The sequence below is a fragment of the Arthrobacter sp. 10N43 genome (genome assembly GCF_056394525.1).
In genome coordinates this window covers 1-57,671 of the sequence record NZ_JBFTIA010000003.1, presented here as the reverse complement: position 1 = coordinate 57,671, position 57,671 = coordinate 1, and the positions used below count along the sequence as shown (strand labels likewise).

At 66.5% G+C, this 57,671-nt stretch carries 49 protein-coding genes and 2 tRNA genes (1 of these 51 running past the window's edge); 30 read left to right on the top strand and 21 right to left on the bottom strand.

The genetic code is table 11. The features are described 5' to 3' along the window. The 5 genes from AC1DDO_RS05140 to AC1DDO_RS05120 form a co-directional block, all read right to left on the bottom strand. Positions 1-398 carry the start of an ExeM/NucH family extracellular endonuclease gene (locus tag AC1DDO_RS05140; RefSeq protein ID WP_476971571.1) on the bottom strand. Its footprint begins 4,171 nt before the window's first position, so the window shows 398 of its 4,569 coding nt (coding positions 1-398); the start codon lies at positions 396-398; its stop codon lies beyond the left edge, outside the window. A 372-nt stretch (positions 399-770) separates the two neighbouring features. Continuing rightward, positions 771-1,574, bottom strand: a complete 804-nt coding sequence (locus tag AC1DDO_RS05135; protein WP_476867366.1) for a VOC family protein — start codon at positions 1,572-1,574, stop codon at positions 771-773. Between the two features lie 219 nt (positions 1,575-1,793). Continuing rightward, positions 1,794-2,621, bottom strand: coding sequence for a glycosyl hydrolase (locus tag AC1DDO_RS05130; protein ID WP_476971570.1), 828 nt, complete (start codon positions 2,619-2,621; stop codon positions 1,794-1,796). A gap of 69 nt (positions 2,622-2,690) precedes the next feature. Then, positions 2,691-4,019 (bottom strand): hypothetical protein, encoded by a 1,329-nt coding sequence (locus AC1DDO_RS05125; protein WP_476867368.1) that lies wholly within the window; start codon positions 4,017-4,019, stop codon positions 2,691-2,693. A gap of 215 nt (positions 4,020-4,234) precedes the next feature. Then, positions 4,235-4,322 (bottom strand) — tRNA-Ser (locus AC1DDO_RS05120). 153 nt (positions 4,323-4,475) lie between these two features. Here AC1DDO_RS05120 and AC1DDO_RS05115 point away from each other — a divergent pair. From AC1DDO_RS05115 to AC1DDO_RS05085, 7 genes are all read left to right on the top strand, one after another. Then, positions 4,476-5,459, top strand: a complete 984-nt coding sequence (locus AC1DDO_RS05115) for an NAD(P)H-quinone oxidoreductase (RefSeq protein ID WP_476867369.1) — start codon at positions 4,476-4,478, stop codon at positions 5,457-5,459. A 177-nt stretch (positions 5,460-5,636) separates the two neighbouring features. Then, positions 5,637-6,173 carry a PadR family transcriptional regulator gene (locus tag AC1DDO_RS05110; protein ID WP_476867370.1) on the top strand — a complete coding sequence of 179 codons (537 nt, stop codon included), beginning with the start codon at positions 5,637-5,639 and terminating at the stop codon, positions 6,171-6,173. A gap of 133 nt (positions 6,174-6,306) precedes the next feature. Continuing rightward, entirely contained in the window at positions 6,307-8,646 is a 2,340-nt protein-coding gene (locus AC1DDO_RS05105; protein ID WP_476867371.1) for a carbon starvation CstA family protein, read from the top strand. Between the two features lie 13 nt (positions 8,647-8,659). Continuing rightward, complete coding sequence (locus AC1DDO_RS05100; RefSeq protein ID WP_476867372.1) at positions 8,660-8,851, top strand: YbdD/YjiX family protein; 192 nt, start codon at positions 8,660-8,662, stop codon at positions 8,849-8,851. Positions 8,852-9,081: 230 nt separating this feature from the next. Beyond that, positions 9,082-9,762 carry a bacterial proteasome activator family protein gene (locus tag AC1DDO_RS05095; RefSeq protein WP_476867373.1) on the top strand — a complete coding sequence of 227 codons (681 nt, stop codon included), beginning with the start codon at positions 9,082-9,084 and terminating at the stop codon, positions 9,760-9,762. A 7-nt stretch (positions 9,763-9,769) separates the two neighbouring features. Further along, the gene (locus tag AC1DDO_RS05090; protein WP_476867374.1) at positions 9,770-10,237 is read left to right on the top strand and encodes a hypothetical protein; all 468 of its coding nucleotides are present in this window, start codon (positions 9,770-9,772) and stop codon (positions 10,235-10,237) included. Between the two features lie 165 nt (positions 10,238-10,402). Next, the gene (locus AC1DDO_RS05085; protein WP_476867375.1) at positions 10,403-11,248 is read left to right on the top strand and encodes an aldo/keto reductase; all 846 of its coding nucleotides are present in this window, start codon (positions 10,403-10,405) and stop codon (positions 11,246-11,248) included. Positions 11,249-11,480: 232 nt separating this feature from the next. On the opposite strand, the gene AC1DDO_RS05080 is transcribed toward AC1DDO_RS05085, so the two are convergent. Genes AC1DDO_RS05080 through AC1DDO_RS05070 form a run of 3 tightly spaced genes read right to left on the bottom strand, consistent with a single transcriptional unit; the run spans position 11,481 to position 14,219 of the window. Further along, positions 11,481-11,711, bottom strand: coding sequence for a hypothetical protein (locus AC1DDO_RS05080; protein ID WP_476867376.1), 231 nt, complete (start codon positions 11,709-11,711; stop codon positions 11,481-11,483). A gap of 36 nt (positions 11,712-11,747) precedes the next feature. After that, positions 11,748-12,794: a hypothetical protein gene (locus AC1DDO_RS05075; RefSeq protein ID WP_476971569.1), complete on the bottom strand. Its 1,047-nt coding sequence runs from the start codon at positions 12,792-12,794 to the stop codon at positions 11,748-11,750. Between the two features lie 60 nt (positions 12,795-12,854). Then, entirely contained in the window at positions 12,855-14,219 is a 1,365-nt protein-coding gene (locus AC1DDO_RS05070) for an MFS transporter (protein ID WP_476867378.1), read from the bottom strand. 356 nt (positions 14,220-14,575) lie between these two features. Between AC1DDO_RS05070 and AC1DDO_RS05065 the strand changes: the two genes are divergently transcribed. The 5 genes from AC1DDO_RS05065 to AC1DDO_RS05045 all read left to right on the top strand — a co-directional run bounded on the left by AC1DDO_RS05065 (position 14,576) and on the right by AC1DDO_RS05045 (position 21,459). Further along, positions 14,576-16,192, top strand: a complete 1,617-nt coding sequence (locus AC1DDO_RS05065) for a cellulase family glycosylhydrolase (RefSeq protein ID WP_476867379.1) — start codon at positions 14,576-14,578, stop codon at positions 16,190-16,192. A gap of 189 nt (positions 16,193-16,381) precedes the next feature. Beyond that, a complete protein-coding gene (locus AC1DDO_RS05060; protein ID WP_476867380.1) occupies positions 16,382-18,262 on the top strand; it encodes a hypothetical protein in 1,881 nt (626 codons plus the stop codon). A gap of 160 nt (positions 18,263-18,422) precedes the next feature. Then, positions 18,423-20,249, top strand: coding sequence for a hypothetical protein (locus AC1DDO_RS05055; RefSeq protein ID WP_476971568.1), 1,827 nt, complete (start codon positions 18,423-18,425; stop codon positions 20,247-20,249). A gap of 119 nt (positions 20,250-20,368) precedes the next feature. Further along, positions 20,369-21,007, top strand: coding sequence for a hypothetical protein (locus AC1DDO_RS05050; protein WP_476971567.1), 639 nt, complete (start codon positions 20,369-20,371; stop codon positions 21,005-21,007). A 155-nt stretch (positions 21,008-21,162) separates the two neighbouring features. Then, positions 21,163-21,459 carry a hypothetical protein gene (locus tag AC1DDO_RS05045; protein ID WP_476867383.1) on the top strand — a complete coding sequence of 99 codons (297 nt, stop codon included), beginning with the start codon at positions 21,163-21,165 and terminating at the stop codon, positions 21,457-21,459. 13 nt (positions 21,460-21,472) lie between these two features. Here AC1DDO_RS05045 and AC1DDO_RS05040 read toward each other — a convergent pair whose 3' ends face one another. The 4 genes from AC1DDO_RS05040 to AC1DDO_RS05025 form a co-directional block, all read right to left on the bottom strand. Beyond that, complete coding sequence (locus AC1DDO_RS05040) at positions 21,473-22,354, bottom strand: biosynthetic peptidoglycan transglycosylase (protein ID WP_476971566.1); 882 nt, start codon at positions 22,352-22,354, stop codon at positions 21,473-21,475. A 559-nt stretch (positions 22,355-22,913) separates the two neighbouring features. After that, a complete protein-coding gene (locus tag AC1DDO_RS05035) occupies positions 22,914-23,219 on the bottom strand; it encodes a DUF2199 domain-containing protein (protein WP_476867385.1) in 306 nt (101 codons plus the stop codon). A 158-nt stretch (positions 23,220-23,377) separates the two neighbouring features. Next, complete coding sequence (locus AC1DDO_RS05030; RefSeq protein WP_476867386.1) at positions 23,378-23,677, bottom strand: hypothetical protein; 300 nt, start codon at positions 23,675-23,677, stop codon at positions 23,378-23,380. Between the two features lie 25 nt (positions 23,678-23,702). After that, positions 23,703-24,536, bottom strand: a complete 834-nt coding sequence (locus tag AC1DDO_RS05025; RefSeq protein ID WP_476867387.1) for a hypothetical protein — start codon at positions 24,534-24,536, stop codon at positions 23,703-23,705. 697 nt (positions 24,537-25,233) lie between these two features. On the opposite strand from AC1DDO_RS05025, the gene AC1DDO_RS05020 reads away from it, so the two are divergent. After that, entirely contained in the window at positions 25,234-25,953 is a 720-nt protein-coding gene (locus tag AC1DDO_RS05020) for an AAA family ATPase (RefSeq protein WP_476971565.1), read from the top strand. 69 nt (positions 25,954-26,022) lie between these two features. Beyond that, entirely contained in the window at positions 26,023-26,535 is a 513-nt protein-coding gene (locus tag AC1DDO_RS05015; RefSeq protein ID WP_476971564.1) for a hypothetical protein, read from the top strand. 196 nt (positions 26,536-26,731) lie between these two features. Here AC1DDO_RS05015 and AC1DDO_RS05010 read toward each other — a convergent pair. From AC1DDO_RS05010 to tmk, 4 genes are all read right to left on the bottom strand, one after another. Next, positions 26,732-26,804 (bottom strand) — tRNA-Thr (locus AC1DDO_RS05010). 114 nt (positions 26,805-26,918) lie between these two features. Beyond that, positions 26,919-28,505, bottom strand: a complete 1,587-nt coding sequence (locus AC1DDO_RS05005) for an alpha/beta hydrolase (RefSeq protein WP_476867390.1) — start codon at positions 28,503-28,505, stop codon at positions 26,919-26,921. Positions 28,506-28,563: 58 nt separating this feature from the next. Further along, positions 28,564-29,706 (bottom strand): DNA polymerase III subunit delta', encoded by a 1,143-nt coding sequence (locus AC1DDO_RS05000; RefSeq protein ID WP_476867391.1) that lies wholly within the window; start codon positions 29,704-29,706, stop codon positions 28,564-28,566. Next, entirely contained in the window at positions 29,703-30,359 is a 657-nt protein-coding gene (gene tmk / locus AC1DDO_RS04995; RefSeq protein ID WP_476867407.1) for a dTMP kinase, read from the bottom strand. The genes AC1DDO_RS05000 and tmk overlap by 4 nt, the downstream gene beginning before the upstream one ends. Before the next feature lie 146 nt (positions 30,360-30,505). Between tmk and AC1DDO_RS04990 the strand changes: the two genes are divergently transcribed. Together AC1DDO_RS04990 and AC1DDO_RS04985 are read left to right on the top strand one after the other, a co-directional pair. Further along, entirely contained in the window at positions 30,506-31,690 is a 1,185-nt protein-coding gene (locus AC1DDO_RS04990; protein WP_476867392.1) for a trans-sulfuration enzyme family protein, read from the top strand. A gap of 9 nt (positions 31,691-31,699) precedes the next feature. Further along, complete coding sequence (locus AC1DDO_RS04985) at positions 31,700-32,053, top strand: DUF2516 family protein (protein WP_441411072.1); 354 nt, start codon at positions 31,700-31,702, stop codon at positions 32,051-32,053. A 16-nt stretch (positions 32,054-32,069) separates the two neighbouring features. On the opposite strand, the gene AC1DDO_RS04980 is transcribed toward AC1DDO_RS04985, so the two are convergent. Beyond that, positions 32,070-32,918, bottom strand: a complete 849-nt coding sequence (locus tag AC1DDO_RS04980; protein WP_476867393.1) for a class I SAM-dependent methyltransferase — start codon at positions 32,916-32,918, stop codon at positions 32,070-32,072. Positions 32,919-33,087: 169 nt separating this feature from the next. On the opposite strand from AC1DDO_RS04980, the gene AC1DDO_RS04975 reads away from it, so the two are divergent. Beyond that, positions 33,088-33,834, top strand: a complete 747-nt coding sequence (locus AC1DDO_RS04975; protein WP_441411074.1) for a phosphoglyceromutase — start codon at positions 33,088-33,090, stop codon at positions 33,832-33,834. A 127-nt stretch (positions 33,835-33,961) separates the two neighbouring features. Here the strand turns inward: AC1DDO_RS04975 and phoU are convergent, their stop codons facing one another. After that, a complete protein-coding gene (phoU, locus tag AC1DDO_RS04970) occupies positions 33,962-34,624 on the bottom strand; it encodes a phosphate signaling complex protein PhoU (protein WP_476867394.1) in 663 nt (220 codons plus the stop codon). 206 nt (positions 34,625-34,830) lie between these two features. On the opposite strand from phoU, the gene AC1DDO_RS04965 reads away from it, so the two are divergent. Together AC1DDO_RS04965 and AC1DDO_RS04960 are read left to right on the top strand one after the other, a co-directional pair. After that, entirely contained in the window at positions 34,831-36,063 is a 1,233-nt protein-coding gene (locus tag AC1DDO_RS04965) for a sensor histidine kinase (protein WP_476867408.1), read from the top strand. Next, positions 36,060-36,740, top strand: a complete 681-nt coding sequence (locus tag AC1DDO_RS04960) for a response regulator transcription factor (protein WP_090583992.1) — start codon at positions 36,060-36,062, stop codon at positions 36,738-36,740. The genes AC1DDO_RS04965 and AC1DDO_RS04960 overlap by 4 nt, the downstream gene beginning before the upstream one ends. Positions 36,741-36,817: 77 nt before the next feature. Here AC1DDO_RS04960 and AC1DDO_RS04955 read toward each other — a convergent pair whose 3' ends face one another. Next, complete coding sequence (locus AC1DDO_RS04955; RefSeq protein WP_476867409.1) at positions 36,818-37,375, bottom strand: hypothetical protein; 558 nt, start codon at positions 37,373-37,375, stop codon at positions 36,818-36,820. Between the two features lie 350 nt (positions 37,376-37,725). On the opposite strand from AC1DDO_RS04955, the gene AC1DDO_RS04950 reads away from it, so the two are divergent. The 6 genes from AC1DDO_RS04950 to rlmB all read left to right on the top strand — a co-directional run bounded on the left by AC1DDO_RS04950 (position 37,726) and on the right by rlmB (position 42,864). After that, a complete protein-coding gene (locus tag AC1DDO_RS04950) occupies positions 37,726-38,208 on the top strand; it encodes a CarD family transcriptional regulator (RefSeq protein ID WP_026266570.1) in 483 nt (160 codons plus the stop codon). A gap of 196 nt (positions 38,209-38,404) precedes the next feature. Beyond that, the gene (gene ispD, locus AC1DDO_RS04945; protein WP_476867395.1) at positions 38,405-39,238 is read left to right on the top strand and encodes a 2-C-methyl-D-erythritol 4-phosphate cytidylyltransferase; all 834 of its coding nucleotides are present in this window, start codon (positions 38,405-38,407) and stop codon (positions 39,236-39,238) included. Continuing rightward, complete coding sequence (gene ispF / locus AC1DDO_RS04940) at positions 39,235-39,741, top strand: 2-C-methyl-D-erythritol 2,4-cyclodiphosphate synthase (RefSeq protein ID WP_476867396.1); 507 nt, start codon at positions 39,235-39,237, stop codon at positions 39,739-39,741. Before ispD ends, ispF begins: the two co-directional genes overlap by 4 nt. Before the next feature lie 93 nt (positions 39,742-39,834). Then, positions 39,835-40,194, top strand: a complete 360-nt coding sequence (locus AC1DDO_RS04935; protein WP_476867397.1) for a hypothetical protein — start codon at positions 39,835-39,837, stop codon at positions 40,192-40,194. A gap of 97 nt (positions 40,195-40,291) precedes the next feature. After that, positions 40,292-41,740 (top strand): cysteine--tRNA ligase, encoded by a 1,449-nt coding sequence (gene cysS, locus AC1DDO_RS04930; RefSeq protein ID WP_476971563.1) that lies wholly within the window; start codon positions 40,292-40,294, stop codon positions 41,738-41,740. A 122-nt stretch (positions 41,741-41,862) separates the two neighbouring features. Then, the gene (gene rlmB / locus AC1DDO_RS04925; protein ID WP_476867399.1) at positions 41,863-42,864 is read left to right on the top strand and encodes a 23S rRNA (guanosine(2251)-2'-O)-methyltransferase RlmB; all 1,002 of its coding nucleotides are present in this window, start codon (positions 41,863-41,865) and stop codon (positions 42,862-42,864) included. 583 nt (positions 42,865-43,447) lie between these two features. Here the strand turns inward: rlmB and AC1DDO_RS04920 are convergent. Continuing rightward, a complete protein-coding gene (locus tag AC1DDO_RS04920; RefSeq protein ID WP_476867400.1) occupies positions 43,448-44,251 on the bottom strand; it encodes a carbon-nitrogen hydrolase family protein in 804 nt (267 codons plus the stop codon). Positions 44,252-44,366: 115 nt separating this feature from the next. On the opposite strand from AC1DDO_RS04920, the gene glgX reads away from it, so the two are divergent. Both glgX and AC1DDO_RS04910 read left to right on the top strand, forming a co-directional pair. Continuing rightward, complete coding sequence (gene glgX / locus AC1DDO_RS04915; protein WP_476867401.1) at positions 44,367-46,481, top strand: glycogen debranching protein GlgX; 2,115 nt, start codon at positions 44,367-44,369, stop codon at positions 46,479-46,481. 21 nt (positions 46,482-46,502) lie between these two features. Then, entirely contained in the window at positions 46,503-46,859 is a 357-nt protein-coding gene (locus AC1DDO_RS04910) for a barstar family protein (protein ID WP_476867402.1), read from the top strand. Positions 46,860-46,901: 42 nt separating this feature from the next. Here the strand turns inward: AC1DDO_RS04910 and glgP are convergent, their stop codons facing one another. Further along, entirely contained in the window at positions 46,902-49,520 is a 2,619-nt protein-coding gene (gene glgP / locus AC1DDO_RS04905) for an alpha-glucan family phosphorylase (RefSeq protein ID WP_476867403.1), read from the bottom strand. A 151-nt stretch (positions 49,521-49,671) separates the two neighbouring features. Here glgP and AC1DDO_RS04900 point away from each other — a divergent pair, with 151 nt between their 5' ends. The 3 genes from AC1DDO_RS04900 to AC1DDO_RS04890 are packed head-to-tail and all read left to right on the top strand — an operon-like array spanning position 49,672 to position 57,270. Then, positions 49,672-51,744 carry an alpha-1,4-glucan--maltose-1-phosphate maltosyltransferase gene (locus tag AC1DDO_RS04900; protein WP_476867404.1) on the top strand — a complete coding sequence of 691 codons (2,073 nt, stop codon included), beginning with the start codon at positions 49,672-49,674 and terminating at the stop codon, positions 51,742-51,744. Positions 51,745-51,749: 5 nt separating this feature from the next. Then, positions 51,750-53,546: a maltose alpha-D-glucosyltransferase gene (treS, locus tag AC1DDO_RS04895; RefSeq protein ID WP_441411086.1), complete on the top strand. Its 1,797-nt coding sequence runs from the start codon at positions 51,750-51,752 to the stop codon at positions 53,544-53,546. 1 nt (position 53,547) lies between these two features. Beyond that, positions 53,548-57,270 (top strand): 1,4-alpha-glucan branching enzyme, encoded by a 3,723-nt coding sequence (locus tag AC1DDO_RS04890; RefSeq protein ID WP_476867405.1) that lies wholly within the window; start codon positions 53,548-53,550, stop codon positions 57,268-57,270. Positions 57,271-57,671: the final 401 nt, after the last annotated feature.

Below are 57,671 nucleotides of genomic sequence, written 5' to 3'. Positions count from 1 at the left end.
TTGAAGCCGGTGGCGGTGGCGTCCGCGGCGGGAAGGTCGGCGCCGGCCGTGCCGTTGCTGCCGCCCTTGAGCAGGTAGTAGCCCTTGGCGGGGATGCTGCCGGACAGGGCTGCAACGGAGCTCGGCGCCCCCGCACCCGAGGCCGAGCGGTACTGAAGCGACCAGCCCTCGAGTGAGACGGGTGCGTCAGAGCCGTTGTAGAGCTCGACGAACTTGTTTTTAAAGGCCGCGCCGGAGCTTCCGCCGCTGATGTAGGCCTCGTTGATGACCACCGGCGAGGTTCCGGTTGCGGCCGGCGAGGCGTCCGTGGCATTGGCCGGCACGGCCGCCAGCGGAGCCGCTATGAGCGCCGCCGACAGGGCTGTGCCCAGTGCTGTTATCCAGGGTGTTGGTTTCATCCGCTCTAACTCTCATTAGGGTGCCCCGGGTAAAGGGCAGGGTGCAGTGCGTCCGCGGGTTCAGCGGACAGTGGCCGGCCTGAACTCCTGGTCAAGTCGCGCCGGGCCCATCCAAACAGGGGTGAATGAACAACGTGTGGATTAAACGTGCATTCGGCGGGACGTCCCCCAGCGAGACGTGCCGCAGCCATCCCGGAGCGGCTCGAGAGCCCCGGGCAACGGTGACTGGTGATGCGGGTGAGCGGTGTCCGGGTGCCTCCACCGGACGCTCCACAGCAGAATACCGGCCAGTAGCCCTTGTGGAAGGGTCTGGCCGGTATTTTCTACAACAATTTTTGGAATTAGCGGGGCAGGGCTTGCGGCCCTGGCCGGTTATGCGTCGGCGGCGGGCTGAGCTCCCTGGCCGGTGTCGGCCACAATCTTGAACATCGCGCCCGTGGGGTCGGCCAGCGTGGCGAGCCTGCCGAACGGAGTGTCGTCAGGGCCGTCGATCACCTTTGCACCGAGGGACACTGCCTTCTCGATCGTGGTGTCGGCATCCTCAACGGCGAAGTAGACCTGCCAGTTGGACGGGACCTCGGCCGGGAGGTAGGCCGAAGCGTCCATGATCCCGGCCTTGGCGGCCGGCCCGGCACCCAGCGTGGTGTAGCGGAATTCCGGGGTGTCGCTCATGACGTCGGTATCCCAGCCGAAAACGTCCTGATAGAACTTGACGGCGGTGGCGTAATCCTTGGTGTGGAGCTCGTGCCAGGCCGGGGCGCCGGGCTCGGCCGCCAGCTCATAGCCCTTCATTTCGGCCGGCTGCCACACGCCGACGGACGCGCCAGTGGCATCGGCGATCATGGCCATGCTGCCCTGTTCCGGGACATCCATGGGTTGCATGTAGACCTGGCCGCCGTGCTCCGTCGCGGCCTTGACGGTGGCCGCGGCGTCCTCTGAGCGCAGGTACGTGGACCACATGTCCGGCCACGCGCCCTGATCCTCCTGCTTCTGCATCAGGCCGGCCACGGACTTGCCGTCCTTCCAAGCCGTGATGTAGCCGCCGTATTTCTCTTCATCGCCGGTCTGGTACGTCCAGCCAAACAGTGCACCGTAGAACGACTTGGCCTTCTCGGCATCGGAAGTCATGAGGTCGATCCAGCACGGTGCGCCGTTGGAGTGGTCGGGTGTAGGCATGGGAGCTCCTGCTCTCTGTGGCGGCCCCGCCATGTAGGGCGCGGCCGCCGGACTCTGTGTTTGATGGAGACGTGTGATTGGAGAAGGGGTGTTGGAGACGGGGTGGAGACACAGAGAGACTATGACGGGGCACCGACACTTTCAATGGGGCCACCCGTCTGTGGCCGATTTCGTGGACCGTTTGGAGCCGGCTGTTGAGGGCCCCCGCGCCGGGCGCGGTCAGAGCGATGCGTAGAGCTTGCCCGTTGATGTCATCGAGCCGTCCCGGTTGAACATTGCCGAGGTGCCCATCTGGGGGTCGTCGATGGGGCGGACCTTCCAGGCAAACCGTTCCACGAATGGCATTTTGCGCATGCCCACCACGGTTTCGCGCATGAACTTTTCGACCTGAGGGCGGGTGTATTCGCTGCGACGCGTCTTGGTTGCCCTCCAGTCCGAGACCGCGTATTCGGTGACCCAGACCGGCCGCTCATACTTCTCGTGCAGCGCGGCGACTTTCCGCAGGAAGCTGTCCGAGTTCGGCCAGGCATAGCAGTGCATCGTCATGAAATCGACGCGCAGGTTCTCCCGTTTCACCCGCAACATGAACCTATCCAGCCAGGGGCTCGTTGGGCCGACCGTTGCCGGAGATCCCAGTCGTAGCCCGGTGGTCTGCAGCAGCGGCCAGAGCCGGACAGCCTCATCGACGGACATGTTGGCCTGCAGCGGGTGGTCGGGTTCGTTGAAACCGAGGAGGTTCTTGGTTTTCGTTTGGCCCAGCTCCCGGTTCACGTACCCGAGCGCGTCTTGTTCGAGGAGCCGCCGGGCGTCTTTGATCATGGGGACGAAGGGCAGGCCGGTGTACGTCCGGCTGGACTGCCAGGTGTAGTACCAGTCGGCGTTGAGGCCTTTGATCTGCCGGAAGGACACGGCGTCACTGCCGCCGTTTGATGCGCCTTTCAGCGCCAGGGCAGGCGTGGCAGCCTGAGCCGACCCGGCACCGGCAGCGATAGCGCCGGGGACCGCCAGGGCGGCCAGCGGGAGGGTGAGAAATTGTCGGCGTTCCATGTGTTCCTTCATCAGGTCTTGGCCCTTGCCTGGGCCACGCCGCGTGGCGGGCCCGTTCCGGTTCGGGGGCTAGTTTTTGTAGGACGGGTAGCCTGTGCGCAGTTCGGCCAGGGCGGTGGTGTACCGAGCCCCTGCTGCGGCAAACCTGGTGCGGGTGGCCGCGAGTCGGGTTTCGTTGCCTGCTTTTGTCTGGGCGTATTTGGTGCGGAGCGCTCCCGTGCTGGCCTTGAAGTCGGCGACGTCTTTGGCGTGAGCGGCCGCAAGCTCGGCGCGCTTGATGGTGTAGTCAGCCTGGGATTTGGTGTACCCGTCGCGGAGGGCTGCGATCCGCGCGTCCCGGGCGGGGGCTTCCTTGGCGTAGGCGGCTTTGATCCTGGCCCGGGCAGCCTCGTAGTCGACCTTGGACTGGGTGTACCCGACTCCGAGGGCTTCGATGCGGTCGGTCTTGGCCCGGAACTCGCTGTCGTATTTTGCCTTCAGTTGGGCCTTAGCCGCTTCGTAGTCTGCCTTAGATTTGGTGTACCCGTCCCGGAGGGCTTGGATGCGGGCGTCTCTGGCGGGGGCTTCTTTGGCGTACGCCGTCCTGAGGGCGGCGAGTTCAGCTTCGTAGGCGGCGACAGCCTTCGTGTACGTCGCCCTCAGGGCATCCTTGGCGGCCATGGTTGTCGCCGCGGCGTAATCCCTGGCGTAGGCAACTTGCTTGGCGCTGCGCGCCGCCTTGGCCTTCGACACAGCCGCGTCGTAGGCAGCCCTCTTGCTGGCGTAGTTGGCGTTTTCGTTGGCGATGGCCTGGTCGAGGGCTGGCCTCTTGCGGTTATTCGCTTCGGTCAGTGCCGCGATGGCCTTGGAGTAGGCCTTGGTCTTGATGTCGAAGGCAGCTCGTTCGGCAGCAATGGCGGCGTCGAGGGCTGGGCGCTTCTTGTCCTGGGCGGCGCCGAGGTCGTTCAGGGCTTTCGTGTTCGCTGCGGCCTTCTGGGCGTAGGCGGCCTTTTCCGCTTCGAGGGCTTTGTCGAGCGCGGGCCGCTTCGTGCTGTTCGCTTTGGTGAGGGCGGCGATTGCCTCATCGTAGGCCGCGTCCTTGGCGTCGAGGTCGGCTCGCTGGGCGGCGAGGGCCTTGTCCAGGTTGGGCCGGAGGTTCTGTTGGAAGGCGTATTCGCTGGCTTGGTCATCCACGAAGCGCTGCGCGGCGGCCTGGTAGTCAGCGGCCAGGATGGCGAAGGCTGCGTTGTAGGCGGCTTTAGTCATCGGGGCGCCAGCGAGCGCGGCCGCCGTGCGTGCCGGACTGGTTGTGATCGTTTGCGTGGCGGCACTGGCCGCCGGAGCCACCGCCGCGGCACCAAAAGCGAGTGCAAGGCTGAGGCCAAAGATGCTGGTGATGCTGGTGGTGGTCTTCTTCACGAGGCTGATCGTACAGGACCACTTTGCCATTTTTGAGCCAGGATGCTACGGGAGCGTTAAGAATGCGCTGATCTTGCGGAAAACAGGCGACTGCCGGTCACAATTCGGCGTAGGGGCAGGCTGCGGAGACGAGTGAGGCCGGCTGGCGCAATCTTTCGATTGCCTCAGCCGGCCTCTGAACCGGAGACTCTGCATAAGCAAACTCGGCGCTCTCGCGGAAGGTAAGAGATTCGAACTCTTGGTACGGGGTCACCGCACACTGGTTTTCAAGACCAGCTCCATCGGCCGCTCGGACAACCTTCCCTAACGAGTAGTCTTTCATAGGCGGTCGGCTGCCACAAAAACACGCTGCAATTACGGCCGCGTGCAACTCCCCGCCATATTCTGGGGAGTGTTGATAGAACCTGGTGACCGCGGCGAACGTGCGCGGAGCCAGTTAGGAATCGGGAGTACTCCATGAAGGCTGTCTACATCTCAGAGCCCGGCGGACCCGAGGTCCTGGAAGTCCGGGAGGTCCAGGCCCCGGTGGCCGGGCCCGGCGAGGTGCTGATCGACGTCGTGGCCGCGGGCCTCAACCGTGCGGACGTGCAGCAGCGCAGGGGGTTCTACCCGCCGCCCCCGGGTGCCTCCGAGATCCCTGGGCTGGAAGTCTCCGGCAGGATTGCCGGCTTCGGCCCTGGCGTGACCAAGGCGTTCTCCGTAGGGGACAAGGTGGTGGCGTTGCTCGCCGGCGGCGGCTACGCCCAGCAGGTGTCCGTGCCCGCGGGGCAGGTTCTGCGCATCCCCGACGGCGTGGACCTGGTCACAGCGGCATCGCTCCCCGAGGTCGCGGCGACCGTCTATTCCAACCTGATCATGACGGCGCAGCTGCAGCCGGGCGAAACGGTCCTGATCCATGGGGCCACGGGCGGCATCGGCACCATGGCCATCCAGCTGGCCAAGGCCGTCGGCGCCCGGGTGGCCACCACCGCCGGCAATGCGGAGAAGGTCGGCACCGCCCGGGCCTTCCTCGGTGCGGACATCGCCATCAACTACACGGAGGAAGAGTTCCCGGCGAGCCTTCGCGCCCAGAACGGCGGCAAAGGCGCGGACGTCATCCTCGACGTCGTGGGGGCCAAGTACCTCGAGCAGAACATCGATGCGCTCGCCGACTACGGGCGCCTTGTGGTCATTGGGCTGCAGGGCGGCGCCCGGGCGGAACTGGACCTGGGACAGCTGCTGCGGAAACGGGGCGCCATCATCGCCACCGCGCTGCGTCCGCGCCCGGTGGAGGAAAAGACCGTGATCATGAACGCTGTCCGCGACGCCGTGTGGCCGATGCTGACCGACGGCAGGATCAGGCCCCTCGTGGCCAAGACCTTCCCGCTGGAGCAGGTCGCCGCCGCGCACACCTACTTCGATTCCGGTGACCACGTGGGCAAGGTCCTGCTGGTCATGTAGCCGCCGCCCGGCACCAAAACTGCCTTAAACCGCAGGCCACGGGCGACTTATTCCGTCCGGAGCATGCGTTGTTTTGCGGCAGGGGCGGCAACCACGGTAGGTTTGGTCTATACGCGGTATACACGCGTCTTGGGGCGCGTGTATGCTGTGTGGTTTACTGACCTCCGGGAGTATCCCATGTCAATCCGCCACAGTCTCCTCGCCCTCCTGCAGGACCGCCCGCGCTATGGCTATCAGCTCAGGACCGAATTCGAGGACCGCACCGGGTCCTCCTGGCCGCTGAACATCGGGCAGGTCTACACCACCCTTGACCGGCTGGAACGCGACGGTCTGGTCCGCAATGACGGTGGCGACGGCGACGGGCACGTCATCTACAGCATCACCCCGGCCGGCCAGGCTGAAGTCAGCGACTGGTTCGCGGCCCCCGTGTCCCGCACGATTCCGCCCCGGAATGAGTTGGCCATCAAGCTCGCCCTCGGCCTCACGATTCCCGGGACCGACGTCGGCGCCATCATCCAGGCCCAGCGGGCCGTCTCCGTCCGTGCGCTGCAGGAGTACACCAAGTCGCGCCGCGACACGGCCGCGCTCCAGCGCCCCGCCGACACCGCCAGGCTCCTGGTGCTGGACTCGCTCATCTTCCAGACCGAGGCCGAAGTGCGCTGGCTGGACCTCTGCGAGGCCCGCATGATGCAGCTCAGCAACCTCCAGAGGTAACCGGCCGACCGCTCGTCGCGTCATCCCCGCCGCCTGGCGCACGACCCGCCTTCAGCTCGCGGCCGCATTGGTAGGGTGCGTGGGGCAGTTCTGTACCGGTGGGCTGCCCGGCTGGGTTTCTCAAGGAGGAGACATGGGCACAATGCCAGATGGCACACAACGCGACAGCACCAACAACACCACGAACAACACCACTCTCGGCACCGCGCAGCTCGAGGACCGGATCGATCCGGACCCGGCACTCCCGCCAACCTCGGTGGACGAGTCGGTCCGCGAGGCCGAGGACCGCACCTGGACGCCCGCCAAGATCGGGCTGTGGGCGGCCATCGCACTGCTGGGCGGCGTCGCCTGGTTCATGCTGGCGATCGTCCGTGGCGAGACCGTCAACGCCATCTGGTTTGTGTTCGCCTCGGTCTGCACGTACCTGATCGGCTACCGCTTCTACTCCAAGGTCATTGAGCGCTACCTGCTCAAACCCAACGACCGCCGCGCCACCCCGGCCGAGTACAAGGCCGACGGAAAGGACTACGTCCGCACGGACCGCAACGTCCTGTTCGGCCACCACTTCGCCGCCATCGCCGGCGCCGGACCCCTCGTTGGCCCGGTCATCGCCGCTCAGATGGGCTACCTGCCCGGCACGATCTGGATCATCATCGGCGTCGTCCTTGCCGGCGCCGTCCAGGACTATCTCGTCCTGTTCTTCTCCATGCGCCGCGGCGGCCGTTCCCTGGGCCAGATGGCCCGCGAGGAACTCGGCGTGATCGGCGGCACCGCCGCCCTCATAGCGACGTTGCTCATCATGGTGATCATCGTCGCCATCCTGGCCCTGGTGGTGGTCAACGCCCTCGGCGAAAGCCCCTGGGGCGTCTTCTCGGTAGGCATGACCATCCCGATCGCGCTCTTCATGGGCGTGTACCTGCGCTACATCAGGCCGGGCAAGGTCATGGAGGTCTCGCTCATCGGCTTCGTCCTGCTCATGGCCGCCATCGTCGGCGGCGGCGCTGTGGCAGGGACCGAATGGGGGGCCGCGTTCTTCCACCTGGACAAGGTCACCATCGCGTGGGGCCTCATCGTCTACGGCTTCATCGCGGCCATCCTCCCCGTCTGGCTCCTGCTGGCCCCCCGCGACTACCTCTCCACGTTCATGAAGATCGGCGTGATCGTGATGCTGGCCCTGGCCATCATTGTGGTCCGCCCCGAGATCACAGTGCCGGCGTTCAGCGAGTTCGCCGGCCGCGACAACGGTCCGGTCTTCTCCGGCGCCCTGTTCCCGTTCCTGTTCGTCACGATCGCGTGCGGCGCCCTGTCCGGGTTCCACGCCCTGATCGCCTCCGGCACCACGCCGAAACTGATCGAGAAGGAACGCCAGACCCGCCTGATCGGCTACGGCGGCATGCTCATGGAATCCTTCGTGGCCATCATGGCCCTCGTGGCCGCAATCTCCATTGACCGCGGCATCTACTTCGCCATGAACGCCCCCGTAGCGCTGACCGGCGGGACCGTCGAGACCGCGGCCGCATGGGTCAACGGCCTGGGCCTGTCCGGGGTCAACATCACCGCCGGGGATCTCGCGCAGACGGCCAAGGACGTGGGGGAGCAAAGCATTGTGTCCCGCTCGGGCGGCGCGCCTACGCTCGCCGTCGGCCTGGCCCACATCATGCAGCAGTTCATCGGCGGCACCGCGATGATGGCCTTCTGGTACCACTTCGCCATCATGTTCGAGGCTCTCTTCATCCTCACAGCCGTCGACGCCGGCACCCGGGTTGCCCGCTTCATGCTGCAGGACTCGATCGGCAACTTCGTCCCGAAGTTCAAGGAACACTCCTGGCGTCCGGGTGCCTGGCTCTGCACCGCCGTCATGGTGGCGGCCTGGGGCGCGGTCCTGATCATGGGCGTCACCGACCCACTGGGCGGCATCAACACGCTGTTCCCGCTGTTCGGCATCGCCAACCAGCTGCTCGCGGCCATCGCCCTCTCGGTCTGCCTGGCCATTGCCGCCAAGCGCACCGCCCGGAAGTACCTGTGGATCGCGGCCGTGCCCCTGGCGTTCGCCGCCGTCGTGACCATCACGGCGAGCTTCTACAAGATCTTCTCGCCCGTTCCGGCGGTGGGCTACTTCGCCAACAACGCAGCCTTCGCCAAGGCACTGGCGGACGGCAAGACCTCCTTCGGAACGGCCAAGACACAGGCCGCCATGGAGGCCGTGGTCCGCAACACCATGATCCAGGGGTGGCTGTCCATCATCTTCGTTGTGCTGAGCATCATCGTCATCATCACAGCGGTCATGGCGACCATCAAGGCCCTGCGGAACACCGCCGCAGGGCTCCCCAACGCCGAGCACGAAGACCCCGCCCGGGCCTCCCGCGTCTTCGCCCCGGCAGGGTTTGTTCCCACAGCAGCGGAACGCGAACTCGTGACCGAGTGGAACAGGCTCCCGGCCGGCGAACGGCTCGAAAAGTCCGGACACCACTGATGCGGAGCCGGACATGAACGCGGTACTCGCCGGGTTCCGCGGATTTGCCGGGTACCTCAGCGGAGTCCTCGGCGCCGATGCCTACAAGAAATACCTGCAGCACCACGAGGCCTCCGGCCACACCAGCCCGCCCCTGACCGAGCGGGAGTTCTGGCGTGACCGGACTGACCGCCAGGACACCCACCCGCAAGGGCGGTGCTGCTGAGCGGTGTTGCTGAGCGGTGCTGCCGGGCCGGCGCCGCTGCCTTACGGTCACTCGATGGCTGACGCCGGGCGGACTGTGGTGAGCGCGTCGCGCCGCCTGACCTGCGAAAAAACCGGACACCCGCCCGGGTCCGGGGGAGCGGAGCCGTCGGATACAAACGTGTCCGACGGCGCCCTCCGCTTCCAGCGGACGCCGGCACCGCGCCGCCTGACGCGTGAGAGTATGAAGCCATGAGCGATCAGCATGACACTCAGCCCGGCGCCCAAACTGCCGACGACGTGCCCGTCGAAGGCACGCCCGTGAACGACGGACGGCCGCTGACCGGAGCGCCCCTGGCTTCATCCGCGGCGCCGGCCGCCCGCGCCGGCGGATCCGGGCCGGTGCCCAGGCCGCCCCGGGGGAGCGAACTGCAGGATCTGGTGGACCAACCCGCGAAGGTCATGCGGATCGGCACGATGGTCAAGCAGTTGCTGGACGAAGTGAAGTCCGCCCCGCTGGACGACGCGGCCAGGGGCCGGTTGGCTGAAATCCACGAGCGTTCCATCAAGGAACTCGAGGATGGCCTCGCCCCGGAGCTCGTCGAGGAGCTCGAACGGATCACCCTTCCCTTTCCGGAAAATGCCACCCCCTCCGACGCGGAACTCCGGATAGCCCAGGCCCAGCTGGTCGGCTGGCTCGAGGGGCTCTTCCATGGAATCCAGACGGCCATCGCGGCGCAGCACGCCGCCAGGGAGCATACGTACGCCCAGATGCAGCTGCGCCAGCTGCCGCCCGGAACCGTGATCGCCCCGGGCGTCATCATCGGCGAGAACGGCGAACCGGTCCGCGCCGCAGCGCCCCGTCGTGGCGCGGATCCCTCGCAGCCCCCCGAACCCGTCGACCCGGACCACGGTCCCGGCCAGTACCTCTAGCGCCACCTTGGGCTTCTTCAGCGCAGCGCGGCAAGGCCGCAGGGACGACGTCGAACTTGGCAAAGGGCTTTGGCGGCGCGCCCATGACCGGTTCAACCGCGGACTCGACCGCTACCACCAGGTCCTCGAGGGGTTCGAGGACGAGGAGCCTTACGGAGAGCTCGTCGACATCGCCAACGAGCTCTCGGCGCTCGCGCCCCGCGTCCGGCAGGTCTGCGCGGAGGCCCAGCGGCGCTTTCCCAGCAACGGATTGGACATCCCTGGCCCGCTGGCAGGTGTCCACCGTGCCCTGTCGACGGCAGGCAATTCCCTCGCCATGACCGCCGAGGCGGCCGCGATGCTCCGCCTCGCTGTTGGGCCCGTCCCGGCCGGTGCCGCCTCCGTGCGGCGGCGCGCTGAGGCCGTTGTAGAGCAGGTCCACGACGCCGAGCGGCGGCTTGCGGAGGCTGCCGGCGGCGGTCCGACACCAACCTGAGCGGCGGTCCGCACATCACCGCGCCGGTGATGGCTGCTCCGGCATTGCAGGCGCCGGCGGCGTTGGCGCTGCATTCCAGATACTTCCCGGTATTCCCGGTTACGCGCCTAGCTTAGCTTCGCCCGGACGCTGGCCGGACGGCGCCGAAGTTGGCAGGATACTTATATGACTTTTTCACCGGAACTGACTTTCAATGACGGCAACACCATCCCCCAGCTCGGATATGGGGTGTGGCAGGTTGAAGACGACGTGGCCGAAAAGGTGGTTGTCCAGGCGTTTGAGGCTGGCTTCCGCCACATCGACACGGCAAAGATCTACGGCAACGAAGCAGGCGTGGGCCGCGCCATTGAGCGCTCCGGCCTCAAGCCCGAGGAAATTTTCATCACCACCAAGCTGTGGAACGCGGACCAGGGCTACGAATCCACCCTGAAGGCGTTCGAAGAATCCATGGAGCGCCTGGGCCTGGAGACCCTGGACCTGTACCTGATCCACTGGATGCAGCCCAAGCAGGACAAGTACGTTGACACCTGGAAGGCCCTCATCGAGCTCCAAAAGCAGGGCCGGGTCAAGACCATTGGCGTCTCCAACTTCACCAAGGAGGGTCTGCAGCGCCTGATCGATGAGACCGGCGTGGTTCCGGCCATCAACCAGATTGAGCTGCACCCGTTCTTCAGCCAGGCTGAACTGCGCGAATTCAACGCTTCCAAGGGCATCCTCACCCAGGCCTGGTCGCCGCTGGGCCAGGGCGGCGAGCTCCTCGAGAGCCCGGTCATTTCCCAGATTGCCAGCAAGCACGGTGTCACTCCGGCCCAGGTTGTCATCGCCTGGCACCTGGCCATCGGCAACGTGGTCATCCCGAAGTCGGTGACCGAGTCCCGGATCCGCGAAAACTACGCGGCCCTGGACGTGACCCTGGACGAGACCGACATCCAGGCCATCAACGGCCTGGACCGTTCGGCCGAGGATGCCGGACGGATCGGCCCGGACCCGGCCGTCTCTGACTTCGCCTAGGCAACAATTCCAAGACGCCGGCAGCGCGGTTCCATTGCCGCCTTCATGACCAGTTCGGCGTCACCGGCAGCGGCCGGCTGAGCCAGCCGGCGTTCGCACAGGGCCTTCACCCCCGCACGGGGTGGAGGCCCTGTGTGCGTCCGGCCCATCCCCATACGCGGCGACCATGACGCCCAGAGAGGCGTCTGTCGGACGCCGCCTCGCAACAGGCGCCCGGACGCTGTTCAGGGAGTCAGGCGGCGGCCCGGCGCTCTTTTGCCGGGATTGCATCGACGACGGCCCAGCCGTCTTCGCCGACTACGCACCGGCTGGCGAAGCGGTCTGCGGCGGCGGCCTCATCGAAGCTCTCGGTGCGGATCCGGCCGCAGTCGGTGTCCAGGTAGGTGACCGTGAAGTACAGTCCGCCATCCTGCGGGCCGTTGAAGTCCGGTTCGAAACTCTGGAAATTCTGGTTGTTCTCCATATTTCCAGTGTGCAACCGACCTCCGACAGTAATGCTTCACGCCTCCGGCGTGTTGCCGAGCCGCAGCACCCGTTCCCGTGCCAGAACCTCCTTGCGGCGTTGCCGGTCCGCTGCCCGTGCCGCCTGCTGCGCCATGGCGGCCGCCAGCTCGTGACGCTTCCGCGCTCCCTTGAGCCCGGCTTCCGCCGCGTCCAGGCGCCGCCTGAGTTCGCGCACCTCATCGGCCAGCCGGGCGGACTCCGCCCCCGCGTCCGCCAGTTCCGCCGCCGCGCGGCGTGCGTCGTCGTCGGCCTCTGCTGCGGCCTCCTCGGCCGCTTCCAGGCCGGCACGCGCCCGTTCCACCGCCGACGGCGTGGGCGTCACCCTTTCTTTCCCGACCGCCCGGAGGCGGGGCTGTTCCGGTGACTTTCCACCAGCAGCCTCGCCGGGATGTCCTGCCCGGGCCGGCGGCTCGGCCCCGCTGCGGCCGGCCGTCCCGCCGTCGTCGGGTTTTCTCGCTGTTCCAGCGTCAGTTCCAGGGCCAGTTCCAGCGCGAGTTACCGCGGCCGCGTGGCTTCCGGGGACAGCCACGGCGCCGGCGAGATCGACGACGTCGACCCCGTCAGCCGAGAGTGCCCGGAGCAGACAGCCGCTCTGCACGGCAGCTGCGGCGCCGGGGTCGGCCGTGGCGGCACGCAGGGTCTGCTCCACTTCCGTCGCCACGGCGGCACTGATGGCGCGTCCCTGCTGGGCGGCCAGGGCGTGTGCCGTCTTTACCGCGGCGGCGAGAAGCTCGCGCCGCTGCTGGGCGAGGATACGGAGTGCCGCTGCATCCAGGGCGGCCTGGGCGGCCTGCATCGAGGTCCCAAGCCCAGCCACCTCCTGCAGGGTTCCGGGGGTGTGCACCGCCAGCATGTTCACCGCCCACGCCGCCACCGAGGGTTTGGGCAAGGCCCGGACTTCGGCCGCCAGAGCGCGCTGCCCGGCCGCGGTGAGGCCAGAGACGCTGACGTCTTTGGCCGCGGCCGTTCTTGCCGCCACGAACTCGCCATACGGCAATGCGTACAGCGGCCCGGCAATGCCCTCGAGTTCCCGCGTTCCCATGCAAGCATCATAGGAGTCCGGCCCTGCGACGAACGCCCACCGCGGCCCCGTTCGGGCGCGCTAGGTCCGCCCCTCGCCGAGCCCGTGAGCCGGTGACAGGTGCCGGGTCCGGTGCAGCGTTACGAGCAGCAGGACCAGGGCCGCCGCCTGGAGTGCGGCGACGGTAATGATGAGCGCCGGCCGCGCGCTGTAGAGCGCCCCGTACAGGGCCCCGCCGACCAACGCACCCGCTCCCTCGAACACCGCGAATACTCCATACGCCGTGCCCTGCCGGGGCTGGGGCACCAGATCGGCCACCAGCGCCTTGACCGTGGAGTCCTGGATGCCCATGGCGGCGCCCCAGACCAGGACGCCAGCCAGAACGAGCCCGGCGCTCGACCCCAGGGCCAGAACGGGCACCCCCGCAATCAGCACGGGCAGAGCCAGGAGCACGGCCGCTCCGGCGCGATCGTAGATGACGCCACTGGAGAGGGCCCCGACAGCGGCCGCCCCCATGGCGCCGGCGTACAGCAGCGGGACCACCGCGACGGGCACGGCCATGGCGGCCGTCAAATGGTAGGAGATGACGCCGAAGGCCACCAGCCCGGCGCTCCACAAGAATGCGGCCGCGGCAAACAAGATGAAGATGCCGGAGAACGCCGACGCCGGCCGGCCGGCGGCTCTCCCGTGGTTCGGCGCCGAATCTGGGTCCGAACCGCGCCGCGCGGCGTCCGGGCCCGGGAAGCCGGCGGGGTCGGCGTCGGGAATTGGCGTGTCGCCACCGGGTTCCTGGACGCGGCGACGCAACCAAAAGAGAATCGCCAGCGCTGCCACCGCCGGAACGACGAGCACCGCAAAGGCCGCCGGAAGCGAGCCGGTGGCAACCAGGACCGCCGAAACGAGCAACGGGCCCAGGAGAGCCCCGGCCAAATCGAGGGATTTGTGGACGGCGAAGCCGCGGCCCCGGCCAACCGGCTGGACGGCGGCAGCGAGCAGTACGGTTTTCGCCGGGCTGCGGACGGCTTTGCCAACCCTGTCCCCGATGATGAGCGCCGCCGCCAGGGCCAGCCCGGCGCTCCCGGCAAATGGCGTCAACGCCAGCAGCGGGACGCACACCGCCGTGAGGGCATACCCGGCCATCGTGAACGTCCAGTACTTGCCCGTATGGTCCGCCCACGGACCGAACACCACCCGGAGTCCCTGGGACGCGGCCTCCGCGGCTCCGGTCACGAGACCGACGAATAGCGCGGACGCGCCGAGCTGGGCGAGCAGGGGACCTCCCAGCGGGCGGGCGCCGTCGGACACCATGTCCGTGGCGAGGCTGACCAGGCCGAAACCGATAACCGGGCCCCACAGCCGGTGCCGGCCATTGTCGGGGTGGCCTCCGGACCGCGGCGGCGGGAATTCCTGCTGGCGGGCCGGCAGCCTGCGCCCGGGCCATTCCATTCACTAAGGCTGGCGGACGGCCTGGAAAAAGACAATACGCAGGTCAGGCCACTGTGGCCGCGTCGAGGCGCCGAAGGAAATATTGACCAAAGTGGTTCTTTCTTGCCCACGGCTTGGTACTTTTTGAGAGCCGATCCGCATTGTGCGGGCCGGGGGGACCCACAATGACGGATTGAAAGGCTTCACAATCATGAGCTCACCGCAGTAGCAATTCTGTGCGCCCCCACGGAACCGTCAAGGGGGCGCCCGAAGGCACTTTCCGGCTCAGACCGGACGGCCCTGATGCATCCGGCCATTCCGGCTCCCAGCGACGCTCCGGCGAATCTGGAAACCGCCCACGCCCTCACGGAGGAACTGTGAAGCTATTTTCGAACCCGCCTCGCCACACCGGCCGGCGGCGCAATCCTGTCGCCGCCGCCCTGCTCAGTTCCGCCCTGGCGGGCGTGCTCGCGCTCTCCGTCCTCGCCGTCTCGGCACAGGCGGCGCCGGGCGGCGCGCCCCTGGCCGTGAGAGCGGCAACGACTCCGTCGCCCAGTGGCTGGCTGCACACTTCCGGCGCAGCGATCCTGGACTCGAACAACGCCCCGTACACGATTAAGGCCGCGTCCTGGTTCGGCATGGAAACCCCTGACTGCATGCCGCACGGCCTGTGGGGGACCCTGACCATCGATGACGCCCTGGCCAACATCAAGTCGATGGGCTTCAATACCGTCCGCCTGCCGTTCTCCAATGAGTGCCTGGCCGCGACCAGCATCAAGGGCAACCTGAACTACTGGGCCAACCGCGCCTATGGGCTGGAGGGCAAGACGCCGCTGGTCCTGATGGATACCGTCATTGCCCGCGCCAAGGCCAACGGCCTGCAAATCATCCTGGACCGGCACCGCCCGTCCTCCGCCGACCAGTCCCCGCTCTGGTACACCGCCGCGTACCCGGAGTCGAAGTGGATCGCGGACTGGAAAATGCTGGCCGCGCGCTACAAGAACGATCCCACCGTCATCGGCGCCGACCTTCACAATGAGCCTGCCGGGGCGGCAACCTGGGGCGGAGCGGCCGCCACGGACTGGCAGGCTGCAGCCACTCGCGGCGGCAATGCCGTGCTGGCCGCCAACCCCAACCTGCTGATCATCATCGAGGGCATCGAAAACCAGGGCAACGGCACCTACACCTGGTGGGGCGGCGGCCTGGCCGACGTCAAGAACAAACCGGTCACCCTGGCCACACCCAACCGCGTGGTCTATTCCCCGCACGACTACCCCGCCTCGCTGTATGCGCAAAAGTGGTTCAGCGACGCCAACTACCCCAACAACCTGCCGGCAGTATGGGACGCCAACTGGGGTTACATCCAGAAGCAGGGCATCGCCCCGGTCCTGCTCGGCGAGTTCGGGACCGCGCTGCAGACGACGTCGGACAAGCAGTGGATGGAGAAGATCGTCTCCTACCTCGCGACCAACTCCATGAGCTTCGCGTATTGGTCCTTCAACCCGAACAGCGGCATCACCGGGGGCCTCGTCCAGGCGGACTGGCGCACCCCGGAGGCCGCCAAACTGGCAGCGCTCGCACCCATCCTGAAGGGCAGCCAGTCACCGACGCCGACCGCCACGCCGACGCCGTCGCCAACCCCGACTGCCACGCCGACTGCCACGCCGTCGCCGACGCCGACTGCCACGCCGACGTCGGGCGGGTCCATCAGCGCGGTCTGGAAACTCGGCAGTTCGTGGACCGGCGGCTACGTGGCCAATATCGAGGTCACCGGGCTCCGGGCGGCCTCCAGCTGGAGCGTGAGCTGGCCGGATCCGAATGTCACCCGGGTGGCCAATTCCTGGGGAATCAACTGCACGGTTGTCCCCAAAGTGTCGGTGACCTGCAGCGGTACGGACTGGGCCACCAAGATCGCGCCCGGCCAGAAACTGTCGGTGGGCCTGCAAGTGGATTCTCTAAAGGCCCCCGTCAACCCGGTGCTGACCCTGAAGTAGCCGCAAAAGACCCCGGAAATTAATGATTTCCGGGGTATTTTGACCTGCGACATGTCCGGACTGGAGTCAATGCTGGGAACTCCGCTGTAATTAGCCGATGCAGGGATAGAAATGCCTCGTCAGTCCCGGATACTGTGTCCATTGGGTGCACCTGCCGGCTGTCGGCAGGTGCTGTCTTTGGGGGAACAATTGAAAAACAAGGCCTTTCGTCTCGGCGCCGCCGGGGCCCTCACCGCGCTACTTGCCGGGCTCGCGGTTCCGGCGCACGCAGGCTTCGTACCGTCCTGCGGCCCGATCGTTGATTCGATCAAGCTCTGCACGACGCCGGACGGGAGTCAGTATCCGGTGATGGTCAACAGCCCGGTTGCTGGCCCGCGGCCGCTTATCGGGGGCGCCCTGCTGGTCGGCAACACCATCACCGTTTACGACGGCGTCTGGGATCCCTCCAACGCGACACTCACACACCAGTGGCTGCGCAACGACGTACCGATCCTGGGCGCCACCGGTACCACGTACCGGCTGACCAGGTCGGACCTCGGAAAGGGCATCCGGGTCAAGACCACGGGCCGCGCTCCGGAGTACATGGCAACCACCGTCCAGTCCACCAAGACGGCGCCGGTCACAGACGCCGCCGGCGCCGTTCCGACGGTCCGGGCGGGGTCTGTTGGCTTCGAATCCCTGGGCGCAGAAGAGGGTGAATACTCGCCCGTCGTCGTCGCCCAGCTGGGGGACTGGGGCCCGGGTGGCGTCCAGCTCCAGTATCAGTGGCTCCGTGACGGCTCGCCCATCCCTGGTGCCACCGCCCCAAGATTTGATACGACAACGTGGGGCCCGACGGGGCTGCTCAGCCTCCGGGTCACCGGCTACGCCACCGGCCTCGACCCGGTCTCCGTGACCTCCGCAGCCAGCCGCGGCACCTTCACCCCCGAGACGCCCGGCGCTGTGGTCACCGGCGGCACCGCGGTGGGGGACGTCCTCACCGCCGTCGACCTTCCCTGGTTTGACCACACCGACCGGAACACCCGCGATTGGAATCAGCACCGCTTCCAGTGGACGCGCGACGGTGTCCCGATTCTCGACGCCAACGACCTGACCTATGCGATCACCGCCGAGGACCAGGGCCACACCCTGGAGCTGGTGACCGCGTCTGGCGGGCCCAAGGCCACCTCCAACTCAGTGACCGTCCCCCCGGCCGTGGGCACGGTCATCCCGGCGCCCCCGGCACCCCCGGAGCCCCCGAAGGTTGAGCTGAAGCCGCTGACGAACGTCACCAAGCCGGTCCTGACCGGTACCGCAGTGATTGGCACGGCGATGACGGCGACGGCCGGCACCTGGTCCGAACCGGCCGACAATCTGACCGTCATCTACTACTGGCAGTCCCAGGACGGGAAGGTGTCGGCCACCGGCCCGACGTTCACCCCCAACATGACCCAGCTTGGGTCGACGGTCACGCTCATTGCGACCGCCACGGCTCCCGGATATACCACCGCCTGGGCAAAGGTCACCGCGCCCAAGCCCGTGACCGCGCCGGACCCGACCCAGACAAAAGCCCCAGCCATCCAGGGCATCCTGACCGTGGGGATGGAGCTCTACACCTACACCGGTGACTGGTCCGACCGCGATTCGGAGGTGAAGGAGTCCCGCCAGTGGCTGCGCGACGGCACCCCGATCGCCGGGGCCACCGGCCGGCGCTACACCCTGGTGGGGGCCGACTTCGGCAAGAAAATCTCTCTCCGGGTCACCTCGACACTGGACGGCAGGACCCTGAAGACCCAGACGGTCGACACTTCGGCGAAGGTGGCCGCTGCGACCCTGATCTCGGCTACGCCGACGATCGCCGGCACCGTCAGGGCCGGAAAAGTAGTCACCGCGAAGCCCGGCACCTGGACCTGGGGCACCGCGTTCAAGTACCGCTGGCTGCGCAACGGCGTCCCGATCTACGGTGCAACGGAGTCGACTTACAAGGTCCGTTCGGCCGACAGGGATAAGAGGATTACCGTCCGTGTCACTGGCTCCCGGCTCGGCTACACGACCGTCACCCGGACCAGCGGGGCCTACTTCGCCCGTTGACCGCAGGCACCCCGGGTGCGAGGCAAAGGATCCTGGCATCGTCCTAGACGCCCTTGCCGCATTGGGTCCCTGACCTGCGGCAACGTTGTCAAAAGGGTGTCTGGGCACTATGCTCGGCGACGGGGGAGCCGGGTCACCGGCTCAAAGACTTGGGGGAAAATTGAACAAGAAGATCATCCGCCTCGGCATCGCCGGGGCACTCGCCGCGCTCTCGCTTGCCGGCCTCGCCGTTCCGGCGCAGGCCGATGATGAAATGTGGGCCACTCCGAACTCAGACTCCTGCGGCCCGGTGGTCGACTCAGTCAGGTTCTGCACGGCGCCGGACGGGCATCCGTACCCGGTGCAGGTCAACGGCGGTGCCGTCGCCGGCCCGCGGCCCGGCATCAGCGGAGCCCTCCAGGTCGGCAGCACCCTGACCGTTGTTGACGGTGACTGGGACCCCGCCGACGCGAAGCTCACGCATCAGTGGCTGCGCAACGATGTGCCGGTCCTGGGCGCCACCGGCCCCACCTATCTGCTCACCACGGCGGACCTCGGCAAGGGCATCCGGGTCAAGACCACGGCGGCAGCGCCGAGCTATGCAAAGACGACCCTGCAGTCCACCAAAACTGCCCCTGTCACGAACGCCGGCGGCACCGTCGCGTCTGTCGTGTATGCGGGGTACGCTGGTATCTATTCATTTAACACCCACCCGGATCGGCCCAGCCGCCTCGTGTCCGGTGGGGCGACTTTTAAGGGCGCTCCGGACATCCACCTCCAGTACCAGTGGCTCTGCGACGGCAAGCTCATCCCGGGTGCCACCGCGGAAATGTTCGACCCGAGGGGCTGCCGTTCAACGGGGCTATTCAGCGTCAGGGTCACGGGTCACGCGCCCGGGTTCAAGCCGGCCACCGTGACCTCTAAACAGCGAAAGGTTTCTGACTTCGATCCAGCCCCCGGCGCCGTGGTCACCGGCGGCACCGGCCTGGGGGACGTCCTCACCGCCGCTGATGATGTTCCCTGGACTTCCAGCGCGCGCCCGCACACCTACCAGTGGCTGCGCGACGGCGCCGCGATTTCCGGAGCCACCGCGCTGACCTACAAGATCACGGCCAAGGACCAGGGCCACACCGTGGTCCTGGAGTCCGGCATTTGGTACGACACCCACATCTACTCCAACCCGGTCGCAGTGCCGGCGGCCGGAGAGCTGAAGCAGCTGACGAACGTCACCAAGCCGGTCGTGACCGGGGACGCCGTGACCGGCTCTGTGATGAAGGTGTCGGCCGGCACCTGGTCCGCACCCTCCGACAAGCTGAAGTTCACCTACAACTGGTTCTCCTCGGCCGGGGATAGCGTGTCCAGCGGCCCCACGTTCACCCCGGACGGGCCCCAAGTGGGCAAGACCCTCACCGTCGTCGTGACCGCGTCCACCCCCGGCTACACCACCGCTTGGGTACAAGTCACCGCACCCAAGCCCGTGACCGCGCGTGAGTCGACGCGGGCCATTAGCGGGACCCTGACCGTCGGGTCGAAGGTGACCTTGACCCCCGACCCCTGGTATGACCGGGCGGGGATCTCTTCGGACGTAATGTGGCTGCGTGACGGCGTCCAGATCGCCGGGGCCTACGGCTGGAGTTACGTCCTGGCGAAGGCCGACGCCGGCACGAAGCTCTCGGTCGACGTGAACCCGACTGTGTCGGGCGGCCATGGCCAGACGCTCACCGCTTCGGCGACGGTGGCGGGCCTACCCCTGACGTCGGCCACCCCGACGATTGCCGGCACCGTCAAGGCCGGGAACGTCCTGACCGTGAAGCGGGGCACCTGGACCTGGGGCACTGCCTTCACGTACCAGTGGCTGCGCAACGGCGTCCCGATCTCAGGAGCCACGGATTCGACCTACAAGGTCCGGACCGCCGACAAGGGCACCAAGCTCACCGTCCGAGTCACCGGCTCCCGGTTCGGCTACACCACCGTCTCCCGAACCAGCGCGGCGCGCATAGCGCAGTGACCCAGGCCGCTGACCAACGGACTCCCCGGGCGCGCCGCATGCCGTGGCCCGGGGGACCTTGGCCCGTCCGTCCCGGCTGCCGCGCGTCCTTGATAGACGCGCAGCCATGAAAGAACATCATGAATCCCCTACGCAAAGCAGCGGCCCTGGCCCTGCTGCTGCCGGCCGCCGCGCTCATTGCCTTGACCGGGGCCGCTTCCGCCACCGCTGAAAATGTCACTGGCGACCTGGAAACCGAAGGGCCGTCCGCCAGTCCCACAGCCAGCCCGACCGACAACGCCTACGCGGAGCCGGACATGACCGACGTCGCACCGGCGGATCCGTTCGTGTGCCCCGACGGTCATGTACACGTCTTCTACAACGACGTGGATGCCTGCGCCACGGTCGGCCCCGACGGCGATCCCGATCCGACCGGGATCGTCCTGGACCCCAGCGGAGGGGTTCTCAAACCTGCCGGGGAAGTACAGGCTCCGGAAACAGAGGGGACACCCGCACCCGCGGATTCGGAGACGCCGACCCCCTCAACGCCCGAGGTGCCGACAACACAGGAACCCTCTGCGACCGCACAGGCTCCGGCTGCTTCCCCTGCTTCCTCAGCCAGTTCAACCGCCGCGGAGGAGGCAGCATGGGACATGGGCCCGGTGCTGGTGATTGCCGGCGTCACCGTGGCCCTGCTGCTGGCCGCAGCCGGGGCCTTCGTCTGGGAGCGGCGCAGCGAAAAGCGAGAACAACTGAACGGCCAGGCTCACAAACCATAAGCCGGGACAGGTAGCCTTTCGACGGCAGTCCGCGGAACTGAGAACGCCCTAATCAGCGGCGTATTGACGATCCCCTGGCTCCGGCGTAGACCGTGCCGTATCAAACCAAATCGCAGGCCGCTGCCTTGCGGCCTGCCGCCTGTGAGGAGAAGACAATGGCCGTCGCAGTCATCATGGAATTTGCCGGTGCCACACTGGAGCAATACGACCAAGTCATAGGCAAGATGGGCCTCACGCCGGGAGGTCCCGGCCCGGCGGGCGCCCTGGGACACTGGGTGGCCGCCACCGACGGCGGGATCCTTGTCACCGATTTATGGGAGTCGAGGGAACTCTACGACGCCTTCGCGAAGGACCAGATCGGCCCCTACTCGGCCGAAGTCGGTATCCCGTCGCCGCCTACCCTGAAGTACCTGGACGTCCACAATTACTTCACCCCGGGTGCGGGCGCCTGACCGGGAGCCTGGCCTAGCCGGCTTCGCTCTGGATACGTTCCTTTACGCTGTCAGGCATCGTCGAGCACGCATCGTCGTCGGAGCGCCGATCAGCGTGGCTGTCGGCGGTGTCAGTGATGCCGACCGTCGCGACGGCCGACTGCCATCCGCCCAGGCCAGCGATCTGCCGCGGAACCCAGACGTTCGCGGCCCCGTTCACCAAGTCCCAGACGGCGGGGTGGACACCGGCGCCCAAGTAGATACCCCCGTTGGGGTCCCGCTTGACCAGATCCGGCAGTGGTAAGACACCCATCAGTTGAGCAGACTCGTAGTCCGACATGTTCCACGGAGGTATTCCAAAGTAGTACCAGCTGGCGGCGCAGACACCATACAAATGAGGACCGAACTGGGCATAGTTCAAGTACAGCTCCAAAGTCCGCTGAGGGCTCAACGTGTAGCTGAATTGGGTGGCCAGGACGGCCTCAATCCCTTTTCGGGGGGCGCTCTGGTCGTCCCAGAGGAAGATGTTCTTCACTAGTTGTTGGGGGATGGTGGAGCCACTGGGATCGGGCTTCCCCTGGAAATACGCTTGTGCCCTGGCCTGGTAGTCGCCGAGGTCGAAGGCTCCACTGCGGGTGCCGAGCTGTTCGTCTTCATGGGCGACGGTCGCCGCGAGCAGGTGCCGGCTGATGTGGTTGATCGAGACGAACTGGTAGACGTTGGGCTCGCCGGCCTCCAGCATGTATGCGGTGCGCGGCGGGGTCACGCCCATGCTGAACATGAAGGCAATGATCTGGACCAGAACTAGTGGGGCGATCAGAGCAAGCAGGACCTTGCGGCGCCACTTTCGCTTGGGACGCTTGCCTGGCTGACGGACCGGAGGGACGGGCTGCTGGGCTTGATCTGGCTCCGCCACAGGCGGGCTTACCCTTGGCAACGCAGGCTCTTGCGGCGCCAGGGCCTCGGGCACCGGGTAACTTACAACCTTAGGCGGTTGCGCGTCCGGACGGCCTGATCGAGGGAGGTGGTCCGGCGGCAAACGCCGCTGCGAGGTCGGTGGTGTCGGTATGTCCATCGGTCTGCCTTCGCTGCTCGCCCCCCGGTTACCTCCGAAAGAGATAAAGGATGGGACGAAATTCTACCGGGCCGCCCTGAGTATTGCTCTCAGTCGACTGTGCAAGGGATTACGGCGGCAAGGCCGTGCGCTTGTCACCGGGATTGTGGCGTTCATCTGCTCGAGCCTGTTGGCCATCGCGCTCTTGAGCCTTCTTCAGATGTCGGCAGTTCCTTCGGCAGCCGGGTTTGTCGTCGGGCTCCCGGCTCAACGCCCTCGACCCGCCAGGCTTCTAGCCGGCCAGAAGACCTCTAGCCCCCCGAGTTCCGGCAACGGACCCGCCGACCGGCCCAGACCACGAAGACGACGATGAACGCGACAGGCAAGAGCACCAGCGGGTTCCACCCTCTAACTGTCACGATCATCCCTTGCCCGGTTGCAGTCCTGCGCCGACTCTACGCGGGTGGATCGCGACCCAGACGCCGTAGCGGAGGGTATGCCCTCCCTCCATCCGGATGGGGAGCAGGGCCCGGATGAAAGGGCTGATCCCTTGGATCTGCATGAGGGTGGCAAGATTCGGGTCCGGGTTACTCAGCCAGCTGTCTTCGGCGTGGTGCTGATCCTCGGTGTTGAGCACCGGGTCGGGGAGCCTGAAGCGGACGTCCCTGTCATGGTCCGACGTCGACCGCCCGCACATTTCGCACGCAAGTGCTTTCGAAGTGCCCATTGATCCCCCAGATCTGATAGCCGTTCGGATGAGTCTATGCCGATACCTAATAGGAGGGTGCCCCCCCCGAACGGCCGCCGCCATCGTTGCGTCGGGTGTCGATGCTTTGAGCCGACTCCGCTCGCCTGCTAGAACTGCACGAAGCCTGTCTGGATTGCCTAAAGGTCAGCCGCCAGGGCAGTCATGCCGGACGTGGGCGGCTCATGCTCGCCCGTGGTCTCGCCTTGGCTGTCGCCGAACCATTTGTGCCAGACCGTCGCCACGACTTCAGGCGTGATGGGTGTGCCGGCGGTTATAAGCGCGGCGAAGTCCTCCATCTCCGGGTCGTACTCGGTCTCCGCTGCCCCGTGGTCCATAACGCCGAGCAGGTCGCGGGCGGTCAGGCGCTCGGAGATGGCGCTGCGGAGCCGGGCGTATTCCGGGGGTGACGGTGTCCATGGGCGCCAATCTAGGAGCAATCGTGCAGGCGCGCTTGATGGAGGTCTACGGCTGCGGCCGGTTGACGTCGTCGGCGTCCTGGGTGAGGTCGGCGCCCTCGTTGATCTGGAGCGCTTCGATGCTCTGATCGGCGATGAGGTCGGCGACGAGGCTGGGGCTGCCGGCGACGATGGTGGAGTCGAAGTCGATCTCCGTGACCATGACCCAAGCCCTGTCCTCGGGCCAGAGCAGGCTGGGCGATTGCGGCCTGTGCGGGTCGCGGTTCCAGGGGGAGTCCTGAATCCACACGGCATCGGTGAAGGACCGCGGGGCGGCCGCGAACAGGAAATGGTCGCGCCCCGGGAGCGACAGCCGGGAGTTTTTCATTGTCTTTGTGGGCAGCGGGCCGGGCCCGGAGCGGTGCGCCGCCGTGAGCTTCCCAAGGATTCCCGGAAGTCGGCCCCGGACCGCGGTGAGGTATCTGGCTGAGCCGGTGAGACCGCCCCATCCTTCCCAGACTGCGGCCACCCCGCTGTCTGGCGTGGTGGTGTGCCGGCACAGAATTGTTGCCACCGGTTCGAGGATGTGGGCTGCGAGGTTCCCCTGTTCCGGCTCGGAGTACCGCCACCCGCTCGAATCGAGAACCTCCTGGTGCTCCCCGACCTCGGGACCGGTCAACCGGTGGTACTGCGCCAGCGAGTGCATGGTCTTGCCGAAGACGCGCGCCACCTCAGCCCACGTCGCGGGTCCGCCGTCCTCGCCCGTGGGCCGGTCCCTTCGCGCCGGGTGGAACACGCGGGCATAGGCCGGGAAGCCGCGCGGCACGACGTTCAAATCGCGACTGTTGGTTTCCAGCAAGGGCAGCAGCCACTTTCCGCTGTCAGCACTTATAGGTTCCACGGACCCAGCCTCACTGGACTGTGATTTTGATTCCGGCGACCGCCCCGGTCCATGCGCCGGTCGGGTCTGGGCGGATCAGTTGGGCACCGACGTACCCTTTCTGTAGTTGGACGACCTTCGAAAGGACCCCCGAGCAATCGACCTCTAGCGATACTGGCTCGACCCCATCCTGAGCGAGGAAGATCTGGGCGCCGGGAGTGCCAACGCAGGTAGCGGTGACAGTGTACTGACCAGTGGTCATCACCGTCGCGGCTTTGCTGAAGCCAACCCCCCGCCCGTCGGCCGGGCCATCGTCGGCAAGGACGACGGTCCCCGTGGCATTGGCCAAGCGCTTGTGGAGTTCTGAGTAGTTGTCCGCCTCCACACCACGAACACCAGATTCCTTCGTAGGGAGGGTGGGCGCAGCCGGGTGACTTTGGCCGGCAGCCGCTGGGTGTGGATCTCCGTCGTCCTCATAAGCACAGGCGGCCATGCCGCTGGCGAGCAGCGTCCCATGATGAGTGCCCCAGCGCGACGGACTGTTGTCGTTCCCCCAGGTCCTGACATGAGGCGAGTCTACGGTCCAGTCGGCGAATGGCAAGTCATCGGCCCTGGAGCCTGGCTCCTGTTATGGGCCGAGACTCCGTTCAAGTGGGCGAGTGTTCCAGACGGGCGAATAGACGACGGGAAGGGATAAACGGCCTGCAAGAATAGGCGCATGCCCCTGCGCGACTATCCGATTCGACGGCTGACAGAGGATCCAAACAACATTCTGGACCGCCAGATCTGGCCGGCGTCCCTGGCTCCCGTCGCCCAGGTCCTCGACCAGGGACTCGATCTGACATCCGCTACCGTCCTGGTCGGCGAAAACGGGTCCGGTAAATCCACACTTGTGGAGGCCATCGCCTTGGCCTACGGCCTGTCCCCGGAAGGCGGATCAACTGGAGCGCGGCACACCACCAGGTCCACGGAATCCAAACTCTCCTATCACCTCCACCTAATCCGGAACGCCGGCACCACCAGGCGGGGCTACTTTCTACGCGCCGAAACCATGCACGGCTTCTTCACCTATCTCGAGGAAAACCCGAGCAGAATCGGGGACATCCCATTCCATGACATGTCACACGGGGAGTCGTTTCTGGAGCTGGCAGTGGACCGCTTTCGAGGGGGCGGATTGTGGGTGCTCGACGAACCCGAATCCGCGTTGTCCTTCCAGGGATGCCTGACCCTCCTCGTCGTACTGAAGGACCTGCTGGCTGCTGGCCATTCGCAGGTCATCATGTCCACGCACTCACCAGTATTGGCCGCCCTTCCCGGGGCGCAGATTCTGGAAGCCGGACCTTGGGGTCTACGGCCCCGGGCGTGGGAGGACCTGGAAATGGTCACGAACATGCGGTCGTTCCTTGAATCACCGGAGCGATACCTTCGCCACTTCTAATCGTCGAGATCTCACCAGTTGCCGCTCAGGCGGGCGAGTTTATCCGCCGCCCAGACGGAAGGAAAAAACATGATCTACCCAGGCGGCAGCATTGACCAGTACGCCGTTCCGGCCAGGGATTTGAACGAATCCTTCATTGGGGCCCACTTCGGCCTCACCAAGGGTGCCGAGGTCATCTACGGAAAGATCGGTGCGGTCCGGATCTTCGAGACGCACGTTATCTTGACACTGGCCGGCGTCACCGCCGACGACCTTCACCTGGATGCGAACCAGGAAGTCATCTTCTCCCACGGACAGCACCAGAACCAGGCAACGCGACGCGCGCCCATGATTGAATCCATCGACGCTGAGGTCGCGCGCACCCTCAGTGCAATTCCAGTTCGTGCGTCTCGCCAAATGACCGCCACCGAGTATCAGGTGCGCGTGGCCGAGGTCCTCAACCTTTTTGACATCGAAGCGGTGGGCGACGAAACGGGAATTCGTTACGGGGGCGAGGGTGTTGAGCTGGAAGATCAGCCCTTAGAAGCCGCCGTCCGCATACTCATTGGGAGGCGATTCGGCATCCCGGAAGCAATGCAGTAGCCCACGTAGGGGTCCTGCGGACCTAATGTCGCGCTTCTGAAGTTGTGGGACGGTTGATTTTCGAGAGGATCTGTTCCTAGCTCTCAGTCCCGACGGTGGGGAAAGCCTGAAATTGGAGGGAAAACCCAATCATCTGCTTATTTCAACGAAAACGACAGAACCCCCGGAAATCGTTGATTTCCAGGGGTTCTTCGAGAGCTTCCTGCCAGAATCGAACTGGCGACCTTCTCATTACGAGTGAGACGCTCTACCAACTGAGCTAAGGAAGCAACCACATGAATGCCCGGCGAACCGGGCGGATCATGCAAGAGACAACTGTAATAGAGTCCCGGCGTCCGGGTCAAAATGAGCGTCTGCAGCGGCCCGCAGGGCCGGCAAGGCACCTAGCAGACGGTGTTGTCCGCCGGGGCTTTTCCGTCCACCAGATAGTCATCGACGGCGTTGCCAATGCAGCTGTTGGAGCGGCCGTAGGCCGTGTGGCCCTCGCCCTTCCACGTCAGCAGGGAAGCATTCCCGAGCTGCTTGCGCAGGTTGGTGGCCCATTGCACGGGGGTGGCAGGATCCCCTGTGGTTCCAACTACGACAATCGGGGCCGAGCCCTTGTACTCGACCGGGGCCGGGGTCCGGACGTTCTTGTAGGGCCAGTCCTTGCAGTTGGTTCCGCCGTAGGCGAAGTAATATCCCAGCGTCGGCGAGAGCTGACGTAGCTTTTGGTCCTCGGCCCTCATCGACGCGGTGTCAGAGACCATGGGGTAGTCCAGGCAGTTGATGGCGTTGAAGGCGAAGGTGCTGTTCGACGTGTAGGTGCCGCTGGGGTCCCGGTCGGCGCCGAAGTCGGCCAGCTGCAGCATGCCTGTGCCGTCGCCTTTCAGGGCTGTCGCGAGGGCCCGGGTGAGGATCGGCCAGTTGTCATTGTTATAGAGCGGGATGATGAGGCCGCTGACAAACGTCGAGCCGGAGACCTTCCGGCCGTCCTTGGCCGGCAGCGGGTTCGCCTCCGCCGCGCTGATGGCTTCGTGGATCTGCTGGACGCCTTCCTCGGTGCTTCCCGTTAGCGGGCATCCGGACTTTTGCTGGCAGTTGGCGACGTAGGCGTGGAGGGCTTTATCGAAGGCCACGGCCTGTCCGCGGGTCAGTTCCTCGGCGCTCTGCGACGGGTCAAGGGCGCCGTCGAGGACCAATCGGCCCACGTTGTCCGGAAACAGCGATGCGTAGGTGGCGCCGAGGAGGGTCCCGTAGGAGTAGCCGAGGTAGTTCAGCTTTGAGTCGTTGACCACGCCGCGCAGGATGTCGAGGTCCTTCGCGGCGCTGACCGTATCGATGTGGGCCAGGACCGGGCCGGTCTTCTCCACGCACTTGGCGGCAATGGCCTTGTTGTCGGCAAGGGCCGCGTCCAGGCCGGCGTCTGTGTCCAGGGCATAGGTCTTGGCCCGGGACGCGTCGCGTTCCTTGTCCGTGAGGCACGTGACCGGAGCGGAGCGTTTCACGCCTCGCGGGTCGAAACCGATGATGTCGTAGGCGGAGCGGACCTTCTCCGAAATATTGGTGTTGGCCGCGTCCCTCACGAAGTCGTAGCCGGAGCCGCCCGGGCCGCCCGGGTTGACCAGCAACGAGCCTTTCTTGTCGCCTTTGGTGGCGAGCTTGATGGCGGCCAGTTCGATGCGGTCGCCGTCGGGCTTGCTGTAGTCCAGCGGAACCTTGATCGTGGCGCACTGGAAAGTCCCGCCCTCACACGGCTTCCAGTCCACTTGCTGGGAGTAGTAGCTGCGCAGCTCCGCAGGGGCCGCAGCGACAATCGACGGGTCCGCCTGTGCCGAAGCCCCGGATGTCGCGGCGCTCGACCCGCCGTTGCCTCCACCGCCGAAAATGGTGCACGAGGCCAGTGTCAGGGCAAGGGCCAGGGCGCCGCCGGCCCGCATGCCGATCGCCACTGATCGGGCTCTTGCGGACTTGGGTCGAGCAGGCTTCATGCGGTTCTCCTTGGAGGATAGAAACGAAGGCGTAGAGGCGTTTGGAGCGGCCGGGGGGTCAAATAAGACTGGAAGCCATGGACTCGATCGTCAGCAGCGGAGCCACGTTGGTGGTGGTGATCCGCGTGCGGGCCTTGTTGATGGCGTCCATGCGGGCAAGGGTCACTTCGGCGGTGGAACGCGAAGCGAAGTCTTCGAGTTCGCTTCGAAGTTCAAGGTTCACGAGTTCCACGGCGTTCCCCATCTGGATGATCAGGACATCCCGGTAAAAGGACAGCAGGTCCGTCAACGTGCGGTCAAGGGAATCGGTGACGGATCGCTTGGCACGGCGCTTCTGGTCGTCCTCGAGTTGTTTGACCTGGCTCCGCATGGCAGGCGGCAACGTACCGCTTTCAGGCGCCCCGAGGGTGGCCAGCAACCCGGCTTTCTCGGCGGCGTCGCGCTCGTCATTGGAGCTGTTTGCTTCCTCGGTGGCGATCTTGACCAGCTTCTCTGCCATCATGACCGCCGCGGTCACGCCGCGGAGGGACAGCGGGAACCGCACTGTTTCAAGGCGGCGCTCGCGGGCCTCCGGGTCCCGGGCCAGGCGGCGGGCGATTCCGACGTGGCTTTGCGCCGCGCGGGCGGCACGCTCGGCAACCGCCGGATCCACGCCGTCGCGCTTGACCAGCAAGGCGGCGACGGCGGCGGCGGGCGGAAGCCGCAAGGCCACTGCCCGGCAGCGGGAGCGGATAGTCACGAGGACGTCGGCGGGGGAGGGCGCGCAGAGCATCCAGACGGTGCGGGGTGTGGGTTCCTCGATGGCCTTGAGCAGCACGTTGGTGGTCCGCTCGGCCATCCGGTCGGCATCTTCCACGACGATGATCCGCCACCGGCCCGACGACGGACGGTTCCCGGCGGTGGCCACGAGCTCGCGCGCCTCGTCGATGGTGATGGTGACCTTCTCCGTGCGCACGAACGCGACGTCGGAATGGGTTTCGCCGAGGATGGTCAGGCAGGCCGGGCATTGGCCGCAGCCGCGCAGGCTGACGTCCTCCTGGTCACAGTTCAGGGCCGCCGCGAAGGCCTTCGCGGCGTTGGACCGGCCGGAGCCGGGCGGGCCGGTAAAAAGCCACGCGTGCGTCAGGCCCTCGCCCTGGGCCGCCTGGCGCAGCTGGGCCACGACGGCGTCCTGGCCCTGGAGGTCGTCCCAGACGGTCATGCCGGGCTGCTTTGGGACACGGCCAGCAAGGATTCGACGCGCTCGAGGATCCGGGCGGCGAGTTCGACGACGGGCAGGCGGGCAGGCAGCACCAGATAGGCCTCGGGCCGGGCCGCGGCCAGGTCGAGGAAAGCCGCCCGGATCGTGGCATGAAATTCGTCGGCCTCGGACTCGAGGCGGTCCTCGGCGGCCTCGCCGGCGGTGCGCCGCTCCCGGCCGACGGCGGGGTCGACGTCGAGAAGCACCGTCAGGTCGGGCCGCAGGTCCGAGGTCGCCCACGCGTTGATGTCCCGGACCGCGTCCGTCCCGAGGCCGCGGCCGGCGCCCTGGTACGCCACCGAGGAGTCGATGTACCGGTCGGTCAGGACAATCTCGCCGCGGTCCAGGGCCGGTCGGATGACCTGGGTCGCGTGCGCGGCCCGGGACGCCGCGAAAATGAGGGCCTCGGTGTGGGCGTCGATGGGGCCATGGCCGTGGTCCAGCACAAGGGAACGCAGCTTCTCGCCGATCGGGGTGCCGCCCGGTTCCCGGGTCCGCAGCACCGTGAAGCCGCTTGATTCCAGGGCCTTGGCGAGTGCAGCCGCCTGCGTGGACTTGCCGGCACCGTCTCCGCCCTCGAACGCAATGAACAGTCCGGGCAACTGGCTCGGCAACTGGCTGGGCAACTGTTGGCGGGACGCTCCGGGGCTCTGGGTAGTCACCGTCCTAGACTACCGACAATCACCGACACTGCAGTCGGCCTCGGGTCTTCGTCGTAACGGCTTGGGTGCCCTGCGGGGCCCCCACGTACCCTGTCTCCATGAGTCTTTCTGAAGAGCAGGCAGCCGCGCTTTCCCCGGATTCCCTGGTTGTCGCGGCAGGGCGCCCGCCGCGCACCCGCGACGAACCGGTCAACCCGCCGCTGGTGCTGTCCTCGACCTACTTCGGCACGGGACCCCTCGGCGACGGCGACCGCGGCTACGGCCGCTATTCGAACCCCACCTGGGACCCGTTCGAAGAGGCGCTGGGCCAGCTGGAAGGCGCGGACCTGCCGGGCCTGCTTTACGCCTCGGGACTCGCCGCCGTCAGCTCGGCCCTGTCCCTGGTGCCCGCCCACGGCGTGCTCGTCATGCCGTCCCACAGCTACGCCGGATCGGTCACCATGGCCACCGAACTGGCGGCCAAGGGGTTCCTGGAGCTGCGGACGGTGGACATCGCGGACACCGACGCGGTGGTGGCTGCGCTTGCCCCGGCCGGCGGGCGCGCCGCCAGCATGCTGTGGCTGGAGAGCCCCACCAACCCCATGCTCGGCGTCGCGGACATGCGGGCCCTGACAGCGGCGGCGCATGAGGCCGGCGCGATCGTCGTCACGGACAACACCTTTTCCACACCCCTGGTGCAGCAGCCCCTCAGCCTGGGCTCCGACGTTGTGCTGCACTCGGTAACCAAATACCTCTCCGGCCACTCCGACGTCGTGCTCGGCGCTCTGGTGACCTCCGACGCCGGTCTCCGCGCCGCGCTGCTGCACCACCGCACCATCCACGGCGGGATTGCCGGGCCGTTCGAGGCGTGGCTGGCGCTGCGCGGGCTCCGCACCCTGGCGCTGCGGATTGAGCGTTCCCAGGCCTCCGCCCAGGTTCTGGCCGAACGGCTCGACGGTCACCCGCGGGTTGCCGGCATCCGTTTCCCCGGCCTCGCCTCGGACCCCGGCCACGTCCGTGCCAAGGAACAGATGAACGGGTTCGGTTCCATCCTGTGCATTGAGGTCGGGCCCGCGGACGGGCTCAGCGGTGCGGAGGCGGCGGACCGGATGATCCGCGCTCTGCGCCTCTGGCTGCCCGCGACGTCCCTTGGCGGGGTAGAATCCCTGATCGAACGCCGGCGCCGGCATGCGGCCGAGCCGGAGAGCGTGCCGGACAACCTGGTGCGGATGAGCGTCGGCATTGAGAACGTGGAAGACCTTTGGGCCGATTTGGAGCAGGCATTGGACACGCTGGACGGCTAGGCTGGGGGAGTGGACGGACGCATACTCATTTACTTTGTCGAATCCGGGATTTACCTGGTCCTGGCTGTCGTGGCCTTTGCCCTGGAGGCGTGGGCGTTTTTCGATTGCCTCCGGCACAAAGCCAACGCGTTCGAGGCCGTCTCGAAACGGACCAAGACCTTCTGGCTGGCGCTGACCGGCGGCGCGTTCGCCGTGGGCCTGTTCTCCCTGCTCTCGCAGCTGGGCAGCGGTGGCGGGGCCAGTTCGCTCGGCATCTTCGGCCTTGCAGCCGTAACCGCCGCGTCCGTGTACCTTGCCGATGTCCGCCCCGCCATCAAGGACGCCGGCCGCGGCCGCAACATGGGCCCCTACGGCCCCTGGTGAGGCTTATCTACGTTGCCTAGGCGTCTGGCGCCACGGCGTCCCAGCTGACCGTCACTTCGCCCAACCGCCAGCGGGAAGGGCCGTCCTGAATGGGCCAGCCGGCGTCGAGCAGCGCACGGCACATAGCTGAGAAGCGCTGCCGGCTTCCGAACGACGCCAACGGCGCCGCATCCAGCCAGGCCTTGTCCATCGCCTGCAGGTAGCCGTGAATCTTCTCGCCGGGCACATTGCGGTGGATCAGCGCCTTCGGTAGGCGTTCGGCAACGTCGGAGGGCAACGCGAAGGCACCGAACCGCATAGACACGCTCAGGCTTAGTGGCCGTTCGCCGTCGAGCGCCACCCAGGTGGCGCGACGCCCGATTTCATCGCAGGTGCCGTCGATGAACAGCCCGCCCGGGGCGAGGCGGTCCTGCACCAGCCGCCAGATCCCAGCCACGTCTGCTTCCTCATACTGCCGCAGCACGTTGAAGGCCCGGACCAGCATGGGGTTCCCGCGCACGGGCAGCTCGAAGCCGCCCAATTGGAACATCAGGCCGGGCCGTTCAAGGGCCTGGGCCTGCCGGACACGCTCCGGTTCGATTTCGATGCCCACCACCTGGACGTCGCTGCGGACCCCGGAGAGGCGTTCAAAGAGTTCGACGGCGGTGGCCGGCGAGGCGCCGTAGCCGAGGTCGACGGCGAGGGGGTGGGCCGCGGCGCGCAACCGCCAGGCCTGCGGCCCGGTCAGCCAGCGGTCCACGCGGCGCATCCGGTTGGGGTTCGTGGTTCCACGGGTCACGTTTCCCACGGGCCTGCCGCCACGTATGCCGCTTCTCGTCCCGCCCTGGTTTCGGGGGGCCAGCACCCGTTCAGCCTTCTGCACCACCGCCCAAGCTTATCGTCCACCGCACGCCTACCCTCCAACGCGGGGTCACTTCCGGCTCATGGGGCCGCCGGATGGGCGCGGGGTGACCCGGCGTTGCAGTTGGTTGTGGTGCGGCGCATGTGGTGTAACGCACGGCACCGCCGCCGACTGCTCGGCTAGGATAAAAACCATGACTTACAAGCTGATTCTGCTGCGCCACGGCCACAGCGACTGGAATGCCAAGAACCTGTTCACCGGCTGGGTGGACGTTGACCTTAACGACCAGGGCCGTGCCGAGGCGGTGCGCGGCGGCGAGCTTCTCGTGGAGAACAACATCCTCCCCGACATCCTCTACACCTCGCGGTTGAAGCGGGCCATCAACACGGCGAACCTGGCACTGGACACGGCCGACCGCGGCTGGATCGACGTCAAGCGCGACTGGCGGCTCAACGAGCGCCACTACGGCGCCCTGCAGGGCAAAGACAAGGCCCAGACCCTGGCCGAATTCGGCGAGGAGCAGTTCATGCTGTGGCGCCGGTCCTATGACACCCCGCCGCCGCCCCTGGCCGACGACTCCGAGTTCTCCCAGGTGGGGGACCCGCGCTACGCGGACCTCGGCGACGCCGTCCCGCGCACCGAGTGCCTCAAGGATGTCCTGATCCGGCTCATGCCGTACTGGGAATCGGACATCAAGGAAGACCTCCGCGCCGGGAAGACCGTCCTGGTCACGGCCCACGGCAACTCGCTCCGGGCACTGGTCAAGCACCTTGACGGCATCAGCGACGAGGACATCGCCAGCCTGAACATCCCCACCGGCATCCCGCTGGTCTACGAACTGGATGAGGACTTCAAGCCGTTGACCCCGGGCGGGACGTACCTGGACCCCGAGGCCGCCGCCGAGTCCATCAAGGCAGTGGCCAACCAAGGCAAGAAGTAAGCGGTTCCCCCACCGCAGCACTAACTAAAGAACAAACGACGGCGTCCGGCCACCCCCAAGGTGACCGGACGCCGTCGTTGTTTCAGTACTTCTGGGTCAGAACCACAAATCCGTCGGACGGCCTGTGTCAGATGTGTTCGATCGTGCTCGGCTGCCACGCACCGGTGACCAGGTACGTGACCTTCTGGGCAACGGAGACGCCGTGGTCCGCGAAGCGCTCGAAGTAGCGGCTGGCCAGGGCAACGTCCACGGTGGTGGCCGCCGATTCCTGCCAGTCGCTGCGCGCGATCGCCTTGAAGACGCTCAGGTGAAGGTCGTTGACGGTGCCGTTGGCCTTCATGATGTCGCGGGCCACGCCGAGGTCTCGGGTTGCCAGCAGCTCGGTGAGCTTCTGGGCGATCAGCAGGTCCTGTTCTGCGAAGCTCTTGAAGGTCTCCTGCAGTTGGCCCGGGACCACAGACGCCGGGTAGCGCAGCCGCGCCAGCTGGGCCAGGTGCCGGGCGAGGTCGCCCATGCGCTCCAGCGAAGCGCTCATCCGGAGCGAACCGACCAGCATGCGCAGGTCGCTCGCTACCGGTCCCTGGAGGGCAAGGATGTCAATGGCGCGCTCGTCAAGGCTGTTCTGCAGGAAGTCGATGCGGGCATCGGCGGCAATCACGTCCTCGGCGAGGTCGATATCGGCGCCCTCGAAAGCTGTCGTGGCCTTGCCGATGGCCTCAGTGACCAGCGCTGAGATCTCGACGAGCTGTTCCCTTACCTGGGCGAGCTCCTCCTGAAAAACCTTACGCACGTGTGCGTCCTTTCCTCGGAAATATTGCCTGCGATTCAATGGCGGGCCTATTTCGGTTCACCTACCGGCGCTCCAACGCTCAACTCTGTCAGTGTCCGGTGAACTGTTACGCCCCAATAGGTGAACGTTAGCTGAACCGGCGCCCGATTCGCAGGAGATTTCAGTTTCGGTCACGTGGCAGAGCATAAGCTGGAGCCGTGGATCCAATGCTCATCGGCGTCATCGCCGGCCTGATCGGCCTCTCGTTTGGCATGTTCGGCGTACTCGCGTTCCGGGTCAGTGAGCAGCAGCGGCAGATCGTCGACGTCGACGTCGAGGACCCCTCGCTGCCAGAAGGAGCGGCGGAGGTGCTAGCCGTCCTCGGCCGCGCGTTCGTGGTGGTCGACGCGATCGACGGCGTGGTCCGCGCCAGCCCTGCCGCCTATGCCTACGGCCTGGTCCGCGGGCACACCGTGGTGCACCAGCCGCTGCTGGAAATGACCGCCAAGGTGCGCCGGGACGGTGTTGTCCTTGAAAAGCAGCTGGAACTGCCGAGGGGCCCGCTGGGCCAGGGAACGATCGTGGTCCAGGTCCGGGCAGCTGTCATCACGGAGGACTACATCCTCCTGCTGGCCGATGACCGCACGGAATTCACCCGCACCGAGGAAGTCCGCAACGACTTCGTCGCCAACGTCTCCCACGAACTGAAGACACCGGTCGGGGCGATCTCCCTCCTGGCAGAGGCCCTCGAATCGTCCGCTGACGATCCCGACGCGGTCAAGCGGTTCGCCAAGCGCATGCACAAGGAATCGACCCGGCTCGCGGCCCTGGTCCAGGACATCATCGAACTCTCCCGGCTGCAGGGGGCCAACGTCGCGCAGCAGGGCCGCCCGGTGGACATCAACACAGTGGTCAACGAGGCCGTGGACCGCTCCCAGCTGCCGGCCGAGAGCAAGAACATCCAGCTGGTGGTGGGCGGGCACGCCGACGCCATGGTCTACGGCGACCAGGACCTCCTGGTCACCGCCCTACGCAACCTGATCGACAACGCCATCCGCTACTCGCCGGAGAACACCAAGGTGGGTGTGGGCATCCGGGCCAAGGACGGCCTCGTGGCGGTCTCTGTGACGGACCAGGGCGATGGACTTAGCGCCGAGGACCAGGAGCGTGTCTTCGAGCGCTTCTACAGGGTGGATGCTGCCCGCTCGCGGCAGACCGGAGGCACGGGGCTTGGCCTGAGCATCGTCAAGCACGTCATTTCCAACCACGGCGGCGAGGTGACCCTGTGGTCCCAGCTCGGCCAAGGCTCCACGTTCACCATTCGACTTCCCGAGATGGAAGGGCAGGACGACGGCGACGCCACCGAGGCGGGCAAAGCCGCTGCCCACGCTTCCACCCGGGACCCCAAACCACAACGACGTGACGCCGCGGGCGTCCATGAGCAAGGAGCTAGCGCTTGAGCAGAATTCTTATTGTCGAGGACGAGGAGTCCTTCAGCGACCCCCTGTCCTACCTGTTGGGTAAAGAGGGGTTCGAGGTGGAGGTTGTGGACAACGGACTGGACGCCATCACCGAATTCGACCGGAACGGCGCCGATCTCGTGCTCCTGGATCTGCAACTTCCCGGCCAGTCGGGCACGGAGGTCTGCCGCCAGCTCAGGCAGCGCTCAGGGGTGCCCGTGATCATGCTGACGGCCAAGGACTCGGAAATCGACAAGGTGGTGGGGCTGGAACTGGGCGCGGACGACTACGTCACCAAGCCGTACTCCTCGCGGGAGCTTGTGGCCCGGGTCCGGGCTGTCCTGCGCCGCCAGAGTGAGCCGGAGGAGCTCGTCTCCAGCACGGTGCAGGCCGGTCCTGTCCGGATGGACATCGAACGCCACGTGGTGAGCGTCGGTGGCGAGCAGATCGCCTTGCCGCTCAAAGAGTTCGAGCTGCTGGAAATGCTGCTGCGGAACTCCGGTCGGGTCCTGACCCGAGGCCAGCTGATCGACAGGGTCTGGGGCTCCGACTACGTGGGGGACACCAAGACCCTCGACGTCCACGTCAAGCGGCTGCGCAGCAAGATTGAGCCCGATGCCTCCGCGCCGCGGTACCTGATTACCGTCCGCGGCCTGGGCTATAAGTTCGAACCCTAAATCCAGGGCACATGCAAAAGGAGGGGCACCCGCGGGTGCCCCTCCTTTTGCATGTGCTGTGGCAGCAGCCGCGGAGGCTAGTGGCCGGCGGTGCTGCTCGGCGTCGGCGTCGACGTGGCCGTTTCGCTCGAGGTGGCCGTGCTGCCGGTGGTGGGCTCCGGCGTCGGCAGGTACTGCTTGTAGTCCACGATCGTGCCGTCCAGGACCGGAACCTTGAACGTGGCGTTCTTGTTGGTGCCGTCTTCGGAGATGCTGAGCTCGGTCACGGATCCGGGCTTGGCGCCGGCGGTGCTCAGGATCGCCGCGTCGGTGGAGTCGTTGAGCATGGTGTAGGAGTTCTGCTTGACCGGAACCTGGGTCTGCGATCCGGCCGCACCCTTGATGGTCAGCACGACGTCCTTGGAGGAGGAGTTGTACACGGCGCCGATCACGCGGGCCGGCTTGTCCTCGGCGTCGGCGACGATGATGAAGTTGCGCAGCTTCAGCGGGCCGAGGTCGGTCCGGGTTCCATCGGATGCCGAGTACTGCTCCGAGGTCTGCTGGGGGTTGATGTAGCCGCAGCCGGTCACGGACAGCAGGCCAATGCCAAGTGCAGCCGTAGCCATTGCCAGCTTGCCGCGCTGGCCCCGGTTCATCGCAGTGAAACGCACGTCACGCACTCCTTGAGAGTCTTGGAACATTATTCAGCCCATAGCCTATCCGCAATCGGCCTCAAACAAGGACTCGGCCGCTACACATAGACGCGGGGACGCGCACGCGTTGGCGCACGGACGCACGAGCCCCCGCCGGGCGGGGGTGCGCTTGCCGGGGACCGGAAACCTCTTGGCAGTTAGGGCCGCAGGCACTATTATCCGCATTCGTCAAGGGGTTTGAGGGGGTGGATTGAGGCCATTTTCCCCGGATTCATGCGGTTCCCGGCACCTTTGGATGCCAGTTGTATGCCTTAATCGTGATAAACTGGTCTGCGGGAAAGGGGAATGTCCACATGGTTTTTGAGGTCGGCGAGACAGTAGTTTACCCTCACCACGGTGCAGCCAAAATTGAAGAAATCAAGATGCGCACTGTCAAGGGCGAAGAGAAGATGTATCTCAAGCTCAAGGTGGCTCAGGGTGATCTGACCATTGAAGTTCCAGCAGAAAACGTAGACCTCGTTGGGGTTCGGGACGTAGTGGGCAAGGAAGGCTTGGAGCACGTGTTCGACGTGCTGCGGGCCGAGTTCACTGAAGAACCCACCAACTGGTCGCGTCGATACAAGGCAAACCTGGAAAAGCTTGCATCCGGTGACGTCATCAAGGTAGCAGAGGTCGTCCGCGACCTCTGGCGCCGCGATCACGACCGGGGTCTCTCCGCGGGAGAGAAGCGCATGCTGGCCAAGGCCCGCCAGATCCTGATTTCGGAACTGGCACTGGCTGAGAAGACTGATGAAGAGAAGGCTGCAAGCGTTCTCGACGAGGTCCTGGCTTCCTAACACAGGGCCGGCCCCAGCAGGCCGGCGCAGAATAAGAATCGAACCCCGGTGGCCTCAGGCCGCCGGGGCTTCTTCTTGCCCTCTTTCAGCCGCCACCCGATTGCGTTTTCACTTGTGGCCCTTTGAGTGCCCCGAAACCAGCACAACTGATAGCGCAACGGGATGCTCCGAGGCGCGGGGACGTAGTCTTGTGCGCATGGATACTGCACCGACGAATTCGTCCCCGGCCGGTCCGGTGACTGCTGTCATTGTTGTGGCCGCCGGCTCCGGCCAGCGCCTGGGCTACGGCGTGGCCAAAGCAAAAGTGCCGCTGGGCGGGGACACCATCCTCATGCACGCCCTGCGCGGCGTGGCGGCCGCCGGGATCGCACAGCAGATCTGCATTGCGATTCCCCCGGGAGACGCCGATCTGCAGGGGCTGTGCGCGGCCTTCACCCGGGAGCTTGCGGACGGCCTCGCCCGCACCGCGGAGTCCCCCTACGGCGTGCAGACTCCGGTCGTGACCGTCGTCGACGGCGGTGCCAGCCGTGCCGATTCGGTCCGCGCCGCGATGGCCGCGCTCCTGCCTGATACTGAGGCAGTCCTGGTCCACGATGCCGCCCGTGCCCTTGCCCCGGAGGCCGTTTTCCACCGGGTGGCTGCGGCGCTCGGCGCCGGTGCCTCCGCCGTGATTCCCGTGATCCCGGTAGTGGACACGGTCAAGACCGTCGAACCGACCACCGGCGACGGCGTCGCGGTGGCCCCCGAGTTGGTCACCGGGACGGCACCGCGTGAGGGGCTCCGTGCCGTGCAGACACCCCAGGGATTCACCTTCGCCATCCTCAAACGAGCCCACGAGGCCGCTGCGGAGTTCGACGCTGCCCAGGCTGCGCTCGTCACGGACGACGCGATGCTCGTGGAGCTGCTCGGCGTCCCCGTCCACGCCGTGCGCGGCGCCAGCCAGTCCCTGAAGATCACCACGCCCCTGGACCTGATCCTGGCCGAAGGCCTCCTCGAAGGACCCTTGGGCGCGCGCTGGGTGGAGGGATGAGCATGAGCACCAACGCGCCGCTGATCCCCAGGACCGGGATCGGAATCGATGTTCATGCATACGCGGCCGAAGGCGAGAAGCAGCCGCTGTGGCTCGGCGGCCTCTTCTGGGAAGGGGAACGGGGACTGTCCGGCCACTCCGACGGCGACCCGGTGGCGCATGCCGCGGCCGACGCGCTGTTCTCGGCCTGCGGGATCGGGGATCTCGGCACCCACTTCGGCACGGACCGGCCCGAATACGCCGGGGCGTCCGGCGTCACCCTCCTGGCCGAGGCCGCCCGGATTGTGCGCGCCCACGGATTTGAAATCGGAAACATTGCCGTGCAGTTCGTGGCCAACCGACCCAAATTCGGTCCGCGGCGGGAGGAATCCCAGCGGGTCCTCAGCGATGCTGCTGCGGCGCCGGTCAGCGTCACGGCCACCACGAGCGACGGACTCGGGTTCACCGGCCGCGGCGAGGGGATCTCGGCGGTGGCAACGGCGCTCGTCTACCCGGCCGGCTAACCGCCGGTTGAACTCTGCCCGCTCCGGTCACCTAGGCTGGAGGGGCAAGACCCCCACCATGACATCCCGTTCCGAACAGCCAGGAGACCCGCCGTGAAGAAGCTGCTGACCGCCGTCGTACTCGTGGCAGGGACCATGCTGAGCGGATGCGCCGGCTCGACGACGACGCCCCAGACAACCAGCGCCACGCCAAAGTTGAGCGTCGACGAAAGCTGCAAGTTCCTCAACGGCGATACCTTCGCGCCCTCCGGGAGCGCGAAGGAGCAGGCCGCGCAGATCGGCCAGCACTACCAGGAAGTTGCGGACAAAGTGGCGCCGGAAGTTGGCGCCCCCATCCAGCAGATGGCCGAGATCATGAAGCAGGTCGCGGCCAGCTCCACCGGGACCAAGACGGACGAACAGACGGCCCAGCTCACGGAGCAGATCAACAAGATCGGACAGTACTGCAAGTAGCGTCCCGGATCGATGATCCGGGGCCCCGCTCCCGGCGTGACGGCTGCCCGCTAAGCCGCCGGTCGGGCCCCGGAGCGCCATCGGCTAATCTGGAGCGGTGACCCTGCGCTTTTACGACACTGCATCCGCCGAAGTCCGCGACTTCGTCCCCCTCGTACCTGGCCAAGTGAGCCTGTACTACTGCGGAGCCACCGTGCAGGGGATGCCGCACGTCGGCCACATCAGGTCGGCCATCGCGTTCGACCAGCTCACCCGCTGGCTGCAGTACCGGGGCTTCCGCGTGACGGCGGTCCGCAACGTCACCGACATCGACGACAAGATCCTCGCCAAGTCCGCCGCGTCCTTCGGCCCCGATTTTGAGGACGAGCCCGGAGCCCAGCGCAACGAGGAATGGTGGGCCCTGGCCTACCGGTACGAGCAGGAATTCCTCAAGGCCTACGACACCCTGGGCGTCTCCCGCCCCACCTATGAGCCCCGCGCCACCGGCCACATCCCGGAAATGCACGCCCTCATCCAGCAGCTGATCGACCGCGGCCACGCCTACCCGGCCCTGGACGACTCCGGCGACGTCTACTTCGACGTGCGCTCGTGGTCCAAGTACGGCTCGCTGACGCGCCAGCGGCTCGACGACATGCAGGGCGCCCCGGACGCGGACCCGCGCGGCAAGAAGGACCCCCGCGACTTCGCGCTGTGGAAGGGCTACAAGGAGGGGGAGCCGACGACGGCGAGCTGGGACTCGCCGTGGGGCCCCGGCCGGCCGGGCTGGCACCTCGAATGCTCCGCGATGGTCACCAAGTACCTCGGCACCGAGTTCGACATCCACGGCGGCGGCCTGGACTTGCGCTTCCCGCACCACGAAAACGAAATGGCGCAGTCCCAGGCGGCAGGCCACGGGTTCGCCAACTTCTGGATGCACAACGGCATGGTCACGTACGCCGGCGAGAAGATGTCCAAGTCCATCGGCAACACCGTCAGCCCGGCGGAAATGCTCGAAATCGCCCCGCCGCGGGTTGTCCGGTACTACCTCGGTCAGGCGCAGTACCGCTCGGTCCTGGACTACCAGCCGACGTCCCTGCCGGAGGCGGCAGCCGCCGTCGAACGGATCGACGGGTTCCTCAGCCGCGCCGCCCGGGTCCTCCCGGACGCAGCACCGGATTCGTTGGAGGCTACCGTCCCGGAGGCTTTCGCCGCGGCGATGGACGATGACCTGAACGTCCCGCAGGCACTGGCATCCCTGCACGAGACGGTCCGGGCCGGCAACACGGCCCTCACGGACGGGGACCTCGACGCCGCCGGGCAGGCCCTCGCCAGCGTCAACTCCATGCTCGATGTGCTCGGCCTCAACGCCACTGCGACGCCCGCGGCCGACGAACAGGCCAACACCGCCCTCGGGGTCCTGGTCGAAGCACAGCTGGAGGCGCGGGCCCATGCCAGGGCCGCGAAGGACTGGGCGGCGTCCGACGCCATCCGGGACACCCTGGCCGCAGCCGGCGTCGTCGTCGAGGACGGTCCGGACGGGGCGAGCTGGAGCCTCAAGCGCGGCTGAACCTCGTTGCCGGCGGCCGTTGAAGTGGGCCGCCATCGTTCCTTCCGGTCGAGGATTTAACTCGAGTCAGTAGACTGGAGGTCAGACTTATCAACGAATCGCGTATTTAAAGGGTGAAACTCATGGCCAACAACGGTCGCCGCTCGGTCAAATTGAAGAAGGGCCCCTCCGTCGGAACCGGCGGTCACGGCCGTAAGGCACTTGAGGGCAAGGGCCCCACGCCGAAGGCGGAGGACCGCCCCTACCACAAGGCGTTCAAGAACAAGCAGCTCTCTGAGCGCTCCGAGGCCAAGCGCGCCAGCGGAAGCCGCACCACCAGCGCGGCGGCCCGCACCGGCCGCTCCGGTCCCAAGGGCCGCGCCACCGAAGAGGTCGTCACCGGCCGCAACTCGGTGGTCGAAGCTCTGCGCGCCGGCATCCCGGCCAAGGCACTGCACGTCGCTGTCCGCATCGAAATGGACGACCGCGTCAAGGAGTCCCTGAAGCTCGCTGCCGAACGCGGCATCCCGCTGATGGAAACCGGCAAGCCCGAGCTTGACCGCATGACCGACGACGCCATCCACCAGGGCCTCGTGCTGCAGATCCCGCCGTACGAATACCAGGACGCGTACGAACTCGCAGAGGAGACCCTCGAGGCCTGGAAGAAGGGCCACGTCGCCAACGCCCCGCTCTTCGTTGCCCTCGATGGCATCACCGACCCCCGCAACCTCGGCGCGATCATCCGCTCCGTCTCGGCCTTCAGCGGCCACGGCGTCGTGGTCCCCGAGCGTCGCTCCGTGGGCGTCACCGCCTCGGCCTGGAAGACCAGCGCCGGCGCTGCCGTCCGCGTCCCGGTCGCCCGCGCGGCCAACCTGAACAACACGCTCAAGGCGTTCAAGAACATGGGGATCTTCGTCCTGGGGCTCGACGGCGACGGCGACGTCTCGCTGCCCGATCTCGCCCTGGCCACCGAACCCGTGTGCCTCGTCGTAGGTTCCGAGGGCAAGGGCCTGAGCCGCCTGGTCCGCGAAAACTGCGACCAGATCGTCTCCATCCCGATTGACTCCGCCATGGAATCCCTGAACGCCTCCATGGCCGTAGGCATCTCCCTGTACGAAATCTCCCGCCAGCGCTCGGCAAAGTAGTCCCCTTCTTCGGGCCGGGTTGCGCCGGCACCGAAGTTTTGCCGTCGCCAGAGTCGTGGTTGAGTTTCGCCTGAACCAGAGTTTTGCCGTCGCTTAGACACCTCCCGACGCTCCGCTCGGCCGCGGCCGGCCTCACTGCGCTCTGGTCGGCGATGCGCTCCTTAGCAAAACTCCGGTTCCGGCGATGAGGCACTGTCACCTTTCGCGCAGTTCGGAAACGCTTCCTCTCACGTTGTGTGGGGGAGCGTTTCCGTTTAACGCGAAAACGGCTAACAGCAACGCGGGGTCAGATCGAACTCATGCGAGTCGTACGACGGGCGCGATCGGCCCCCCGCTGCTGTTGGCAAGGCACGCCTTTTGTCTTTTGTGTCGTTTCTTCTGAAGCAGCCCAGCGGGGCCCCAATATCGAGCGGGCGCTGGGGTCCTGCAAAGGAGCGCATCGCCGACCAGAGCCGGATGAGGCCGCCCGCGGCCGAAGTAGGCGGCGGGAGGTGTCTAAGCGACGGCAGGGCGCCGGTGTCCGCGGAAGGTGACCAGAAAAATGGTGACCACCGTCAGAAACACTGTCTGAGGAACAGACTGCTTAGAACCGGTGGCGGTTGGCCAGGACCGGGAGCTTGGTTCGGGCTTCCTTGACTGTTGCGGTGTCCACGTCGGCGAACAGCAGGCCCGGAGCGCCGTCGAGCTCTTCGATGATGTCGCCCATGGGGGAGACCACCACGGAGTGGCCCACGCCGGTGGGGGCGGAACCCTTGGCCGGGTGACCCACGCTGGCGGGGTCGCCCTGGCCGCAGGCGAGGACCAGGGTGGTGGAGTCCAGGGCGCGGGCGCGGGCCAGGAGCTTCCACTGTTCGGCCTTCCCGGGTCCCGATCCCCAGGAGGCGCACACTATGTTGACGTCGGCGCCGCGGTCGGCGTTTTCGGTGAAAAGGTCCGGGAAGCGGACGTCGTAGCAGGTGGCGAGGCCGAACGTCACGCCGTCGAGCTCGAAGGTGACCGGGGACGTGCCGGCGTCGACCGTGTCCGACTCGGCGAAACCGAAGGCGTCGAACAGGTGGATCTTGTCGTAGCTGGCCTCGACTCCCCGGCCTGTGGCCAGCAGGGTATTGCGCACCTTGGCGCCGTCGCCGGCTGTTCCCGGTGTGAACATCCCCGCGACGATCGTGATGCCGAGTTCCGAGGCGAGGGCGCGCACCCGGGAAGCCCACGGACCGTCCAGCGGCTCGGCGATATCCAGCAGCGAATTGCCGAAGGCCCGCATGGTGGCCTCCGGGAATACCACCAGGTCCGCGCCGCCGGACTTGGCCTGGCGGGCATAGTCCTCCAAGAGGGCGAGATTCGCAGCCAGATCGCGGCCAGTAATGATTTGGGCTAGTGCTACGCGCACATTTACCTCCATGTCGGCGCTTCATTACAGTATGCAGTGCGGTGGTCCGTACACTGCAAAACGTCATGAAAACGAAAACGGGGGCCATTTGTCCGGCCCGGCTAAGCTTTAAGCAATGGTTATGTCTTACATAGATACCGCTTCCACCGTAGACGCTTCGCGGGCGTTTCCGCTGGGGATCAGCACTCCGCACACCGGCTCGCCGGCAGTGGACGATCCTCGGGGTGCGTTCGCCAACGTGGCTGTCTACGCGCCCGGCGTGACCACCTTGGAAATCGCGTATCAGCCGCCAGAGGGCACCTGGCAGGCAAAGACACTGCCCAACCTCAGCGACGGCGTTCACCACGGCATCGTGGAGGGGATTCCCGCCGGCTCGCGCTACGGATTCCGGGCCTCGCCGGAACATGAGGCCCTCCCGTTGTCCATGCCCGCCACGGATTTCGACGCCGGCGAGGAGCAGCCGCTGCTGATGGACCCGTATGGGCGGGCCGTTGACGAACGCGAAGGGCTGATCACCAGTGTCCGGGTCGGCAACGACTTTGACTGGGGACTTGACCGCAGCCCCCGCGTGCCCTGGCGCAACACCATCGTCTACGAGGCCCACGTCAGGGGCCAGACCAAGCTGCACCCCGACATTCCGGAGGACCTTCAGGGGACCTATGCCGGCATGGCCCACCCGGCCATGATCGAGCACCTGATCTCGCTGGGCATCACGGCGATCCAGCTCCTGCCCGTCCATTTCCACATCGATGAGCCGCACCTCCAACAGCTCGGGCTGACGAATTACTGGGGCTACAACACGGCCGCCTTCTTCGCCCCGCACCCCGGTTACGCCACCGCGGCCGCACAGGCCGCCGGCCCCCACGCGGTACAGGATGAGTTCAAGGGCATGGTCAAACTGCTCCACGCCGCCGGGCTCGAGGTCATCCTTGACGTCGTGTACAACCACACCGCCGAGGGCGGCACCGACGGCCCTACCCTGAGCTTCCGTGGCCTGGGCGAGATGCAGTATTACCGCAACGACGGCCACGGCAAGTACGTCGACACCACCGGCTGCGGCAACAGCCTGAACTTCGCCGAACCCCGCGTGGTGCAGCTGGTGCTGGACTCCCTGCGCTACTGGGTGAGCGAGTTCCACATCGACGGCTTCCGGTTCGACCTCGCCGTCACGCTGTGCCGCAACAGCGCCAACGAATTCGATCCCCGGCACCCCTTCCTCGTCGCGGTGGGCGCCGATCCCGTCCTGTCCGGCGTCAAGCTGATTTCCGAACCCTGGGACGTGGGCTACGGTGGCTGGCAGACCGGCCGGTTCCCGGCCGGGTGGGTGGACTGGAACGATCACTTCCGCGACGCCGTCCGCAGCTTCTGGCTCGCCGACCGTGCAGCGATCGACGGCGGCGGCAGCGGCGGCCCGGTGGCGCGCCTCGCGGACGCCCTCTCCGGTTCCGCCCAGCTGTTCGAGGCATCCGGCCGGTCCCGGCTCGCCTCGCTGAACCTCATCACGGCCCACGATGGCTTCACCCTGGCCGACCTGACCGCTTACGACCGTAAGCACAACGAGGCCAACGGCGAGCAGAACCGCGACGGCCACGGCGACAACCGCAGCTACAACCACGGCTTCGAGGGCCCCACCGAAGACGGCGACATCCTTGCCCGGCGCGCCCAAAGCCGGCGGAACCTGATGGCCTGCCTGATGATTTCCCAAGGCGTCCCCATGATCACCGCAGGGGACGAGATCTGCCGGACCCAGCAGGGCAACAACAACGCCTACTGCCAGGACAACGCACTCACCTGGATTGACTGGACCAGCACCGCGGAATCCCATGCGATGCTGCGGACCACCAAGCGTGTCATCCGGCTGCGCAAGGAGTTCCTGGCCAGCCAGCCGCATGATTACCCGGCGCGCGACACCCAGTCGTATTTCCACTGGTTCGATGTCGATGGCAAGCCCATGTCAGCGGACACGTGGAACGACCCCGGCCACCGGGTGATCCAGCTCCTGCTCGGGTCCGACGACGGGCACGTGGACGGCCTGGTGGTGGTCAACGGCGGCGCCGACGACGTCAAGGTCACCTTGCCGGAACTGAACAACGAGGACGGCACCGGGCACCGGCTCTTCGAGCTTCGCGTGACCACCTCCGAACTCCATGACAGGCGCCAGGGCGCCCGCGTCGCCTCCGGCGAGCGGGACCTCGTCCAGGCCAACACAATCAATATCTACCGCACCTAGTTATCCGCGATTAAGGACCCCATGAAGATTTACTCGGCAGAGACCTGGACCATCGAAGAGCTCAAAGAGCAGATCGACGACGCCGGCCGCCGCGCCGTGGTGGTCCCCGCCGTCGAGACCAAACAGGCAGTCCTGGACACGTTCAGCGAGCTCCTGGAGGCCCCCGAGGACTACGGCACGGACCTCGACGCGCTGCACGATTCCCTGCACGACGTCGCCGATGCCGTGACAGACGACGGCGAGGCTCCGGTCACCTTCATCTGGCAGGTGCCTGCCGCCCTCCGCGCGGACCGCTCCTTCGGCGTCATCTGCGAAACGCTGCAGGACGCCGAAGGCTACGCCGGCAACAGCCTGAACGTCATCGCCGTCTGCCTCTAGTCGAGGCCGGGTGTTGCCGGTCAGGCGCCGGTGAGGATGGGATCAGGCGTTGACGATCAGGCCAAGTTCCGCCTTGGACGCCAGCGCCTCATTCTTCGGCAGCACCCGCACGGTGTAGCCGAAGGAGCCCGACCGGTCAATCACCAGGGTGCCGCTGAAAAGGTGCCGGCCCTTGCCGAGGTCCTCCGCAGCCTTCAATTCCGCGACCGTGATGTCCGTCAGCTCGTCGGTGTCCTCGGCCCGGCCATAGGCCACCTCGACATAGACATCCTCCGGTGAGAGCTCGCGCAGGGCCACGTACGCGTTGACCTGCAGCAGGTCGCCGATCTGCGGGTCCTCGGAAACCCCCACAGAGTCGACGTGCTCCACCTGGATCTGCGGCCACGCGGCCCGGATCCGTGAGGTCCACGCCGCCAGGGCCTTGGCCTGGGCGTAGTCGTCCGCCACGGCGTGGCGTCCCGCGATCGCGGCGGGCCGGTACAGCACATTGACGTAGTCCCGGAGCATCCGTTCCGCTGAAACCGCCGGGCCAAGGTGGGACATGGTGTGCTTGATCATGGAGACCCAGTGCGTGGGGACCTTCTGCGGGCCCGGCTGGGACGGCCCGGCGGCTCCGGCCGAGTCGGACACGGTCAGCCCGTAGAACCGCGGGGCCACCTGCGTTTCGAGCAGCTCGTACAGTGCCGCCGCCTCGATGTCGTCGCGCTCTTCCGGGGAGGCGTCGTTGTTGGCGGTCGGGATCGCCCAGCCGTTCTCGCCGTCGTACATCTCGTCCCACCAGCCGTCCATGACCGAAAGGTTCAGCGAACCGTTCAGGGCGGCCTTCATGCCGGAGGTTCCGCAGGCTTCCAGCGGACGCAGCGGGTTGTTCAGCCACACATCGCAGCCCGGGAACAAGGTCCGGGCCATGGCGATGTCGTAGTTGGGCAGGAACGCGATCCGGTGCCGCACGGCGGGGTCGTCGGTGAACCGGACCAGGTCCTGGATCATCTTCTTGCCGGCGTCGTCTGCCGGGTGCGACTTCCCGGCGATGACCAGCTGGATGGGATGCGTCTTGTGCAGCAGCAGCGCCTTGAGCCGGTCCGGGTCGCGCAGCATCAGGGTCAGCCGCTTGTAGGTCGGCACGCGCCGGGCAAAGCCAATGGTCAGGATGTCCGGGTCCAGGACGGAATCCGTCCACGCCAGCTCCGCGTCGGCCGCGCCGCGTTTCTTCCAGGCGGCCCGGAGCCGGCGCCGGACATCCTCCACCAGGGACACTCGCATCTCCCGGCGCAGCGCCCAGAGGTCCTCATCGGTGACGTTGTAGGCCAGGTCCCAACGGCCCTGCGCCTCCGCGTCGGCACCGAACTGGTCCCGCGCCAACGCCGAGATCCGGGGGTCCACCCAGGTGGGGACGTGCACGCCGTTGGTGACGGAGGTGATCGGGATTTCGGAATGGTCGAATCCCGGCCAGAGGGCGGAGAACATCCCGCGGGACACCACGCCGTGCAGTTTGGCCACACCGTTGGCCCGCTGGGCCAGGCGCAGGCCCATGACGGCCATGTTGAACACGAACGGGTTGCCGTCCCCGAAGTCCTCGCGGCCCAGGTCCAGGATTTTTGCCACCGGGACGTCCGGGGCGAGGCCGGCTTCGAAGAAGTGCTGAATCTGGGAAATTTCGAAGCGGTCGATGCCCGCGGGGACCGGTGTGTGGGTGGTGAACACGGTGGATGCCCGGCCGGCGGCCAGGGCCTCGTCCCAACTCAGCGGATCCGCGCCGGACATCAGCTCCTGGATCCGCTCGACGCCCAGGAACCCGGCGTGTCCTTCGTTGGTGTGGAAGACCTCCGGCGCGGGGACCCCCGTGAGCCGCTGGAACTCGCGCAGCGCCTTGACCCCGCCCATGCCCAGCAGGAGTTCCTGCTGCAGGCGGTGGTCACCGCCGCCGCCGTACAGGCGGTCCGTGATGCCGCGGGCTGCTTCGTCATTGCCCGGAACGTTGGAGTCCAGCAGCAGCAGCGGAACGCGTCCGACGTCGGCCCGCCACACGTGCGCCAGCAGGCGCCGGCCCTGGGGGAGGGGCAGCGAGATCTGGACCGGTTTGCCGTTGCCGTCCGGGGCGGCCTCGCGCAGGAGCGTCAGGGGCAGCCCGTCCGGGTCGAGGACGGGGTAGGTTTCCTGCTGCCAGGCGTCGCGGGAGAGCGACTGCTTGAAGTAGCCGGCCTGGTACAGGAGGCCGACGCCGATCAGCGGCACGCCAAGGTCCGAGGCCGCCTTCAGGTGGTCGCCGGCCAGGATGCCGAGGCCGCCGGAGTACTGGGGCAGGACTTCGGTGATGCCGAACTCGGGTGAGAAGTAGGCGATGCAGGAGGGGGCGCCGTCGCCGAGGCTCTGGTACCAGCGCGGCTGGTCCAGGTACCGGTCGAGGTCGTCGGCTGCCGCATGGACGCGCTGCACCACGTCCTGGTCCGCCGCGAGGCGCTGCAGCTCTTCCCGGCTTACCAGGCCCAGGAACGTCACGGGGTCGTGGGCGCTCTCCGCCCAGATCCCGGGGTTGAGCGACTCGAAAAGCTCCCGGGTGGGCCTGTGCCAGGACCACCGGAGATTGGTGGCGAGCCGGGCCAGCGGCCGGATGGACTCCGGGAGAACGGTTCTGACGGTAAATCTGCGGATTGCCTTCACGAGCGAAACACTAACGGACAAGTCGGTGCCCCGGAACCGCTTTAAGATTCTTTCCTGTAAATGACGAATATCAGTCCGGCCAGAACCGCAAACCTCCGGAAAACATGGCGGGCCTTAGCATTCTGGCCGTTTTGTAGATAACGTCGAGCCTGTGACGAATAACTCGCGAACCAGCGCCGTGTCCAAGCAAAAGCCCAAGGCCCTGATCACGGATGGCCTGCGATTTGGCCGCTTTCCGATCACCGCCGTGCAGCCTTCGGTGGACGGCGGAAAATTCCCCGCCAAAGCCGTCGAGGGCCAAACCATTGTCGTTGGAGCCACCGCGTTCCGGGAGGGACACGACCAGCTCGGCGTCAGCGCCGTCCTGCTCGACCCGCGCGGCAAAGAGCGGCAGCGGGTCCGGCTGGCCCCGCCTCGCGGACCCCGCGGGATGGGCACGGACCGTTGGGAAGGCCTCCTGACCCCGCCTGCAACGGGCAACTGGTCCTTCGTCATCGAGGCCTGGCATGACCGCTACGGCACTTGGCACCACAACGCCGAGGTCAAGGTGGAGGCCGGCATCGACGTCGAGCTCATGCTGGCCGAAGGCGCGGCACTGCTTGCGGATGCATCCGAGGAAGCCTCGCGACCCTCCGGTGACCGCCGGACGCTGCGGATGGCCGTCGTCGTCCTCTCCGATACGTCCCGGACACCCGAAGAGCGGCTCGCCGCAGGCTTCAGCGCCGACGTCGCCGCCGTCGTCGAACGCCAGCCCATCCGCGAACTGGTGACAGTTTCCGAGCCCTACCCGCTGCTGGTGGAGCGAACGCTCGCCGGTGCCGGCTCCTGGTACGAATTCTTTCCGCGCTCCGAAGGCGCCGTGCGCAACCACGAGACCGGCGAATGGACCTCGGGCACCTTCCGCACCGCGGCGGAGCGCCTCGACGCCGTCGCCGCCATGGGCTTCGACATCATCTACATGCCCCCGATCCACCCGATCGGCCTCCAGCACCGCAAGGGCCCGAACAACACCCTCATTGCCGGCCCGCATGATCCCGGCTCGCCGTGGGCCATCGGCTCCCACGAGGGCGGCCACGACGCCATTCACCCGGACCTGGGCACCTTCGAGGACTTCGACGCCTTCGTGGCACGCGCCGGCGAACTCGGGCTGGAGGTCGCCCTGGACCTTGCCCTGCAGGCCGCGCCGGACCACCCGTGGGTGCAAAGCCACCCGGAATGGTTTACCACCCGAGTTGACGGCACTATTGCCTACGCGGAGAATCCGCCGAAGAAATACCAGGACATTTTCCCGCTGAATTTCGACAACGACCCCGCCGGGCTGTCCAACGAAATTCTCCGGATCGTGCTGCTCTGGGTCAGCCACGGCGTCAAGGTCTTCCGGGTGGACAATCCGCACACCAAACCCGTGTGGTTCTGGGAATGGCTGATCGGCAAGGTCAATAAGAAACACCCCGACGTCGTCTTCCTCGCCGAGGCGTTCACCCGCCCGGCCATGATGCACGCGCTGGGCCGGGCCGGCTTCCAGCAGTCCTACACGTACTTCACCTGGCGGAACACCAAGGAGGAGCTGGAGGAGTACTTCCAGGAGGTCAGCCACGAATCTTCGGCCTACTTCCGGCCGAACTTCTTCGTCAACACCCCGGACATCCTCACCGAATACCTGCAGTTCGGCGGCCCGGCGGCCTTCAAGATCCGGGCCGCCCTGGCCGCGACGGCCAGCCCGATCTGGGGTGTGTACGCCGGGTTTGAGCTTTACGAACACGTGGCGCGGCCCGGCGCCGAGGAATACATCGACAACGAGAAGTTTGAGTACAAGTCCCGCGACTGGGATGCGGCGAGCGAATCGGGGCGTTCCCTGGCCCCGTACCTGACCCGGCTCAACGCGATCCGGCGCGCACACCCGGCCCTGGGGGATCTGCAGAACCTGACGGTGCACCAGAGCTCGGACCCCTCCACCGTGGTGTACTCCAAGCACAAGATCCTTCCGGACGGCAGCAAGGACACCGTGATCATCGTCGTCAACGTGGACCCGCACGGCACACGGGAAAGTACCGTGTCCCTGGATCTGGCGGCGCTGGACCTGGACCCGGAGAACTTCACGCACAACGGCCGCTTCATGGTCGATGACTTGCTGACCGGCGAAAGTTGGGAATGGGGGGAGTACAACTACGTCCGCTTGGACCCGCACGTCGAGGCCGCACACATTCTTAGCATCCGGAGGTAGTGCCAGTGAGTTTCAGCCCGCAGAACCCGAGCCAGCACTTCAGCCCGAGGGGAGGCTTTGAACTGAACGCTCCCGGGCTTCAGCACGATCCCCTCTGGTACCGCAAGGCGGTCTTCTATGAGGTGCTCGTCCGGGGCTTCGCCGACGGGAACGGGGACGGCTCGGGCGACTTCCACGGCCTGATCGAGAAACTGGACTACCTGCAGTGGCTGGGGGTGGACTGCCTCTGGCTGCCGCCGTTCTTCCAGTCACCGCTTCGCGACGGCGGCTATGACATCTCGGATTACAACTCCGTGCTGGACGAGTTCGGCACCATCAGCGACTTCAAGCGACTCGTGGCGGAGGCACACGCCCGGGGCGTCCGGGTGATCATCGACCTGCCGCTGAACCACACCTCCGATCAGCACCCGTGGTTCCAGGAGTCCCGCAAGGATCCGGACGGGCCCTTCGGCGACTTCTACGTCTGGAGCGACACGGACGAAAAGTACGAAGACGCCCGCATCATCTTCGTGGACACGGAGGAATCCAACTGGACCTTCGACCCCATCCGCCGCCAGTTCTTCTGGCACCGGTTCTTCAGCCACCAGCCCGACCTCAACTTCGAAAACCCCAAGGTCATCGACGCGCTCTTCGACGTCGTGCGGTTCTGGCTGGACCAGGGCATCGACGGGTTCCGGGCCGACGCCATTCCGTACCTGTTCGAGGAGGAGGGCACCAACTGCGAGAACCTGCCGCAGACCCACGAATTCCTCCGCCAGCTACGCCGGATGGTCGATGAAAGCTACCCGGGCCGCGTGATCATTGCCGAGGCCAACCAGCCGCCCGCCGAGGTGGTCGAGTACTTCGGCACCGAGGAGGAACCGGAGTGCCACATGGCGTTCCACTTCCCGATCATGCCGCGCCTCTACTACGCGCTGCGGGACCAGAAGGCGTCGCCCATCATCGAGACGATGAAGGACACCCCGGACATTCCCGAAGGCGCCCAGTGGGGCACGTTCCTGCGCAACCACGACGAGCTGACGCTGGAAATGGTCACGTCCGACGAACGCGCCGCGATGCTCGGCTGGTACGCGCCGGATCCGCGCATGCGGGCCAACATCGGCATCCGACGCCGGCTGGCGCCGTTGCTGGATAACTCCCGCTCCGAAATCGAGCTCATCAATGCCCTGCTGCTGTCCCTGCCGGGCAGCCCGTTCCTGTATTACGGGGACGAGATCGGCATGGGGGACAACATTTGGCTTGAGGACCGGGACGCTGTCCGCACGCCGATGCAATGGAACCCGGACCGGAACGCCGGGTTCTCCAGTGCCGATCCCGGCAAGCTGTACCTGCCGGTGATCCAGTCGCTGGTCTACAACTACAGCATGGCGAACGTGGAGGCCGAGGCCGCCCATTCGGGCTCGCTGCTGCGCTGGACCCGGCAGATCCTGAGCGTCCGCAAGAACCACCCCGCGTTCGGACTTGGCGCGTTCAAGCATGTGGAAGCCGACCACGACGTCGTCCTCGCCTACCTGCGGGAGCTCCCGGAAGGCAACGCCGCCGGCGCGGACGCGGAGACCATCCTGTGCGCCTTCAACCTCTCCCAGCACCCCGTGGCGACCACGCTGCGGGTGCCGAACTTCGCCGGCCGGGGCCTCCGGGACGTTTTCGGCGGCCAGGCGTTCCCTGCGATCGGCGAGGACGGAACGCTGACGCTGACGCTGGGCAGCCACGATTTCTTCTGGTTGCGGATCCGTTCGGCAGCCTCCAACCCGACATCCCCGTTCACACAGGCGATGCCCATCCTGTCCATCGAAGGCTGAGATGACTCGACCGACCCTTACCCCGCCCCTGAGCGGATTGCTCGGCGCCTGGCTTCCGCACCAGCGGTGGTTCCCGGTCAAGAGTGCGGAGTTCACCTTCGAGCCGGTGGGCGGGCTGCGGCTCGGGGCCGGCGCCGAGGATGCCCCCGGCGCGGCGGAGTTTGAGGTGCTGCTGCTCGCGGTGTCCTACCCCACCCCCGGCGGCAGCCGGACCGACATCGTCCAGGTGCCGCTCAGTTTCCACCCGGAGCCCCTGCCCGGGGCGGAGCGGGCGCTGATCGGCGAGCTTCCCGGCACACGCGCCGACGCCGCCCACCGGTGGGTCTACGACGGCGTCCATGATGCCTCCTTCGTCGCCGCCTGGCTGGAGCTCATGCGCCACGGCGGGAGCACGCCGTCGGGGAACGCCACCGGCCACCTGGTGGACTCTGGCTACCGCCTGCCGTTTGCAACGGGCAAGGTCAAGGTGCTCTCCGGCGAGCAGTCGAACAGTTCGGTAATCGTCGACGACAACGACGGCGGCACAGTCGCCATCGTGAAGTTCTTCCGTGTGCTGTCCGAAGGCCAGAACCCCGAAGTCGAAATCGGTGCTGCGCTGACGGCGGGGCGCACGGAGGAGGTCCCGGCGACCCTTGGCTGGGTGGCCGGGGAATGGGAGACTCCGGCGGCCGCACTCGGGCAGGGGCACTCCGGAGCCGCCCGTCCCGCGCGCGGCGAGCTCGCGGTGGCGCACGAATTCCTCGCCGGCGGACTAGACGCCTGGCGGCTCGCCGTGGACGCGGCCAGCCGGGGGACCGGGTTCACCGCCGAAGCCCACGCACTGGGCGCCGCGACGGCCACCGTGCACCGGAGGCTCGCCGAGGCGCTGGGCACAGCCGCCGAATCCGCGCCGGGCCAGGACATCGCCCCGGGAGTAGCCGAACGCGTCCGCCAGTCCTGGAACCAGGCGTCCACCGCCGTCGGGCCTTACGAAGAGGCGCTCAACCGTCTCCTCGGCCGGCTCGAAGGCACCGGCGCCGGTCCGCTCCAGCGGATCCACGGGGACCTCCATCTCGGGCAGATCCTGCAGGTCCCGGGCAGTTCCGTCCCGGGCGGGCCCGGGGCCGCACCGCGCTGGGCCATTCTCGACTTCGAGGGCGAGCCGTTGCGTCCCATCTCCGAACGCAACTTCCCCGACGTCCCTCTTCGCGACGTCGTGGGCATGCTCCGGTCCTTCGACTACGCCGCCGGCGCCGCCGTCCGCGAAAATCCCGGTGCCGTGGTGCCCGGGACATGGGTGGACGACTGCGCGGAGGCCTTCCTGGCCGGCTACGCCGAAGTAATCCCCGGCAGCATCGACCGCGATGCGCCGCTCTTCGTGGCGCTGTGGCTCGACAAAGCCCTCTACGAAGTCATCTACGAACTAAGGAACAGGCCGGACTGGCTCTCCATTCCGGTTAACGCATCGCGTCGTCTCCTCGGCAGTACAGGTTCCGGCGTCGCCGCCGAAGCCGCAGCGGAAGGTATAAAAATGACAGGATCAGCACGTATCGATCGACCCGGCGCACCACTGCCCGTGGACGGTGAGACCCTTGCGAGGGTCGGCACCGGCGAGCACCACGCGCCCCACTCGGTCCTCGGCGCCCACCTTGATGACCACGGCCACGTCACCATCCGGACGGTGAAGCACCTGGCGGAATCGGTTTCTGTCGTGACGTCGGCAGGCGCGGTGCCCATGAGCCACGAGGCGGGCGGCGTGTGGGTGGCCGTGATGGAACCCCTCGAGCACGGACACGTGCCGGACTACCGGCTCGAAGTGACCTACAAGGACCACGAGCCGCAGGTCATGGACGATCCCTACCGCTACCTGCCGACCATCGGCGAAGTGGACCTGCACCTGATCGGCGAAGGCCGGCACGAGCGCCTGTGGGATGTCTTGGGCGCGCACGTCCAGCACTACAAGTCCTCGCTGGGCGACGTCGACGGCGTGTCCTTCGCCGTGTGGGCACCGAACGCCGAGGCAGTCCGCGTCAAGGGCGACTTCAACGGCTGGGACGGCCGCGAACACTCCATGCGCTCCCTCGGTTCCACGGGGGTGTGGGAGCTCTTCATCCCGGGCGTTGTAGCAGGGGCGTGCTACAAGTTTGAACTCAGGACCCGGCACGGATTCTGGGTGGAAAAGGCGGACCCGCTGGCCTTCGGGACCGAGATCCCGCCGCTGACGGCATCCCGGGTGGTCGAGCCCTCCTATGTGTTCAAGGACGCCGAGTGGATGCAGGCCCGCGCCGAACGCGATCCGCACAACTCACCCATGAGCGTCTATGAAGTCCACCTCGGCTCATGGCGCGTGGGGCTGGGGTACCGCGAACTGGCCAAGGAACTCGTCGAGTACGTCAAATGGCTCGGCTTCACCCACGTGGAGTTCATGCCCGTTGCCGAGCACCCCTTCGGCGGCTCGTGGGGTTACCAGGTCACCTCCTACTTCGCGCCGACCTCACGCTTCGGGCACCCGGACGAATTCCGCCACCTCGTTGACGAACTCCACCAAGCCGGCATCGGCGTCCTCCTGGACTGGGTTCCCGCCCACTTCCCCAAGGACGAATGGGCCCTGGCCCGGTTCGATGGCGAAGCCCTGTACGAGCACGCCGATCCGAACCTGGGCGAGCACCCGGACTGGGGCACGCTGATCTTCGACTTCGGCCGCACGGAGGTGCGCAACTTCCTGGTGGCCAACGCTCTTTACTGGCTCGACGAGTTCCACATCGACGGGCTGCGCGTGGACGCCGTCGCCTCCATGCTGTACCTGGACTACTCCCGCGAAGAGGGGCAGTGGCAGCCGAACCGCTTTGGCGGCCGCGAAAACCTTGAGGCGATTTCCTTCCTCCAGGAGGTCAACGCCACGGTGTACAAGACCCACCCCGGCGCGGTCATGATCGCCGAGGAATCCACCGCGTTCCCGGGCGTCACCGCACCCACGAGCGGCGGCGGGCTGGGCTTCGGCCTCAAATGGAACATGGGCTGGATGCATGACTCGCTCCAGTACATGGCCGAGGACCCGTACAACCGCAGGTGGCACCACGGAACCATCACGTTCTCGATGGTCTATGCCTTCTCGGAAAACTTCCTGCTGCCAATCAGCCACGATGAAGTCGTGCACGGCAAGGGCTCCATGCTGCGCAAGATGCCCGGTGACCGTTGGCAGCAGCTGGCAAACCTGCGCGCGTTCCTGGGATATCAGTGGGCGCACCCGGGCAAGCAGCTGATCTTCATGGGCACAGAATTCGGCCAGGAAGCGGAGTGGTCGGAGCAGCACGGCCTGGACTGGTGGCTCGCAGACATCCCGGCGCACAACGGCATGCAGCTCCTGACCAAGGACCTCAACGAGCTGTACCGTTCCACGCCGGCCCTGTACCAGCAGGACAACCAGCCCGAGGGATTCCAATGGATCAACGGGGGAGACTCGGACCGGAACGTCCTGACGTTCATCCGCCGCGACGCAGACGGCAACCCGCTGGTCTGCGCCGTGAACTTCTCCGGCGGCCCGCACACGGACTACCAGCTCGGCGTCCCAACGGCCGGCAAATGGCAGGAAGTGCTCAACACCGACGCCGCCACTTATGGCGGTTCCGGGGTTGAAAACACCGGCACGTTGACTGCGACCAAGGGGGGCCTCGACGGACAACCTGCCACGCTGGTGGTCACCCTGCCGCCGCTCGGCGCGGCCTACTTCAAGCCGCTCGCTTAGGCCCGTCGCCCGAACCAAACACGGGCCGCCGCCGCCGGCACTGCTGGAAGGCCAACCGAAGGCGCGCTGAAAAGCCCGGAATCCGCGTGATTCCGGGCTTTTCAGCACCCTGCTCCAGGCCGCTTTGTCAGCTCGGCCAAGTGGTGGTAGAGTTTATTTCCGCGCTGCTCCCCGGAGTTGAACGGCCACCAAGACCCAGAAGCCAATGGCAAGAATGAGTCTGGAACGCCGATTTGACAAGGGTGAAGCGGCCGGGTAAGTTTGAAAAGTTGCTCCGGAGCGATCCGCGACTGAATGTTGGTTGTGGTGGTGCCGGGTGTGTCTGTTGTTTGAGAACTCAATAGTGTGCCAAGTTTGTTGATACCAATTTATTGTAATGGATTGGTTGAATTGACCAGGTT

Bases quoted from the DNA above. Each gene is read 5' to 3' on its own strand.
- AC1DDO_RS05050 (WP_476971567.1), top strand. From the start codon at position 20,369: ATGAATCCCCTACGCAAAGCAGCGGCCCTGGCCCTGCTGCTGCCGGCC.
- AC1DDO_RS05080 (WP_476867376.1), bottom strand. From the start codon at position 11,711: ATGGAGAACAACCAGAATTTCCAGAGTTTCGAACCGGACTTCAACGGC.
- AC1DDO_RS04975 (WP_441411074.1), top strand. From the start codon at position 33,088: ATGACTTACAAGCTGATTCTGCTGCGCCACGGCCACAGCGACTGGAAT.
- ispF (WP_476867396.1), top strand. From the start codon at position 39,235: ATGAGCATGAGCACCAACGCGCCGCTGATCCCCAGGACCGGGATCGGA.
- AC1DDO_RS05075 (WP_476971569.1), bottom strand. From the start codon at position 12,794: ATGGGAACGCGGGAACTCGAGGGCATTGCCGGGCCGCTGTACGCATTG.
- AC1DDO_RS05105 (WP_476867371.1), top strand. From the start codon at position 6,307: ATGGGCACAATGCCAGATGGCACACAACGCGACAGCACCAACAACACC.
- AC1DDO_RS04910 (WP_476867402.1), top strand. From the start codon at position 46,503: ATGAAGATTTACTCGGCAGAGACCTGGACCATCGAAGAGCTCAAAGAG.
- ispD (WP_476867395.1), top strand. From the start codon at position 38,405: ATGGATACTGCACCGACGAATTCGTCCCCGGCCGGTCCGGTGACTGCT.
- AC1DDO_RS05130 (WP_476971570.1), bottom strand. From the start codon at position 2,621: ATGGAACGCCGACAATTTCTCACCCTCCCGCTGGCCGCCCTGGCGGTC.
- AC1DDO_RS05100 (WP_476867372.1), top strand. From the start codon at position 8,660: ATGAACGCGGTACTCGCCGGGTTCCGCGGATTTGCCGGGTACCTCAGC.
- AC1DDO_RS04955 (WP_476867409.1), bottom strand. From the start codon at position 37,375: ATGAACCGGGGCCAGCGCGGCAAGCTGGCAATGGCTACGGCTGCACTT.
- AC1DDO_RS05045 (WP_476867383.1), top strand. From the start codon at position 21,163: ATGGCCGTCGCAGTCATCATGGAATTTGCCGGTGCCACACTGGAGCAA.
- glgX (WP_476867401.1), top strand. From the start codon at position 44,367: ATGGTTATGTCTTACATAGATACCGCTTCCACCGTAGACGCTTCGCGG.
- AC1DDO_RS05035 (WP_476867385.1), bottom strand. From the start codon at position 23,219: ATGGGCACTTCGAAAGCACTTGCGTGCGAAATGTGCGGGCGGTCGACG.
- AC1DDO_RS04950 (WP_026266570.1), top strand. From the start codon at position 37,726: ATGGTTTTTGAGGTCGGCGAGACAGTAGTTTACCCTCACCACGGTGCA.
- AC1DDO_RS05020 (WP_476971565.1), top strand. From the start codon at position 25,234: ATGCCCCTGCGCGACTATCCGATTCGACGGCTGACAGAGGATCCAAAC.
- AC1DDO_RS04890 (WP_476867405.1), top strand. From the start codon at position 53,548: ATGACTCGACCGACCCTTACCCCGCCCCTGAGCGGATTGCTCGGCGCC.
- AC1DDO_RS05095 (WP_476867373.1), top strand. From the start codon at position 9,082: ATGAGCGATCAGCATGACACTCAGCCCGGCGCCCAAACTGCCGACGAC.
- AC1DDO_RS05005 (WP_476867390.1), bottom strand. From the start codon at position 28,505: ATGAAGCCTGCTCGACCCAAGTCCGCAAGAGCCCGATCAGTGGCGATC.
- AC1DDO_RS05110 (WP_476867370.1), top strand. From the start codon at position 5,637: ATGTCAATCCGCCACAGTCTCCTCGCCCTCCTGCAGGACCGCCCGCGC.
- AC1DDO_RS05135 (WP_476867366.1), bottom strand. From the start codon at position 1,574: ATGCCTACACCCGACCACTCCAACGGCGCACCGTGCTGGATCGACCTC.
- AC1DDO_RS05115 (WP_476867369.1), top strand. From the start codon at position 4,476: ATGAAGGCTGTCTACATCTCAGAGCCCGGCGGACCCGAGGTCCTGGAA.
- AC1DDO_RS04965 (WP_476867408.1), top strand. From the start codon at position 34,831: ATGCTCATCGGCGTCATCGCCGGCCTGATCGGCCTCTCGTTTGGCATG.
- AC1DDO_RS05015 (WP_476971564.1), top strand. From the start codon at position 26,023: ATGATCTACCCAGGCGGCAGCATTGACCAGTACGCCGTTCCGGCCAGG.
- AC1DDO_RS05000 (WP_476867391.1), bottom strand. From the start codon at position 29,706: ATGACCGTCTGGGACGACCTCCAGGGCCAGGACGCCGTCGTGGCCCAG.
- AC1DDO_RS05085 (WP_476867375.1), top strand. From the start codon at position 10,403: ATGACTTTTTCACCGGAACTGACTTTCAATGACGGCAACACCATCCCC.
- AC1DDO_RS05070 (WP_476867378.1), bottom strand. From the start codon at position 14,219: ATGGAATGGCCCGGGCGCAGGCTGCCGGCCCGCCAGCAGGAATTCCCG.
- rlmB (WP_476867399.1), top strand. From the start codon at position 41,863: ATGGCCAACAACGGTCGCCGCTCGGTCAAATTGAAGAAGGGCCCCTCC.
- AC1DDO_RS04990 (WP_476867392.1), top strand. From the start codon at position 30,506: ATGAGTCTTTCTGAAGAGCAGGCAGCCGCGCTTTCCCCGGATTCCCTG.